The 48982-nt window shown below is 60.0% G+C and carries 49 protein-coding genes and 1 other RNA gene; 28 read left to right on the top strand and 22 right to left on the bottom strand.

Annotated elements, in window-relative coordinates; genetic code table 11:
- Window positions 1-97: 97 nt before the first annotated feature.
- A complete protein-coding gene (gene argH / locus QRN20_RS20765) occupies window positions 98-1492 on the bottom strand; it encodes an argininosuccinate lyase (protein ID WP_025996739.1) in 1395 nt (464 codons plus the stop codon).
- Window positions 1493-1626: 134 nt separating this feature from the next.
- Here argH and QRN20_RS20760 point away from each other — a divergent pair, with 134 nt between their 5' ends.
- From QRN20_RS20760 to QRN20_RS20725, 8 genes are all read left to right on the top strand, one after another.
- The gene (locus QRN20_RS20760) at window positions 1627-2709 is read left to right on the top strand and encodes a sensor histidine kinase (protein ID WP_069142682.1); all 1083 of its coding nucleotides are present in this window, start codon (window positions 1627-1629) and stop codon (window positions 2707-2709) included.
- A complete protein-coding gene (locus QRN20_RS20755) occupies window positions 2706-3452 on the top strand; it encodes a LytR/AlgR family response regulator transcription factor (RefSeq protein ID WP_004886893.1) in 747 nt (248 codons plus the stop codon). The genes QRN20_RS20760 and QRN20_RS20755 overlap by 4 nt, the downstream gene beginning before the upstream one ends.
- Before the next feature lie 233 nt (window positions 3453-3685).
- Complete coding sequence (gene hemC / locus QRN20_RS20750) at window positions 3686-4627, top strand: hydroxymethylbilane synthase (protein WP_025996737.1); 942 nt, start codon at window positions 3686-3688, stop codon at window positions 4625-4627.
- Window positions 4624-5400, top strand: a complete 777-nt coding sequence (locus QRN20_RS20745; RefSeq protein ID WP_122427943.1) for a uroporphyrinogen-III synthase — start codon at window positions 4624-4626, stop codon at window positions 5398-5400. Before hemC ends, QRN20_RS20745 begins: the two co-directional genes overlap by 4 nt.
- A 51-nt stretch (window positions 5401-5451) precedes the next feature.
- Window positions 5452-6570, top strand: coding sequence for a uroporphyrinogen-III C-methyltransferase (locus QRN20_RS20740; protein WP_162876929.1), 1119 nt, complete (start codon window positions 5452-5454; stop codon window positions 6568-6570).
- Complete coding sequence (locus tag QRN20_RS20735) at window positions 6567-7811, top strand: heme biosynthesis protein HemY (protein WP_122510396.1); 1245 nt, start codon at window positions 6567-6569, stop codon at window positions 7809-7811. Before QRN20_RS20740 ends, QRN20_RS20735 begins: the two co-directional genes overlap by 4 nt.
- A 230-nt stretch (window positions 7812-8041) precedes the next feature.
- The gene (locus QRN20_RS20730) at window positions 8042-8557 is read left to right on the top strand and encodes a disulfide bond formation protein B (RefSeq protein ID WP_154971913.1); all 516 of its coding nucleotides are present in this window, start codon (window positions 8042-8044) and stop codon (window positions 8555-8557) included.
- Window positions 8558-8729: 172 nt separating this feature from the next.
- Entirely contained in the window at window positions 8730-9203 is a 474-nt protein-coding gene (locus QRN20_RS20725; protein ID WP_029242902.1) for an Rsd/AlgQ family anti-sigma factor, read from the top strand.
- A gap of 249 nt (window positions 9204-9452) precedes the next feature.
- On the opposite strand, the gene QRN20_RS20720 is transcribed toward QRN20_RS20725, so the two are convergent.
- Window positions 9453-10127 carry an FKBP-type peptidyl-prolyl cis-trans isomerase gene (locus tag QRN20_RS20720; RefSeq protein ID WP_004886880.1) on the bottom strand — a complete coding sequence of 225 codons (675 nt, stop codon included), beginning with the start codon at window positions 10125-10127 and terminating at the stop codon, window positions 9453-9455.
- 216 nt (window positions 10128-10343) lie between these two features.
- Here QRN20_RS20720 and QRN20_RS20715 point away from each other — a divergent pair, with 216 nt between their 5' ends.
- Entirely contained in the window at window positions 10344-11408 is a 1065-nt protein-coding gene (locus QRN20_RS20715; protein WP_285361096.1) for an AlgP family protein, read from the top strand.
- Here QRN20_RS20715 and QRN20_RS20710 read toward each other — a convergent pair.
- Complete coding sequence (locus QRN20_RS20710; RefSeq protein WP_096766849.1) at window positions 11405-11875, bottom strand: TIGR02444 family protein; 471 nt, start codon at window positions 11873-11875, stop codon at window positions 11405-11407. The two genes, QRN20_RS20715 and QRN20_RS20710, sit on opposite strands and share 4 nt — an antisense overlap.
- A 46-nt stretch (window positions 11876-11921) precedes the next feature.
- On the opposite strand from QRN20_RS20710, the gene QRN20_RS20705 reads away from it, so the two are divergent.
- The 3 genes from QRN20_RS20705 (at window position 11922) to QRN20_RS20695 (ending at window position 15125) form a co-directional block, all read left to right on the top strand.
- Entirely contained in the window at window positions 11922-13832 is a 1911-nt protein-coding gene (locus QRN20_RS20705) for an ATP-binding cassette domain-containing protein (RefSeq protein WP_043306757.1), read from the top strand.
- Window positions 13832-14425 carry a mechanosensitive ion channel family protein gene (locus QRN20_RS20700; RefSeq protein ID WP_029242906.1) on the top strand — a complete coding sequence of 198 codons (594 nt, stop codon included), beginning with the start codon at window positions 13832-13834 and terminating at the stop codon, window positions 14423-14425. Before QRN20_RS20705 ends, QRN20_RS20700 begins: the two co-directional genes overlap by 1 nt.
- 67 nt (window positions 14426-14492) lie before the next feature.
- The gene (locus QRN20_RS20695; protein WP_058430747.1) at window positions 14493-15125 is read left to right on the top strand and encodes a LysE family transporter; all 633 of its coding nucleotides are present in this window, start codon (window positions 14493-14495) and stop codon (window positions 15123-15125) included.
- A gap of 72 nt (window positions 15126-15197) precedes the next feature.
- Here the strand turns inward: QRN20_RS20695 and QRN20_RS20690 are convergent, their stop codons facing one another.
- Genes QRN20_RS20690 through QRN20_RS20675 form a run of 4 tightly spaced genes read right to left on the bottom strand, consistent with a single transcriptional unit; the run spans window position 15198 to window position 18350 of the window.
- Complete coding sequence (locus tag QRN20_RS20690) at window positions 15198-15938, bottom strand: hypothetical protein (protein WP_004886867.1); 741 nt, start codon at window positions 15936-15938, stop codon at window positions 15198-15200.
- 3 nt (window positions 15939-15941) lie between these two features.
- Window positions 15942-16529 (bottom strand): penicillin-binding protein activator LpoB, encoded by a 588-nt coding sequence (lpoB, locus tag QRN20_RS20685; protein WP_004886866.1) that lies wholly within the window; start codon window positions 16527-16529, stop codon window positions 15942-15944.
- A 38-nt stretch (window positions 16530-16567) separates the two neighbouring features.
- Entirely contained in the window at window positions 16568-16939 is a 372-nt protein-coding gene (locus QRN20_RS20680; RefSeq protein ID WP_285361094.1) for a YcfL family putative periplasmic lipoprotein, read from the bottom strand.
- Window positions 16940-16952: 13 nt separating this feature from the next.
- Complete coding sequence (locus tag QRN20_RS20675; protein WP_058430746.1) at window positions 16953-18350, bottom strand: COG3014 family protein; 1398 nt, start codon at window positions 18348-18350, stop codon at window positions 16953-16955.
- A 353-nt stretch (window positions 18351-18703) separates the two neighbouring features.
- Between QRN20_RS20675 and QRN20_RS20670 the strand changes: the two genes are divergently transcribed.
- Window positions 18704-20602, top strand: a complete 1899-nt coding sequence (locus QRN20_RS20670; RefSeq protein WP_285361092.1) for a cytochrome c/FTR1 family iron permease — start codon at window positions 18704-18706, stop codon at window positions 20600-20602.
- Between the two features lie 232 nt (window positions 20603-20834).
- Here QRN20_RS20670 and elbB read toward each other — a convergent pair whose 3' ends face one another.
- Both elbB and QRN20_RS20660 read right to left on the bottom strand, forming a co-directional pair.
- On the bottom strand, window positions 20835-21503 hold the full coding sequence (elbB, locus tag QRN20_RS20665; protein ID WP_057409984.1) for an isoprenoid biosynthesis glyoxalase ElbB: 669 nt from the start codon (window positions 21501-21503) through the stop codon (window positions 20835-20837).
- 153 nt (window positions 21504-21656) lie between these two features.
- Entirely contained in the window at window positions 21657-22316 is a 660-nt protein-coding gene (locus QRN20_RS20660) for a DedA family protein (RefSeq protein ID WP_029242912.1), read from the bottom strand.
- Between the two features lie 230 nt (window positions 22317-22546).
- Here QRN20_RS20660 and hemB point away from each other — a divergent pair, with 230 nt between their 5' ends.
- Complete coding sequence (gene hemB / locus QRN20_RS20655) at window positions 22547-23557, top strand: porphobilinogen synthase (RefSeq protein WP_029242913.1); 1011 nt, start codon at window positions 22547-22549, stop codon at window positions 23555-23557.
- A gap of 76 nt (window positions 23558-23633) precedes the next feature.
- Complete coding sequence (gene ppk1, locus QRN20_RS20650; protein ID WP_231508923.1) at window positions 23634-25784, top strand: polyphosphate kinase 1; 2151 nt, start codon at window positions 23634-23636, stop codon at window positions 25782-25784.
- On the opposite strand, the gene ppx is transcribed toward ppk1, so the two are convergent.
- Window positions 25771-27273, bottom strand: a complete 1503-nt coding sequence (gene ppx / locus QRN20_RS20645; RefSeq protein WP_025996723.1) for an exopolyphosphatase — start codon at window positions 27271-27273, stop codon at window positions 25771-25773. The genes ppk1 and ppx overlap by 14 nt on opposite strands.
- 546 nt (window positions 27274-27819) lie before the next feature.
- Between ppx and QRN20_RS20640 the strand changes: the two genes are divergently transcribed.
- Window positions 27820-28485 carry a hypothetical protein gene (locus QRN20_RS20640; protein ID WP_004886840.1) on the top strand — a complete coding sequence of 222 codons (666 nt, stop codon included), beginning with the start codon at window positions 27820-27822 and terminating at the stop codon, window positions 28483-28485.
- 112 nt (window positions 28486-28597) lie between these two features.
- Here QRN20_RS20640 and QRN20_RS20635 read toward each other — a convergent pair whose 3' ends face one another.
- Genes QRN20_RS20635 through QRN20_RS20620 form a run of 4 tightly spaced genes read right to left on the bottom strand, consistent with a single transcriptional unit; the run spans window position 28598 to window position 31447 of the window.
- Window positions 28598-29332, bottom strand: a complete 735-nt coding sequence (locus tag QRN20_RS20635; RefSeq protein WP_004886837.1) for an amino acid ABC transporter ATP-binding protein — start codon at window positions 29330-29332, stop codon at window positions 28598-28600.
- A complete protein-coding gene (locus QRN20_RS20630) occupies window positions 29319-29969 on the bottom strand; it encodes an amino acid ABC transporter permease (protein ID WP_032633167.1) in 651 nt (216 codons plus the stop codon). The genes QRN20_RS20635 and QRN20_RS20630 overlap by 14 nt, the downstream gene beginning before the upstream one ends.
- The gene (locus QRN20_RS20625) at window positions 29966-30631 is read right to left on the bottom strand and encodes an amino acid ABC transporter permease (protein ID WP_029242915.1); all 666 of its coding nucleotides are present in this window, start codon (window positions 30629-30631) and stop codon (window positions 29966-29968) included. The genes QRN20_RS20630 and QRN20_RS20625 overlap by 4 nt, the downstream gene beginning before the upstream one ends.
- Window positions 30632-30661: 30 nt before the next feature.
- Window positions 30662-31447, bottom strand: a complete 786-nt coding sequence (locus tag QRN20_RS20620) for a transporter substrate-binding domain-containing protein (RefSeq protein ID WP_004886829.1) — start codon at window positions 31445-31447, stop codon at window positions 30662-30664.
- A 251-nt stretch (window positions 31448-31698) separates the two neighbouring features.
- On the opposite strand from QRN20_RS20620, the gene QRN20_RS20615 reads away from it, so the two are divergent.
- From QRN20_RS20615 to QRN20_RS20590, 6 genes are all read left to right on the top strand, one after another.
- The gene (locus QRN20_RS20615; protein ID WP_029242916.1) at window positions 31699-32403 is read left to right on the top strand and encodes a FadR/GntR family transcriptional regulator; all 705 of its coding nucleotides are present in this window, start codon (window positions 31699-31701) and stop codon (window positions 32401-32403) included.
- Between the two features lie 122 nt (window positions 32404-32525).
- A complete protein-coding gene (gene trxA / locus QRN20_RS20610; RefSeq protein ID WP_029242917.1) occupies window positions 32526-32855 on the top strand; it encodes a thioredoxin TrxA in 330 nt (109 codons plus the stop codon).
- A gap of 230 nt (window positions 32856-33085) precedes the next feature.
- On the top strand, window positions 33086-34345 hold the full coding sequence (gene rho, locus QRN20_RS20605) for a transcription termination factor Rho (RefSeq protein ID WP_004886821.1): 1260 nt from the start codon (window positions 33086-33088) through the stop codon (window positions 34343-34345).
- 129 nt (window positions 34346-34474) lie between these two features.
- Entirely contained in the window at window positions 34475-35941 is a 1467-nt protein-coding gene (ubiD, locus tag QRN20_RS20600; protein WP_025996720.1) for a 4-hydroxy-3-polyprenylbenzoate decarboxylase, read from the top strand.
- Window positions 35941-36909: a CDP-6-deoxy-delta-3,4-glucoseen reductase gene (locus QRN20_RS20595; RefSeq protein ID WP_029242918.1), complete on the top strand. Its 969-nt coding sequence runs from the start codon at window positions 35941-35943 to the stop codon at window positions 36907-36909. Before ubiD ends, QRN20_RS20595 begins: the two co-directional genes overlap by 1 nt.
- A gap of 207 nt (window positions 36910-37116) precedes the next feature.
- Entirely contained in the window at window positions 37117-37785 is a 669-nt protein-coding gene (locus QRN20_RS20590) for a gamma-glutamylcyclotransferase (protein WP_004886814.1), read from the top strand.
- A gap of 1 nt (window position 37786) precedes the next feature.
- On the opposite strand, the gene glpT is transcribed toward QRN20_RS20590, so the two are convergent.
- The 3 genes from glpT to QRN20_RS20575 form a co-directional block, all read right to left on the bottom strand.
- A complete protein-coding gene (glpT, locus tag QRN20_RS20585) occupies window positions 37787-39136 on the bottom strand; it encodes a glycerol-3-phosphate transporter (RefSeq protein WP_029242919.1) in 1350 nt (449 codons plus the stop codon).
- A 435-nt stretch (window positions 39137-39571) separates the two neighbouring features.
- Entirely contained in the window at window positions 39572-40126 is a 555-nt protein-coding gene (locus QRN20_RS20580; RefSeq protein WP_122427970.1) for a hypothetical protein, read from the bottom strand.
- Window positions 40127-40480: 354 nt separating this feature from the next.
- A complete protein-coding gene (locus tag QRN20_RS20575; RefSeq protein WP_122427973.1) occupies window positions 40481-41458 on the bottom strand; it encodes an NADPH:quinone oxidoreductase family protein in 978 nt (325 codons plus the stop codon).
- Window positions 41459-41600: 142 nt separating this feature from the next.
- Between QRN20_RS20575 and QRN20_RS20570 the strand changes: the two genes are divergently transcribed.
- Complete coding sequence (locus QRN20_RS20570; RefSeq protein WP_025996713.1) at window positions 41601-42005, top strand: flagellar basal body-associated protein FliL; 405 nt, start codon at window positions 41601-41603, stop codon at window positions 42003-42005.
- Between the two features lie 6 nt (window positions 42006-42011).
- Here QRN20_RS20570 and QRN20_RS20565 read toward each other — a convergent pair whose 3' ends face one another.
- Entirely contained in the window at window positions 42012-42461 is a 450-nt protein-coding gene (locus QRN20_RS20565; protein WP_029242922.1) for an EVE domain-containing protein, read from the bottom strand.
- 184 nt (window positions 42462-42645) lie between these two features.
- On the opposite strand from QRN20_RS20565, the gene QRN20_RS20560 reads away from it, so the two are divergent.
- Complete coding sequence (locus QRN20_RS20560; RefSeq protein ID WP_032633160.1) at window positions 42646-42798, top strand: hypothetical protein; 153 nt, start codon at window positions 42646-42648, stop codon at window positions 42796-42798.
- A gap of 65 nt (window positions 42799-42863) precedes the next feature.
- Here QRN20_RS20560 and QRN20_RS20555 read toward each other — a convergent pair whose 3' ends face one another.
- From QRN20_RS20555 to QRN20_RS20540, 4 genes are all read right to left on the bottom strand, one after another.
- Entirely contained in the window at window positions 42864-43475 is a 612-nt protein-coding gene (locus tag QRN20_RS20555; RefSeq protein WP_285361088.1) for a 5-formyltetrahydrofolate cyclo-ligase, read from the bottom strand.
- Between the two features lie 103 nt (window positions 43476-43578).
- A non-coding RNA gene (ssrS, locus tag QRN20_RS20550) (6S RNA) lies at window positions 43579-43757 on the bottom strand.
- Between the two features lie 30 nt (window positions 43758-43787).
- The gene (locus tag QRN20_RS20545) at window positions 43788-44117 is read right to left on the bottom strand and encodes a cell division protein ZapA (protein ID WP_004886792.1); all 330 of its coding nucleotides are present in this window, start codon (window positions 44115-44117) and stop codon (window positions 43788-43790) included.
- Window positions 44114-44323 (bottom strand): TIGR02449 family protein, encoded by a 210-nt coding sequence (locus QRN20_RS20540; protein WP_004886787.1) that lies wholly within the window; start codon window positions 44321-44323, stop codon window positions 44114-44116. The genes QRN20_RS20545 and QRN20_RS20540 overlap by 4 nt, the downstream gene beginning before the upstream one ends.
- A gap of 149 nt (window positions 44324-44472) precedes the next feature.
- Between QRN20_RS20540 and QRN20_RS20535 the strand changes: the two genes are divergently transcribed.
- The 4 genes from QRN20_RS20535 to QRN20_RS20520 all read left to right on the top strand — a co-directional run bounded on the left by QRN20_RS20535 (window position 44473) and on the right by QRN20_RS20520 (window position 48887).
- The gene (locus QRN20_RS20535) at window positions 44473-45027 is read left to right on the top strand and encodes a YecA/YgfB family protein (RefSeq protein WP_004886783.1); all 555 of its coding nucleotides are present in this window, start codon (window positions 44473-44475) and stop codon (window positions 45025-45027) included.
- A gap of 71 nt (window positions 45028-45098) precedes the next feature.
- Entirely contained in the window at window positions 45099-46433 is a 1335-nt protein-coding gene (gene pepP, locus QRN20_RS20530; protein ID WP_029242924.1) for a Xaa-Pro aminopeptidase, read from the top strand.
- The gene (gene ubiH / locus QRN20_RS20525; protein ID WP_058430733.1) at window positions 46430-47617 is read left to right on the top strand and encodes a 2-octaprenyl-6-methoxyphenyl hydroxylase; all 1188 of its coding nucleotides are present in this window, start codon (window positions 46430-46432) and stop codon (window positions 47615-47617) included. The genes pepP and ubiH overlap by 4 nt, the downstream gene beginning before the upstream one ends.
- A gap of 49 nt (window positions 47618-47666) precedes the next feature.
- Complete coding sequence (locus QRN20_RS20520) at window positions 47667-48887, top strand: 2-octaprenyl-3-methyl-6-methoxy-1,4-benzoquinol hydroxylase (protein WP_285361085.1); 1221 nt, start codon at window positions 47667-47669, stop codon at window positions 48885-48887.
- The last annotated feature ends 95 nt before the right edge of the window (window positions 48888-48982 follow it).

Genomic DNA, 48982 nt, shown 5'->3' with positions numbered 1-48982 from the left:
TATGCATTCAGTCAGTCACTTTCGTTTAGGCCCCCGTTTTGCGCGTCTTGCGGACTTGTGTATAACGATGAGCGCAGAGCATGGCCTTGATCAGCTATCAACGACCCGCCAGCAGCTCCTGTCCGCGAACCACCGCCGCGCGGACCTGTCCGGGAGCGGTGCCGCCGATGTGGTCGCGTGCATTCACCGAGCCTTCCAGGGTCAGTACGGCGAACACGTCCTGTTCGATCTGATCGCTGAACTGACGCAGTTCGTCCAGGCTCATTTCAGCCAGATCCTTGCCGGTCTCGACGCCATACTTCACGGCGTGGCCAACGATTTCGTGGCAATCACGGAACGGCAGGCCACGGCGCACCAGGTAGTCGGCCAGGTCGGTTGCGGTCGAGAAGCCGCGCAGGGCCGCTTCGCGCATGATGGCGTGCTTCGGCTTGATGGCGGGGATCATGTCGGCAAACGCACGCAGCGAGTCGCGCAAGGTGTCGGCTGCGTCGAACAGCGGCTCCTTGTCTTCCTGATTGTCCTTGTTGTAGGCCAGAGGCTGGCCTTTCATCAGGGTCAGCAGGCCCATCAGCGCGCCAAATACGCGGCCGCTCTTGCCACGTACCAGTTCTGGAACATCCGGATTCTTCTTCTGCGGCATGATCGAGCTGCCAGTGCAGAAACGATCCGGCAAGTCGATGAACTGGAATTGCGCGCTGGTCCACAGCACCAGCTCTTCGGAGAAACGCGACAGGTGCATCATCGCCACGGAAGCTGCAGCACAGAATTCGATGGCGAAGTCGCGATCCGACACGCCGTCCAGCGAGTTGCCGCCCACAGCATCGAAACCCAGCAGCTTGCAGGTCAGCTCACGGTCGATCGGGTAGGTGGTGCCTGCCAGCGCAGCGCTGCCCAGCGGCATGCGGTTCAGACGCTTGCGGCAATCAACCAGACGTTCGTAGTCACGGCTGAGCATTTCGAACCAGGCCAGCATATGGTGACCGAACGTGACCGGCTGTGCGGTCTGCAAATGGGTAAAGCCCGGCATGATGGTGTCGGCTTCACGCTCGGCCTGACCCAGCAGGCCCTGCTGCAGGCGAGTGATCTCGCTCAGGATCAGGTCGATTTCGTCACGCAGCCACAGGCGAATGTCCGTAGCCACCTGATCGTTGCGGCTGCGACCGGTGTGCAGTTTCTTGCCGGTGATGCCGATGCGGTCGGTCAGGCGCGCTTCGATGTTCATGTGCACGTCTTCCAGGTCGACGCGCCAGTCGAAAGTCCCTGCCTCGATCTCGGTCTGAATGGTCTTCAGCCCATCGATGATCGTGTCGCGCTCGGCGTCAGTCAGAACGCCTACCTTGGCCAGCATCGTGGCGTGGGCGATCGAGCCCATGATGTCGTGGCGATACAGGCGCTGGTCGAAGGTGACGGAGGCAGTGAAGCGCGCGACGAACGCGTCGACGGGTTCACTGAAGCGGCCGCCCCAGGACTGATTGGTCTTGTCGGTGCTCATGGATTCGCTCGTTGCTCTACGGAAAGTGGCGTGCCCGATACGTGGCACAAAGGCGGTTGCGATGATAACAGGGTTGATACTTTTTTATTTCCGGATGGCTTGCCGCTGGCCCTGCCAGAGCCGAGACTGAGCCGATGCGAGATCATCCTGTAAAGCGTGACACCGGGCGTGCTCCCGGCAAAGAATTCTTCCTCCCCGAACTGTGCCTGCCGCAGGCGCTGCTCGTGCTTGTGGTACTGGCAGAGCTGCTGGTAGTGGTTCTGGTGCTGGTCGAGCCGATGCGCACGGGGTTCGATTGGGTGCGGCTGGCACTGATGTCGCTGTTCGTGCAATGGATCGTGCTGCTGTCAGCCGCGCTGCTCTGCGGCCTGCGACCCTGGCTGGCCCGTCTCTCGCCGGGACTTGCGGGTCTGCTCGGTTGTCTGTTGGTGGTCGGTCTGACGCTGCTGTGCACGGCGGTCACCGACGTGTGTCAGCTCACCGGCAGGATCACGGTGGGCGGCATGGTGGATCGGTACATTCGCTATTCGATGATTGCGCTGATCATGTCTGCCCTGATGTTGCGCTACTTTTATCTGCAGAGTCAGTGGCGCAAGCAGCAGCAGGGCGAGCTTCAGGCCAGGATCGAATCGTTGCAGGCACGTATCCGGCCGCACTTTCTGTTCAATACGCTCAACAGCATCGCGAGCCTGGTGGCCAGCAATCCGGTCAAGGCCGAGCAGGCGGTGCTGGATCTTTCCGACCTTTTTCGCGCCAGTCTGGCCAAGCCCGGCAGCCTTGTGACGTGGAGCGAGGAGCTGGCTTTGGCAAAACGATATTTATCGATTGAGCAATATCGTCTCGGCGAGCGTCTACAGTTGGACTGGAGGGTGAGCGCAATTCCTGATGACTTGCCGATTCCCCAGCTAACCTTGCAGCCATTACTTGAAAACGCTTTGATCTATGGCATTGCCCCGCGAGTCGAAGGGGGTGTAGTAACAGTCGAAGCAGACTATAGAGAGGGAGAGTTCATATTGCGTGTCAGCAATCCCTATGAAGAAGTTGCCACTCGGCAGACTTCCAACGGTACTCAACAGGCCCTGACGAATATCGGTGCGCGCATTACGGCACTTTTTGGCCCGTACGCCAGTCTGAGCGTGGAGCGCCGTGACGGTCGTCACTACACCTGTCTACGCTATCCTTGTGCGAGACTCACGCAGGAAGCCAGAGCTATATGAATGTCCTGATCGTTGATGACGAACCCCTGGCCCGCGAGCGACTGAGCCGATTGGTCGGCGAACTCGAGGGTTACAGGGTACTGGAACCCAGCGCCACAAATGGTGATGAAGCATTGGCGCTGATCGATAATCTCAAGCCGGATGTCGTGCTGCTGGACATCCGTATGCCGGGTATGGACGGCTTGCAGGTCGCCGCCAGACTGTGCGAGCGCGAAGCGCCTCCCGCCGTGGTTTTCTGCACCGCACACGACGAGTTCGCGCTGGATGCGTTCCAGGTCAGCGCTGTCGGTTACCTGGTAAAACCTGTGCGTCCAGAGCATCTTATCGAGGCTCTGAGGAAGGCCGAGCGGCCCAATCGCGTGCAACTGGCCGCCATGACCCGACCCGCAGCCGAAAGCGGAAATGGCCCGCGGACCCACATCAGCGCGCGTACCCGCAAAGGTATCGAACTGATTCCGTTGGACCAGGTGATCTATTTCATCGCTGACCATAAATACGTGACCCTGCGTCACGAGGGCGGCGAAGTGCTTCTGGACGAGCCACTCAAGGCGCTGGAAGACGAATTCGGTGATCGATTCGTGCGTATCCATCGCAATGCACTGGTGGCGCGGGAGCGGATCGAACGCCTGCAACGTACGCCGCTGGGGCACTTTCAGCTGTTCCTCAGAGGGCTGGGTGGTGATGCCCTGATCGTCAGCCGTCGTCATGTGGCGGGTGTACGTAAAATGATGCAAACGCTGTAGAAACTCCGTTGCACGGGTTTGCTCGCGAAAACCGAGCCATGGTCCTGGCGCTGAATACAGATTCCAGACCTTGGGTTTTCCGGTTCTACGCGAACAATCCACCTCCCATTTTCATTGAGCCCAGTCTGTGGTTCTGATACCTGCAGGCGGGCTGAAACTCGTTTTCGGTCAACGCTGAAGCTGTCCGGCTGAGCTGTTATTATCCGTCGCATCTACCCAGTACGGATCGTTCAATGTCTTCTCGCGAAATCCGCATCGCTACCCGCAAGAGCGCGTTGGCCCTCTGGCAGGCCGAATATGTCAAAGCACGTCTGGAGAAAGCCCATCCCGGCCTGGTCGTGACGCTGGTGCCAATGGTCAGTCGTGGCGACAAGCTGCTGGACTCGCCGTTGTCGAAAATCGGTGGCAAGGGGCTGTTCGTCAAGGAGCTCGAAACAGCGCTTCTCGAAAATGAGGCGGACATCGCCGTGCACTCGATGAAAGACGTGCCAATGGACTTCCCGGACGGCCTCGGGCTGTTCTGCATCTGCGAGCGCGAAGACGCCCGCGATGCGTTCGTGTCCAACACCTTTGCCAGTCTGGAAGATCTGCCTGCCGGCAGCATCGTCGGGACGTCCAGTCTGCGTCGCCAGTCCCAGTTGCTGGCGCGTCGTCCCGACCTGACGATTCACTTCCTGCGCGGCAACGTCAATACGCGTCTGGCCAAGCTGGACTCGGGCGAATACGACGCGATCATTCTGGCCGCGGCCGGTCTGATCCGCCTCGGGTTCGAGGACCGCATCACCTCGGCGATCAGCGTTGAAGACAGTCTTCCTGCCGGCGGCCAGGGCGCGGTAGGCATCGAATGCCGCAGTGTCGATGCGCAGATTCATGCGCTGCTTGCGCCCTTGCATCACGAAGACACTGCCGTGCGCGTGATTGCCGAGCGCGCGCTGAATAAGCATCTCAATGGCGGCTGCCAGGTGCCGATTGCCTGCTACGCCGTGCTTGAAGACGATCAGGTCTGGTTGCGTGGGATGGTCGGAGATCCTTCCGGTAGCTTGCTGCTGCGCGCAGAAGCCCGTGCCCCACAGACTGCGGCGCAGGCGTTGGGTGTCGAGGTTGCCGAAGCGCTTCTGGCCCAGGGGGCGGCAAAAATCCTCAAGGCCGTCTACGGCGAGGCTGCAGACGAATGAGCAGCTGGCGTCTGCTGCTGACCCGTCCTGCCGAGGAATCGGCGGCGCTGGCCAGTACGTTGGCCGACGCCGGTATCTTCAGCAGCAGCCTGCCTCTGCTTGAAACCGAACCGCTGCCGTTGACGCCTGCCCAGCACTCGATCATTTTCGAGCTGCTCAATTACTGCGCCGTCATTGTGGTCAGCAAGCCGGCTGCCCGTCTGGCCATCGAACTGATCGATGAGGTCTGGCCCCAGCCGCCTATTCAGCCCTGGTTCAGTGTCGGCGCCGCGACCGGGCAGATACTGATCGACTATGGTCTGGATGTCAGTTGGCCCGAGCAGGGCGATGACAGCGAAGCCCTGCTGGATCTGCCGCGATTGCAGGCGGCGATTGCCGTTCCGGGCAGTCGTGTGCTGATCATGCGGGGTGACGAGGGACGCGAGCTGTTGGCCGAGCGTTTGCGCGAACAGGGTGTGACAGTCGATTACCTGCCGCTGTACCGTCGTTATCTGCCACAGTACCCTGCCTCGGCACTGCCGCAACGTGTCGAGTTGGAACGCTTGAACGGGCTGGTGGTCAGCAGTGGGCAGGGTTTTGAACATCTGCTCGCGCTGGCAGGTGAGCGCTGGCCGGATCTGGCAGGTCTGCCGTTGTTTGTACCCAGTCCCCGGGTGGCCGAGATGGCTCGTGCTGCCGGGGCTCTGAATGTGATTGATTGCCACGGCGCGAACGCCGGGGCACTGCTGGCAGCGTTGCGGGATCGACCTCAGCCTGCCGTCGAGGCGTATTGATCGACTCTCTGTCGTTTACGCTATTACGCCAACATGCAAAGGATGGGATACGTGAGCGAAACTGCCTTGCCTAAAGACGATGAATCGGTAGTCAAAACACCGGCCTCCACCCCTGAACCTGTGCGCCCCGAGCGTTCGGGCAATCGCAGCAGCGGCCTGGTGATCCTGGCCCTCTTGCTGGGTATTGCAGGCGTGGCCGTTGCAGGCTGGGGCGTTTGGCAACTGCGCATGTTGCAGGCCGGGCATCAGCAGCAGCGCGGTGAGGTTCAGGACATCGCCGAGCAGACGCTGGCGCTGGCCCAGAGTGACCAGCAACTGACAGCGCGTCTAGCGCAGTTTCCGCCGGCCGATCAGCTTGAAGACAGCCGCCGTCTGGTGGCGCAGTTGCAGGGCGACCAGCAGCGTCTGAGCCAGCGTCTGGAAACAGTCCTTGGTGCCAGCCGCAAAGACTGGCGTCTGGCCGAGGCCGAGCACTTGCTGCGTCTGGCCAGCCTGCGTCTTTCCGCGCTGCAGGACATCAACAGTGCCGAGGCCCTGGTGCAGGGTGCCGACGAAATCCTGCGCGAGCAGGACGATCCGGGCTCGTTTGCCGCACGCGAACAGCTTGCCAAAAGCCTCGGCGCCCTGCGCAGTCTTGAGCAGCCGGACCGTACCGGGCTGTTCCTGCAACTGGCCGCACTGCGTGATCAGGCGGTACAGCTCAACAAGCTGGCGCCGGAATATGAAGACAAGGGCGATACCCTGCCGGGCCTGACCGATGCCAGTGAAGACAGCACATGGTCGCGCTGGTGGGCGCAGCTTTCCCATTACTTCCGTATCGATTTCAACGCTGACAAGGACATTCGTCCGGTTCTGGCCGGACAGAGCCTTGCCCAGGTCCGTCTGGCCCTGAGTCTGGCACTCGAACAGGCGCAGTGGGCCGCGCTCAATGGCGAGCCCGAGGTGTATTCCCGTGCGCTGGCCGAGGCCAAGAGCGTGCTGCAATCCAACTTCAATCAGGACGACCCGCAAGGCAAACTGCTGGGCGCGCGTCTGGATGCCGTCGCCGCGCAGCCGGTGGCCGTCAAGACACCTGATCTGGCGCCGAGCCTGAGCGCCGTGCAGGCGTATCTGGAGCGTCGTCACGCGTCAGGCCAGCCTGCCGAGGCGATGCGAGGGACCAGCCCATGAAGCGATTCTATGTACTGCTGTTCATCGCCATCGCTGCTGCGGCGCTGATCGGTGTCGCCATCGCCGAGCATTCCGGGTACGTCCTGATCGCGTACCAGAACTTCCGTTATGAATCGAGCCTGTGGGCGACGCTGGCGCTGCTGGTCGCCTTCCTGCTGGTGATCCTGCTCATCCGTCTGGTCATCAACCTGCTGACCACATCGGGCGGTCTGGTCAACCCATGGTCGCGTCGCAATCGCCGCCGCCGTGTCCAGATCGCAATCGAGCAGGGCCAGATGGACCTTGCCGAGGGTCGCTGGTCCAGTGCACAACGTCATCTGCACCGTGCCGCCGAGGCCGACGCTCATCCACTGTTGTACTACATCGGCGCTGCGCGAGCGGCCAACGAGCAGGGTCGTTATGAAGATTGTGACAATCTGCTTGAGCGCGCACTGACTCGCCAGCCGCAGGCGGAACTGGCGATTGCCCTGAACCACGCGCAGTTGCAACAGGATCGTGGGGACACCGATGGTGCATTGACCACGCTGCAGGCCATGCACGAGCGTCACCCGCATAATCCTCAGGTGCTACGCCAGTTGCAGCGGCTGTACCAGCAGCGCGGTGACTGGTCTGCGTTGATTCGTCTGATGCCGGAGCTTCGCAAGGATAAGGTATTACCGCCTCGTGAACTCGCTGAGTTGGAACGTCGTGCCTGGGGGGAAAACCTTACGCTGGCGGCCTACCGTGAAGAAGGCGAGGGCTCGTTGACGGGTCTGCCTTCGCTTGAAAAAGCCTGGCAAGGTCTGTCCTCTGCACAACGTCAGGAGCCGCAACTGATACTGGCGTATGCCGATCAGTTGCGTCGTCTCGGTGCCGAGGCGCAGGCTGAAGAAGTGCTGCGCTCTGCCCTCAAGCGCGACTACAGCAGCCATCTGGCCCGGTTGTACGGGCTGGTACGTGGCGGTAATCCGGCTAAGCAGCTGCAGACCGCAGAAGGTTGGCTCAAGCACCATCCGAGCGATCCGAGCCTGCTGTTGAGCCTGGGTCGTATCTGCCTGCAAAGCCGGCTTTGGGGCAAGGCTCGCGACTATCTGGAAAGCAGCCTGCGTCTGGAGCGTAACCCGGAAACCTGCGCCGAGCTGGCGCGGTTGCTTGCTCAACTGGGTGAAACGGATCGCAGCAACCAGCTCTTTCAGGAAGGGCTGGGCCTGCTCGACGAGCGACTTCTGACAAGGCCGTTACCCGCGCTCAGCGGCGTCTGATGTTGCACATGCATGAGCCTTGGCAGAAAGCGGGGCTCATGCATGCAAATGCCAACGTTCAAAACCCGTCTGTGCAAAGTACGAACATTCCTACGCCAACTCGTTAAGAAGCCCTATCTTCACGTGTGTTGTTTCCACATTTTGCGGCGACGTATCTGTACGACGTCGCCTTGAAAGCGCCGGGCCCTTTCCTCTACCGTTAACGCCTCGTCTTTTGTTACGGATTCGCCATGCACCTGGCTCGCACGCGTTCGTTGTTTTTTCTGGCATTTCTGACCTGTGCGCTGATCATTGCCGCTGTGCTTTACCTGCAACACGCCGTCGGCCTTGAACCTTGTCTGCTCTGCCTCTTGCAACGGGCGGCGATGGTCAGTTGCGGTGTGCTGACGCTGGTAGCAGCCTGTCATTCACCCGGCGCGACCGGCTGGCACCGCTACTGTGTGACGTTGCTGGTGGTCGCACTGGTCGGTGCGGCCATGGCGGGTTTTCAGGTCTGGCTGCAAACGGCATCGGCAGATGAGCTGATACCGGTGTTCGCCGCGCTCGACAGCCTCTCCCCGGGCCGGTGGAACGACAGCTTCCACGTCAATGCTGCGGTTTGCGCGCAAATCACCTGGTCGCTGTTCGGCCTGAGTCTTCCCGAATGGAGTCTGCTGGCATTTGTCGGTCTGGCGCTGCTGCCGTTGTATCCGCTTTTCAGCGAATTGAGCCGCTGGATATCTGCCGGAAGTCGGACCGACTATTAAACGCTTGTATGAACTTTATCTCCTGCGTACCTTGATGGCCTCGTCGAGCGGGCATAATCTGGGCCGCACGCGTCATTGGAAGTATGCTGTCCTGACGCTTTCATCAGGCCTGGCCCTTAAATGACTAAGGCCGGCACAGGACCGCATGCCCCTGAAGGGAAGAGAGAACATCATGCTGGAAAGTTGTCAGAATGCTCAGGAACGCTGGGGTGGTGTCAATCTGTTGATTGACCGCTGGTTGGAGTGCCGCCGTGAATTGATCAATGCCTACGATGCGTTGGGCGATACGCCCGAAGCGCTCGCAGCTGATCGCGCGGCATTGCAGAACTTTTGCGGAATTCTGGTCGACTACGTTTCGGCCGGTCATTTCGAGGTCTACGAACAGCTGGGCAATGAAGCCAAGGCTTTCAATGACGAGCGCGGGCTTGAGCTGGCGGATACCCTCTACCCACGTCTGAATGTCATTACCGAGCTGGCGCTGGCATTCAATGACCGCTGTGACAAGGGTGACTGCTCGGACTGCTCGGTCGTGGCAAAAGAGTTCAACAAGCTGGGCGGTCTGTTGCATGAGCGCTTCGAGCTTGAAGACTGCCTGATCGAAGTGCTGCACAACTCCCATAAGGAAGAGGCCGCCGTTCAGGCGTGATCGTTTCCTGATGTCCATGGGGTTGCCAAGGGTGCTTTTGCACCCTTTCGCGTTTCTGTGGGAGGCCCCACCACGTCTTCGACGTAGTGCTGTCGCGCAGCAAACACAGACCGTAGGAGCGCGCTTGCCCGCGATGCAGTCGACGCGGTTTGTCAGGACCATCGCGTCATCGTTCATCGCGGGCAAGCGCGCTCCTACAAAAGAACAGTGTTTCTTCAGTGGGTAGCAGGTTGTTTTGATAAGAGCGGATTACTGCGAAACGGCGATCAGCTCGATCTCGAACACCAGTGGCGTGAACGGGTCGATCAGGTCGCCTGCGCCCTCTGCGCCGTACGCCTGATCCGATGGAATCACCAGCCGCCATTTCGCCCCGGTCGGCATGCCTTGCAGTGCGCTGGTCCAGCCGCTGATTACACTGTCGAGCCTGAACCACTGAGGCTGTGTGCTCTGATCGAAGATCGTGCCGTCCGGCAGGCGACCCACATAGCGCACTTCCACCCTGCCATTCACGTCCGGCTTTGGCCCTGTGCCGGGTGTGAGTTCCGTCATCAGAATACCGTCAGCCAGCACCTTGACGCCCGGCTTGGCCTTCTCGCTCTCCATGAAACGCTTTTCGGCACCCAGCGCGGCTTCGGTCGGCGCGTCTGTTCCCGTGGTCTCGGCCTGGGCCATGGCCGCATCGTGCTCACGCAGAATCTGGTCGATACGCTCCTGCTTGAGTGCCAGAGGCTTGCCCTGATAGGCCTGCTTCAAGCCATCGACCAGCGCTTTCAGATCAAGGTCCGGGACCTCCTGATGCAAGCGTTCACCCAAGCTTGCGCCCAGGCTATAGGCAAGGTCGTGAGAATCTGTGGTCGGAGGGGTTTCAGTGGCCTGAGCCAGCGGTAGCAAGAGAAACAACGACGTTAACAGGTAGCGCGACATGGATGCTCTCCGGCCTGGGAAGTCAGCGATTATGCCAGTGCAAGCGCCTGTGGTGACGTGTCTTGCAAGGTGAATTTCGCAAAGACCTGGAAACAGGCCAGACAATCATTTTTTTCACCATGCAACAGGGCGCCGTTCATGGTGTCAAGATGCCCTAGCGGCGGTGCGAGCAGAAGTCTAGTATGAGCCGCAATTTCGTCAGCCAGGAGGTAAGTCATGTCGGCCAAAAAGAAGCCAGTAAATACTCCGTTGCATTTGCTCCAACAACTATCGGGCAGCTTGCTCGAGCATCTGGAAGACGCCTGCTCACAAGCTTTGGCTGATGCCGAGAAACTGCTCGCCAAGCTCGAAAAACAACGTGGCAAAGCGCAGGAAAAACTGCACAAGTCGCGCACCAAGTTGCAGGATGCCGCCACGGTCGGTAAGGCCAAGGCGCAGACCAAGGCCAAGAGCGCCGTGTCTGAACTGGAAGAATTGCTGGATGCACTCAAGGACCGTCAGACTGAAACCCGTACCTACATTCTGCACCTCAAGCGTGATGCTCAGGAAAGCCTGAAGCTTGCCCAAGGCATTGGTCGCGTCAAGGAAGCCGTCGGCAAGATCCTCACCACCCGCGAAGCCAAGCCTGCTGCACCGGCCAAAGCGGCGGCTGCCAAGCCTGCCGCCAAGACCGTTGCCAAGGCACCGGTAGCCAAAGCGCCTGCCGCCAAGACTGCTGCAGCGAAAGCACCTGTTGCCAAGGCGCCTGCCAAAGCTGCTGCCAAGCCTGCGGCCAAAACCGTCACCAAGCCCGTCGCTGTCAAAGCTCCGGTCAAGGCTGCCGTGAAGCCTGCTGCGAAACCCGCCGCTGCCGCCAAGCCTGTTGCTGCAAAAACAGCAGCGGCCAAACCGGCTCCTGCGAAGACAGCGGCCAAACCTGCTGCCGCCAAGGCACCGGCCAAGCCTGCCGCTGCGAAGCCTGCCGCTGCCAAACCAGCAGCTTCCAAGGCTCCCGCTGCTGCCAAGCCAGCCGCCGTCAAGGCGCCGGCAAAAGCACCTGCCAAGGCCGCGGTGAAAGCCGCCGCCAAGCCAGCCGCCGCCAAGCCTGCTGCAAAACCAGCCGCCGCCAAGCCTGCTGCAAAACCAGCAGCCGCCAAGCCTGCTGCAAAACCAGCAGCCGCCAAGCCTGCAGCGTCCACCACGCCTGCGGTCAAGCCGGCAGCAGCGCCGGCTCCTGCAGCTCCAGCCGCCGCGCCTGCTCCGGCAGCGGCCAATGGCGCAACGCCTACCAGCGCTTCCTAAGCGTCGGTGACATCAGCCGCGATGCGCAGCACTTGCAGCGCATCGCGGCTTTTTTGTGTCGTGCTTTCAACAATGCCCGCAAGCCATCCGGCGACATCCTTCCTGTTCGCGTCTGGCCAGTCGCGGGTCAATGCCTCAAGTCGGGTCAGCAGCGTGTGTTCGGCCTCCAGTTCCAATGCCTTGACCCTGTTTCGCAGCTCGCCCAGAACTGCATCATCCTGAGCTGCTACCCGCCACAGGGTGCGCATTTCCCGCAGCGGCCGCACGACGTCATCGTGCCATGGCGTCGCCAACTGTCCGATTTCGGACAAACGTTGCGTGTTGCATTCCACTCCGCGAAGCCCCAGCCACACGCCACATAACACCGCACACACGTTGGCCCCGCTGGTTTGCAGTGTCAGGCAGGCCTGTTCCACACCCGGTCGAGCGTAAAAATCCAGGGTGAAACTCCAGAGGTCTGTAGGCATAGTGATCTCCCTGTCCGGGACGAAGCTGGTAGACTCCGCCGCCATTATGATTCGACTTCAAAGCCTTACCTTACAGCGTGGTCCGCAACGTCTGCTAGAAGACGCCGAGCTGACCCTGCACGCCGGCCATAAAGCCGGTCTGATCGGTGCCAACGGCGCCGGTAAATCCAGCCTGTTCGCCTTGCTGCGCGGCGAGCTTACGCCCGATGCCGGTGACTGTCTGTTGCCCGCTGACTGGCGCATCGCTCATATGCGTCAGGAGGTCGACACGCTCGAGCGACTCGGCGTGGACTACGTGCTCGACGGCGACGTGCGTCTGCGCGAGGTTCAGCGCCTGCTGGCGGAAGCCGAAGCGGCGCAGGACGGTGCCGCTCAGGCGCGTCTGCACGCCGAACTCGACAGTGCCGACGGTTATACCGCCGACGCACGCGCTCGCAAGCTGCTGGCGGGCCTCGGGTTCACCAACGAGCAGATGGAACGTGAGGTCGGCAGTTTCTCGGGTGGCTGGCGCATGCGTCTGAACCTGGCGCAGGCCCTGATGTGTCCATCGGACCTGCTGCTGCTTGACGAACCGACCAACCACTTGGACCTCGACGCGATTTTGTGGCTCGAAGACTGGCTGAAAAGCTATCCGGGCACTTTGCTGCTGATTTCCCACGACCGGGATTTTCTCGATGCCGTGGTCGATCACATCGCACATGTCGAACAGCGCAAGATCACGCTTTACCGTGGTGGCTACAGCGCGTTCGAGCGCGCCCGTGCGGAACGTCTGGCCCAGCAGCAACAGGCCTACGAGAAGCAGCAGGTGCAGCGTGCGCACATGGAAAAATACATCGCGCGCTTCAAGGCCCAGGCCACCAAGGCCCGTCAGGCCCAGAGCCGGATAAAGGCACTGGAACGCATGGAAGAGCTGTCCGCTGCGCACGTGGATTCGCCCTTCAACTTTGTTTTCCGTGAGTCCGACAAGATCTCCAGCCCGCTGCTGGACCTGTCCGAAGCGCGTCTGGGCTACGGCGACAAGACCGTCCTGGAGAAGGTCAAGCTGCAACTGACGCCGGGCGCGCGTATCGGTCTGCTCGGGCCGAACGGCGCGGGCAAGTCGACGCTGATCAAAAACCTGGCAGGCGAACTCTCCCCTCAGAGCGGCCGACTGGTGCGCGGCGAGAACCTGACCGTGGGCTACTTTGCCCAGCATCAACTCGATTCGCTGGACGCCAAGGCCACGCCACTGTTGCACTTGCAGCGCTTGGCCCCGACCGAGCGCGAGCAGACCCTGCGAGACTTCCTCGGCGGTTTCGACTTCCGCGGCGCGCGTCTGGATGAGCCGGTGCTGAACTTCTCCGGTGGCGAAAAGGCGCGTCTGGCGCTGGCCTTGATTGCCTGGGAAAAACCCAACCTGCTGCTGCTCGACGAACCGACCAACCACCTGGATCTGGAAATGCGCCTCGCGCTGACCATGGCGCTGCAGGAGTTTGGCGGCGCGGTACTGGTGGTCTCCCACGATCGGCACTTGCTCAAAAGCACCACCGACGACTTCCTGCTGGTGGCTGACGGCCGCGTCCAGGAGTTCGATGGCGATCTGGATGATTACACACGCTGGCTGGCTGACTACCGACTGCGCAATGCGCCGGTCAGCAATACACCGGTGAACGCCGACAAGACCGACAAGAAGGCTCAGCGTCAGCAGGCTGCTGCCCTGCGTCAGCAACTGGCCCCGCACAAACGCGAGGCCGACAAGCTGGAGCGCGATCTGGGCACGCTGCACGAAAAGCTCGCCAAGGTTGAAGAGGCACTGGCTGACAGCGCCAACTACGATGCCGCCAACAAGGACAAGCTGCGCGACCTTCTGGCCGAACAGGCCAAATTGAAAGTACGCGAGTCCGAGCTGGAGGATGCCTGGATGCAGGCGCTGGAGTTGCTGGAGTCGATGCAGGCCGAGCTGGAAGCCTTGTCGTGATGGAAGTGTTGGGTTTGCCGGTCTCCGCTTACTGGGTAGAGCCGATTCTGCTGGGGGTGCAGATCCTGCTGATTCTGTTGGCAGGTTATGTACTGCAGCGGGTCGTTGGCCGTTTTCTGACCGGTCTGGGCGAGCGCTACCCGTTGCCGCCCGAGCTTCTGGTGCCGGTACGTGGCGGCCTGCGCTGGCTGATCATGGGCAGTGCGTTCGTCTTTGTGCTGGGGCGTCTCGGCGTTTCAGCCACGGTGTTGTGGACGGCCTTGTCCGGGTTTGTGGCGGTTGCTGCGGTGGCGTTTTTCGCCATGTGGAGTGTGCTGTCCAACCTGCTGTGCGCGATCCTGATCTTCACCATCGGGCCGTTTCGCATCGGCGATCTGGTCGAGCTAGTGGACACGCTGGACAAGCCGGGCGTGAAGGGCCGTGTGGTGGCGATCAACCTGATGTTCACGACCCTGATCGAAACACCCGAAGCCGGCGGTGCGCTGGTTCAGGTGCCCAACAGCCAGTTCTTCCAGAAGTCGGTTCGCCGCTGGCGCGGGAGTGAACTGTATCCTCAGGCCACAACTACGGCCCCGCAGGACGAGCAGGACTAGAAAACATTAGTCACGGCGCGCATTACGCACTAATTTAGCGAACATTCGATTTTGCCTGAGGTGCGTGATGGCGCTTGAAACGTGGCTGGGCTTCTTTGCAGCCTGCTGGATTATCAGTCTTTCTCCCGGTGCAGGCGCTATCGCCTCGATGTCGTGCGGCCTGCAGTACGGCTTCCTGCGCGGCTACTGGAATGCACTCGGCCTACAGATTGCGCTGGTGGCACAGATTGCGATCGTGGCGGCAGGTCTGGGCGCTGTGCTCGCTGCGTCGGAGCTGGCGTTCACGTTGATCAAGTGGTTCGGCGTGGCGTATCTGGTCTACCTGGGCATCAAGCAATGGCGAGCGCTGCCCATGGACCTATCCGACGGGCCAACGACTCGTCCTGTCGGCAGTATCTGGAGGCTGGTGCTGCGTGGCTTTCTGGTCAACATCAGTAACCCCAAGGCGCTGGTGTTCATGCTGGCGATCCTGCCGCAGTTTGTCGATCCGGCCGCACCGATGCTGATCCAGTACGTGATCATCGCGGCCACCATGGTGGTCGTGGATCTGATCGTGATGGCGGGCTACACCGGGCTTGCCTCGAAAGTCCTGCGCGCACTGAAAACCCCGCGTCAGCAGCGTCGTTTGAATCGTAGCTTTGCCAGTCTGTTCGTGGGGGCCGCGGCTTTCCTCGCGACATTGCATCGCGGCACGGCGTGATAGAAGCATCGCGAGTGCGCTCGTTTGGCTCGAGCGGCTCGCGACGGTTTTAAAGGACCTTTAATCCTCGCCTTAGCGCAGAATTTTAGGCGCCTCGTCTCTCGGCAGGTTGTTGTGCTGCGGCTGTTGCCCGGTGTATTCCACCTCGCCGCGCAGTTGCTCTCGCAGCTGGCGGGCCACGTCTTCACCTATCGATTTCGAGACATCGCGAACCACCCGAGGGCGGTTGAGCGAGACCTTGATGTCCCGGCCATTCACCAGCTTGGTGTCCTGGCCTTCGCCCATTGCCGTGAAGGCTGAGGTGACTTCATAGGTGCGCGTATTGATCAGGCTGAAATCCGCCACCAGCGTCAGGCCCAGAATGGCCGAATGCGAGTTGGTATTGGCGATCTCACCGATATCCTGCTGGAAATCGATGTCCGAGACGGTGCCGAACAGCACGTAGTCCGCGCCCTTGAAGCTGCCGTTCTTGATGCGCTTGATGACGTCGTAAACGTCTTCCTTGGACCCGGCGGTGTAAGGCGTGGCCTGCACCAGCTGGAACATCCCGGACTTGATGATCTCGCCCTTGATGTCGCCGCTGAATTTGCGCAGTTCGGTCTGCTCGATGTAGCTGGTGCGCGATTCGTATTCGTCGTAACTGGACGAGCCGCTGGCGCTGTAATAGTTGGCCTGCATGTTACTGCGTGCCGACACGGTGTGGATGTACTGCTCCACGCGTTCCTGATAGGCCAGGTCCGTGACCGCGATTTTTGGCGCGGCCTGCGCTGCGAAAGCGCAAGCCATGCCGATAATGCCGATCCATGCGCGCATCGATTAACGCTCCGTGGTTTTACGAATTTCTTTCTCATCCATCCATTCGGCCAGACCGCTTTCAACGTCGATCAACTGCAGGCTGAATTTGTAGAAGACATCCTTGTAGTCGCTGCTGCGCTTGACGATGGAGCTGATCGAGCCTTCCAGACGGTATTTGGCAGCGACCATGTTGCCGGTCTTGGCGACAGTGGTCTTCTTGTACAGGCCGCTCTGGTTCTGCAGCTTGAGCTGATCGACCTGGTTCTGCATCTGGTTGTCGTCGCTGGCAAAACGGGCGGTTCCGCTTTTCATCAACTGGGTCTTGATCGACGTGGTGATCTCGCGGGTATCGATGTACTCGCTGGTCTTGTTCTTCACGTCGTAGACCTGAACCACCGGGCGACCCTGCAGGGTGCCGGACTGAGCCAGGGAGCGGGTCATGCTTTCGGCGATCATCTGCAGATCGGTAGAGCCGAACTCGTTGGTCACGGTTTCGACGGCCTTGGTGTCGCCGTAGCTGATGTTCTTGCTGCCCAGACCGGGCGAGTTGTTGGCACAGCCGGTAACCAGCAGGGCGACGGCGGCGATGGAGCAGAAGCGTGTGAACATTGAGACGTTCTCCAGAACTGGGCGAATAGGTGTGCGGATCAAGGCGTGTTGATTTCGATGCGGAAATCGGTCGCGCGGGGAACCGGGGCGATGGCAGGCAGCACAGTGCTTTGCGAGCCATACAGCGTCATGCTTTTCCAGCTTTCTTCATCGGCAACCGGGAAGCCGTCGTTGCCCAGCCAGGCAAAGCGGTAATACATCATTCTGTTGCGGCTGCTGGTGTTGGTCAGTTGCGCCTTGACGGTCAGGAAGCCGTTTTCGCGCGCGACGCGCATGGCGCCGACTTCGATGTATTGGGTGTCGCCCATGGACACCACTTTGCTTGCAGCGCTGCTCGGCGCGGGCGGCGGTGGCGTCGCGCAGCCCGCAAGCAGTGCAACAGTCAGCGCGCCAAGAATCTTCATGCGCATGGAAAATCTCCGATCAGGGTTGTTTGGCGGTGGCGATGGCTTGCGGAACGTTCGACGGCATGACCTGAGCGGCCAGACTGCCCGCATAGACCTGACTGCCCAGTGCACGCAGCGGGATCACCTGATAGCGCTGGTCGACCTTGACGCGAACATGTGAGCCGCCCAGCGCGTTGGGCAGAATGATCTGGTGCTCACCCTGGGTCAGGCGCAGGCGCGCCACCAGTGTGTTGTCCGGCAACGTGCGCCAGGTGCGGGTGTCGGCGCCTTCGGTGATGGCCGAGGCGATACCGACGGCCAGACCGGCCAGCGGGTTGGTCTCGTTGATCTGTTTTTGAGCCACGCCGCGGGTGATGGCGCGCACGGTGGTGCGCAGGATAATGCCCGGCATGTCGTCACGCAGTGCCCGGCGAGACATGTCGGTGGTGCTGTTGAGCAGCGTCAGGTTCAGCGGCTGGCCGTCCAGCGTGATCTGGTTGAACGCAGGAGTCGTGGTGTCCGGTTTGATGACCGGGAACGACAGCGGTGTGATGACCAGATTGCCGCTGATGGGCAGTGGCAACGGAATACTGACCGAGTCGCGTGCCGGGGCAAAGCCGCTCTGCACGACAATCAGCACTTCACTGTTGCCGTCCTTGCTGGCTGCTGCATCAAGGTCCTTGAGGGCCTGTTCCAGCAACGGCGTGTTGGGGCGCAGTTCGGCGGCCTTGCGGTAACCCGGTGCTGCCAAGCCTTTCTCGCCGAGTGCTTCGTAGACGAAGCCGGACAGATAATGGCTGAACGCGCTCTGGTAGCTGTTCTTCAGGCTGACGACTTCAGGGGCGTCCAGCGAGGCGACAGGGTAGCCGCGCAGGTCCTTGAACTCGGTCTTCACGCCCCGGTTCTCGGCTTCCTGCTCGCTCTTGAGGTATTCCTTGTCGCGCAGCTCGGCGATGACCGCTTCGCGCTCGTGCGTCTTTTTGATCTCGGTGCGGGCACCGTCAAAATCGTTGCGCGCCAGCTGGTTGAGCGCCATCTGGGTGGTGAGCATGACCTTTTCATAGTCATAGCCCTCGTAGCGGCGCACCTTATCGTTGATCAGGAAGCTGCCGAACTGCGCGAGGTATTTGTCGGTGTCGAGCTTCACCGACTCTTCCCATTTGAACACCACCAGATCGGCAGCACGCCAGGCCGTCTGGCTGCCGGCGAAGTCACCCTTGGCGCGCAACAGCTCGCCCTTCTCGAAGTAGTAGAGAAGGTCCTTGTCTTCACCGGTGTTGTTCTTTTCCAGCGTGCCGATCGCTGCGTCCACATTGCCGCTGGCCAGCTGCTGATTGGTTTGTTGCAGCTCGGTGTCGTAGTTGCGAAAGGCAGAGCAGCCTGCCAGTTGAACAGCGGAAATCAGCGCGAGCGCAGTCAAGGCACGAGAAGGCATGACGTTCTATTCCCTTAGGTGACAGCCGTGGGGCTATCGAAATCCAGATGACCGAACAGGAACTGTTCGAAGCGTAAGACCGCTTCGCCTGATTGGATCCAGCGGTGCGGGCGCGGGATTATAAGCATCAGAATGCATAGAGCAATGGCTTTTTGACATCTCGCAGGGATTACAGACATTTCCTACCGCTTGAGCGGGGTCTGAGCAGCGCAGACTTCAGGGGGGGACTGCCGTTTTAAAGAAGTAACTGCGCGCTGTCGTAAAACTCTGTAACAAAAAAGCGTCCGGAGTATTGAGTAGCACCTGTTTGACGTGAACAATGCAACGCATCGCATTCTTATTGAGATTCACCAATGCACCTGCACTCTCGTTCACTCGTCCGGCTTCTGGCCTCCATGTTGCTGCTGTGCAGCTTTGGTGTGCTGGCCGATCCCGTCGAGGGCGCAGCTCAGGCGCTGCATGTGCTGGATTACCTCAGTGCGGACTATCCGGCGACAGTGGCGGATGGCAAGGTCATCGACAGTGCCGGGTACCAGAAGCAGATCGACGCGTTGAACGCGCTTCAGGGTCTCATCGTTGCACTGCCGCAGCGGACCGAACGTGCCGAGCTGGAGAAGGGCGCAGCAGACCTCAACGGCGTCGTGGACAAACGACAGGACGGTACGCTCGTGGCGCGTCAGGCCAGGCAGCTGGGTGCAAGACTGGCGCTGGCCTATGAAGTCAGTCAGGCACCGGCCATCACCCCGGATCCTGCGCGCGGCGCGCCGCTGTACGCGCAGCATTGTTCGGTCTGCCATGGCGACAAGGGCGCCGGTGATGGTCCCGCCGGTATTGGCCTGGAGCCTGCGCCGGGCGACCTGCGCGACGCCGCACGGCTGGATCGCCTGAGTCTCTACAGCCTTTACAGCGCTACGGGGCTGGGTATTGCGGGCACTGACATGCCGGCGTTTGCCGACCAGCTGGATGATCGCCAGCGCTGGGACATCGCCACCTACATTGCCAGTTTCAGTGCGCAACCTGTCGCGACTCCGACCAAGACATTCAACCTTGCGGACCTGGCGCGCCAGACGCCTGCGGAGGTTCAGGCTGCCGAAGGCCCGGACGCGGCCGCCACATTCCGCGCTCAGCGCTCACAGCCCCCGCAGGTCCAACGCGGGCCCGCGCAGTTGCTCGATTACACCAGCGCGACCCTGGACAAGAGTCTGGCCGCCTACCGATCAGGTGATCGGGAGCAGGCGTATGACCTGTCGGTTGCGGCTTATCTGGAAGGCTTCGAGCTGGTCGAGAGCTCGCTGGACAACGTCGATGCCGACGTTCGCAAGGACACTGAAAAAAGTCTGATGGCTTATCGTCAGTCCTTGCAGGACGGCCTGCCGGTTCCGCAGGCGGCGCAGAAGCTGGAAGCCGCCAAGGCCAGGCTGAAACAGTCGGCTGACTTGCTGGGCACCGACGGTCTTAGCCTGTCTTTGAGCTACATCTCGGGCCTGCTGATTCTGTTGCGCGAAGGGCTGGAAGCGATTCTGGTGCTGGCGGCAATTCTTGCGTTTCTGCGCAACACCGGACAGCAATCGGCGGTGCGCAGCGTCAACGTCGGCTGGGGCCTGGCGCTACTGGCAGGCCTGGCGACCTGGGCGCTGGCCGCCTATGTGATCGACGTGAGTGGCGCGCAGCGTGAGCTGCTGGAAGGTGCGACCGCATTGTTCGCCAGCGTGATGGTGCTGTGGCTGGGGGTGTGGATGCACGACCGACGTCATGCCGCAGCCTGGCAGGATTACGTGAAGAGCAGTCTGGTCGGCGGCGGTGGGCGTTTCGGCTTTGCCGTACTGGCGTTCTTCTCGGTGTACCGCGAACTGTTCGAGGTCATCCTGTTCTACGAGACCCTGTGGCTCCAGGCAGGGCCAGCCGGGCATAACGCAGTGCTGGCGGGTGGCGCGACAGCGCTGGTGCTGCTGGTTGGTCTGGCGTGGATCATCCTGCGCGGCTCGGCAAAACTGCCGTTGGCGCTGTTCTTTGGTATCAATGCAGCCCTGCTGTGTGCGCTCTCGGTGGTGTTTGCCGGACATGGCGTCAAGGCCTTGCAGGAAGCCGGCGTGTTCGGCACCCGGCCGGTGCCATTCTTCGAATTCGACTGGCTGGGCATTCATGCCGATGCGTATTCGCTCGGTGCACAGGCCATCGCGCTGACAGCGATTGCAGTGCTGTATGGCCGCAGTCGTCTTGCGGAGAAACGCAGGCTTGAGACCGCAGGGTAAAACACGTACCCGTGGGAGGCGGCTTGCCGGCGATGGCGTCAGTTCAGTTGCTGATGGGTCGCTTCAGAAAAAAGCATCGCCGGCAAGCCGCCTCCCACAGTCCGTGTTTGCAGCAAGACTTGGATATAACGCAGAGCGTCACGGGGCTGCATGCCCACGCAGCGATGGGCACGATCAGTGTTGAGGCAGACTTGCTTGGGGCGCGGAGAGCACGGCCCTCAGCCGCGCATTCTCACGCGTCCTGTTCCTGAGTCAGTTCCAGCACGCGATCAACCAGTTTGTTGATGCCTGACGCCGCTTCGCTGATGCTTTTGGCGACCATGTAGGCCGGGGTGCTGACCAGTTTTCGGGCTTCGTCTTCCACAATCTCTGATACGTCACAGTCCTGATGCGCACCGCCCATTTTAGTGATGGCTGCTGCCGTCTCCGGGTCATTGCCAATGGTGCAAATCACGCCCGGGCCATAAATCTTGGCAGCGAGGGCCGGGGTGATGCAGATCAGCCCGACCGGCTTGCCTGCCAGCGCAAAGGCCTCGGCCAGGGCCAGTAATTCTGCGTTGACCTGACAGGCCTGGCCCTGCTGTGCAAAGTCCGACAGATTCTTCGCCGAGCCAAAGCCGCCCGGAACGATCAGCGCATCGAAATCGTTGACGTCGGCCTCACGCAGGTCCTTCACTTCGCCGCGCGCGATACGTGCCGATTCGACCAGCACGTTGCGGGTCTCAGGCATGTCTTCGCCGGTCAGGTGATTGACGACATGATGCTGCGCGATGTTCGGCGCGAAACATTGCACCTGCGCACCACGCTGGTCGAGGCGCAGCAGGGTCAGGACGCTTTCGTGGATTTCGGCACCGTCATAGACGCCGCAGCCGGACAGGATCACAGCCACTTTCTTTTGCATGATTCGACTCCTTGGTCATGACGCATCTACCAATGGAACACATTGAGCGTCATCTGTTCAGTGTCGGTTTTTGTCGGGGCGGGATCAGGCGGGGAAGGGCGCAGCATCCGGGCGAGGTGTTTTGACCTGTGCCCGGAGAACTCAGAAGGGAATTCAGTCGTCGGACTTTTTCTTCAGATCGAGAGGGGTTTCGACCGGCATGTCCAGATCCGAGGCTGCTGAAGATGCGCAGAATTGTCTCTCTGCGCGAGCTTCGCGGGCGATGCGGGCATTCTTGATGCGGCGACGCAGCCACAGACCCAGGCCCAGAAGAATCAGGGCGCCGAGCACCCAGAGTTCGTATTTCTTGACGTTACCCAGCAAGCCTTCCAGCACGGCGCCGAAATGATACGCCGCCGAACCCAGCGCTGCTGCCCAGACTGCCGCGCCGATGCCATTGAGCAGCAGGTAGCGCGCTGGCGGATACCCGGATAGACCGATGGCCACCGGCATGACCGTTCGCAATCCGTAGACGAAGCGGAAGCTCAGCACCCAGATGTCAGGGTGTTTGCGCACAAGCCTCAACGCCTTGTCGCCCATGAGCTGCCAGCGAGGTTTTCGGGCAAGCAGTTTGCGGCCATGCTTGCGCCCCATGAAATACCACAGCTGATCGCCCGCGTAGCTTCCGCAAAAGGCCACGAGGATGACGATGTTGAGGTCCATGTATCCACGGAAAGCCAGAAATCCGGCAAGAACCAGAATGGTCTCGCCTTCAAAGAAGGTGCCGAGGAAGAGGGCGAAGTAGCCAAACTCATTCAAGAAATTCTGGAGCATTGTCTGGATGCTGGCGAAATGAACGCGCAGCCTAACGCGCCCAACGCAAGGATGAAAGTGTCCATATGTGTCTCGACGTTAAAGATTCTTGCAGTGACAATGGTCCTTTCTCTCCAGTTGCGCCGCTGCGGCCTGCAGTCGCAGGTCGAACCATGACTGTCACACATTGGTCATAATGGCGGCTTATAACTGTCGCGCTTGCCCGCGTATGCGGGCTCAGGAGTCTCGCCGTGAGCTTTACCCCCGCTAACCGCCTGTTTCCTCTCACTCGTCTGCGCCGTAATCGCCGCGACGACTTTTCCCGTCGGCTGGTCCGCGAAAACGTTGTCACCGTCGACGACCTGATTCTTCCCGTATTCGTACTCGATGGTGAAAACCGTCGTGAAACCGTGGCTTCGATGCCGGGCGTAGAGCGTCTGAGTATCGATCTGCTGCTCAAGGAAGCCGAAAGCTGGGTCGCGCTGGGCATTCCTGCGCTGGCACTGTTTCCGGTTACTCCACCTGAAAAGAAATCCCTCGATGGCGCCGAAGCCTGGAATCCGGAAGGCATCGCGCAGCGCGCGACACGTGCCCTGCGTGACCGCTTCCCCGAACTGGGCGTCATCACTGACGTGGCGCTGGACCCGTTCACCACGCACGGGCAGGACGGCATTCTCGACGAAGAAGGCTACGTGCAGAACGACATTACGGTCGACGCGCTGGTCAAACAGGCCCTGTCCCATGCCGATGCTGGCGCGCAGGTGGTTGCCCCGTCCGACATGATGGACGGTCGTATTCAGGCCATTCGTGAAGCGCTGGAACTGGCCGGACACGTCAACGTGCGGATCATGGCCTACTCGGCGAAATACGCCAGCGCCTATTACGGTCCGTTCCGCGATGCGGTAGGTTCTTCACTGAACCTGGGCAAGGCCAACAAGGCGTCCTATCAGATGGACCCGGCCAACAGCAATGAAGCGCTGCATGAAGTGGCTGCCGATCTGTCTGAAGGCGCGGACATGGTGATGGTCAAGCCGGGTATGCCGTACCTGGACATCCTTCATCGGGTCAAGGATGAGTTCAAGGTGCCGACCTTTGTGTATCAGGTCAGTGGCGAATACGCCATGCACATGGCTGCAATCCAGAACGGCTGGCTGAGTGAAGGGGTGATTCTGGAATCCCTCACCGCCTTCAAACGCGCAGGAGCTGACGGCATTCTCACGTATTTTGCCGTACGCGCTGCTCAACTGCTGAAAGGGCAATAGCCTCACAGGAACATTCATGAATACCGAAGGACTCATCGAAGCCGCTGTTGAAGTCGATATTCAGGAGACTGCACCCATGGTTGACCCTGACATCGAGGTAGTACCCGCCATCGAGCCACCCGCTGCCACTGTGCCTGCCGTTGTCGCGCCGAACCTGGACGACAGCAGCCTGTACATCCATCGCGAACTGTCCCAGTTGCAGTTCAACATACGGGTTCTGGAACAGGCGCTCGACGAGTCCTACCCATTGTTGGAGCGGCTGAAGTTTCTGCTGATCTTCTCCAGCAACCTCGATGAGTTCTTCGAGATTCGTGTCGCAGGCCTCAAGAAGCAGATTACCTTTGCTCGTGAACAGGCCGGTGCCGACGGCTTGCAGCCGCACCAGGCGCTGGCCCGCATCAGCGAACTGGTTCACGGTCATGTCGACCGCCAGTACGCGATCCTCAACGATATTCTTCTGCCGGAGCTGGAGAAACACCAGGTCCGCTTCATTCGTCGCCGTCACTGGACCGCCAAGCTCAAAGCCTGGGTCCGTCGTTATTTCCGCGACGAAATCGCACCGATCATCACCCCGATCGGTCTCGACCCGACGCACCCGTTTCCGTTGCTGGTCAACAAGAGCCTGAACTTCATCGTCGAGCTCGAAGGTATCGATGCCTTCGGCCGCGACTCGGGCCTTGCGATCATCCCGGCGCCGCGTCTGCTGCCGCGCATCATCAAGGTGCCCGAAGACGTATGCGGGCCGGGCGACAATTTCGTGTTCCTGTCGTCAATGATCCACGCTCACGCTGATGATCTGTTCCAAGGCATGAAGGTCAAGGGCTGCTATCAGTTCCGCCTGACCCGTAACGCCGACCTGGCGCTGGATTCGGAAGACGTGGAAGACCTTGCGCGTGCTCTGCGCGGCGAACTGTTCTCGCGCCGCTATGGCGACGCAGTGCGTCTGGAAGTGGCGGACACCTGTCCCAAGCATCTGTCGGACTACCTGCTCAAGCAGTTCAACCTGAACGAGTCCGAGCTGTATCAGGTCAATGGCCCGGTCAACCTGACGCGGCTGTTCAGCATCACCGGTCTGGACAGCCATCCGGAGCTGCAATACCTGCCGTTCACGCCAGCGATTCCCAAGCTGTTGCAGAACAGCGAAAACATTTTCAGCGTGATCAGCAAGCAGGACATCCTCTTGCTGCACCCTTTCGAGTCCTTCACGCCGGTGGTCGACCTGCTGCGTCAGGCCGCGAAAGATCCGCATGTGCTGGCCGTGCGTCAGACGCTGTATCGCAGCGGCGCAAATTCGGAAATCGTCGATGCGCTGGTCGATGCGGCGCGTAACGGCAAGGAAGTCACCGCGGTGATCGAATTGCGTGCCCGTTTCGACGAAGAATCCAACCTGCAACTGGCCAGCCGTCTGCAGGCCGCCGGTGCGGTGGTGATCTACGGTGTGGTCGGCTTCAAGACCCACGCCAAGATGATGCTGATCCTGCGTCGCGAGGCGGGCGAGATCGTGCGTTACGCGCACTTGGGTACCGGTAACTATCACGCTGGCAACGCCCGCCTGTACACCGACTACAGCCTGCTGACTTCCGATGATGCATTGTGCGAAGACGTCGGCAAGCTGTTCAGCCAGCTGATCGGCATGGGCAAGACGCTGCGCATGAAAAAACTGCTGCACGCGCCGTTCACGCTGAAGAAAGGCATGCTCGACATGATCGCCCGCGAGACTCAGTTCGCGGTCGACGGCAAACCTGCGCACATCATCGCCAAGTTCAACTCGCTGACCGATCCGAAGATCATCCGCGCGCTGTACAAGGCCAGTCAGTCAGGCGTGCGCATCGATCTGGTAGTGCGCGGCATGTGCTGCCTGCGTCCGGGCATCGCCGGGGTCTCGCACAACATCCATGTGCGCTCGATCATCGGTCGCTTCCTGGAGCACACGCGGGTCTTCTACTTCCTCAACGGCGGCGACGAGCAGATGTTCCTGTCGAGTGCCGACTGGATGGAGCGCAACCTCGACAAGCGTGTCGAGACCTGCTTCCCGGTGGAAGGCAAGAAGTTGATCCTGCGGGTGAAGAAGGAGCTGGAAAGCTACCTGACCGACAACACCCACAGCTGGCTGTTGCAGTCTGACGGTCGTTACGTGCGCAGCACGCCGACCGGTAACCAGAACGCTCGAAGCGCCCAGGCGACCCTGCTGGAGCGCCTGAGCAACCCGGTCCTCAGCGTACGCTGAAGACGATGCCGACTCGGGTCAGCCACTCCGCTTCCAGCGCGAAGTCGGCCTGAGTCAGCTGGTTGTTTTCCAGCCAGCCGTCCGGGAACTCTGCATCCAGGTTCGGACCGTCGGCGCGTAGCACCACACGTGGCATCTCCTGGGTGCCACGGATGTGGTGGAACAGAATCGCGAAGCGCAACAGCACGCACAGGCGAATCAGCTTGATGCCTTCATCGCCGAACTCGGCGAACTTGTCCTTGGGAATGTTACGGCGATGACCGCGCACCAGCAGCGCGAGCATTTGCTGGTCTTCGCGTGAGAAACCGGCCAGGTCGGAATGCTCGATCAGGTAGGCGCCATGCTTGTGGTAATGATAGTGGGCGATGTCCAGCCCCACTTCATGCACCTTGGCGGCCCAGCTCAACAGCTCGGCATAACTCTCGTGTTGCAGGTCCCAGCTGTCGGCGACCTGTTCCAGGGCATGCAATGCCTTGGCTTCGACGCGAGCGGCCTGCTCCATGTCGACGTGGTAGCGCTCCATCAGCGACGTCAGCGTACGTTCGCGCACGTCTTCGTGATGATGGCGACCCATCAGGTCATACAGCACGCCTTCACGCAGCGCACCTTCGCAGTGATCCATGCGCTTGAGTTCGAGGGCGTCGAAAATGGCTTCCAGAATCGCCAGACCCGCCGGGAAAATCGCGCGGCGGTCGGGCTTGATGCCGTCGAAGTCGATCTTCTCGACGTCACCCAGCTTGAACAGTTTGCGCTTGAGCCAGGCCAGGCCTTCGGCGTTGACCTCGCCTGCGCCATAGCCATTGGCCTTGAGCGCAACGCCAATCGCGCGAATGGTGCCGGACGACCCGATGGCTTCATCCCATTTCAGGCGATGCAGCGCGTGCTCGATGCTCATGATTTCCAGGCGGGCGGCGGTGTACGCCTGCGCGTAGCGGGCCGGTGTCACCTTGCCGTCGCGGAAGTAGCGCTGAGTGAAACTCACGCAGCCCATCTGCAGGCTTTCGCGCAGCAGCGGCTCGAAACGTTGACCGATGATGAACTCGGTACTGCCGCCGCCGATGTCGGCCACGAGGCGCTTTCCGGGGGTGTCCGCCAGTGTGTGGGAGACGCCCAGATAAATGAGGCGAGCTTCTTCGCGGCCGGAGATGACCTCCACCGGGTGGCCGAGGATTTCTTCGGCGCGATGGATGAAGTCGTTGCGGTTGCGGGCTTCGCGCAGGGCATTGGTGCCCACGATGCGCACGGCGCCGAGCGGCAGGCCGTTGATCAGTTGGGCGAAGCGCTTGAGGCAGTCGAGGCCCCGCTGCATCGATTCTTCAGTGAGCTGGCGCTCTTCGGTAATTCCGGCTGCCAACTGCACCTTCTCGCCCAGGCGCTCAAGAATGCGAATTTCGCCCTGATTGGCTTTTGCCACAACCATATGGAAGCTGTTGGAGCCCAGGTCGATAGCGGCGATCAGTGAAAGATTCTTGGGTTTAGAGTGCGGCATGGTCTGGCAATCCCTCTCGATAACCGCGCCATCGTGCCACGATCCACCTCTGCCGCCAACGCGAAGCTGTCCGGGCGGCGGAAATACCCGGTATTACTTCGCTCAGTGGTCACTCACCCACTTCGCATGCGCGCCTCGATGTGACGTGTCTGACTGAATGACTCCCACAGTTCGTGGGCTACGGCAAGATTTGCATATAACGCTGAGCGCGGAGCATGGTGACGCCTCTCAGGACGCTATGCGTGCGACTGTTTGCGCTGGAAGGCGATCAGGTTATCCCGACGTCGTGACACGATCCCTCGCTGTCTCCGGGCGGGAGGCGGCAGCTAGATCATTCTCCGTGTACATGATCGGGGGACGCAGGCGGCGGTGGACCTTCTATCGTCACGATCCAGCAACGTTCGTCCGGGCCTATAATAAGAGGGCCGCGCAGATAATCATGGAACAGCATGCAGGTGTTGGTGGTGGCTGGACGCCCTTCCGGAAATGTTCGAAAAGATCAGTACTGTGTAAGTCATGCATGCTTTAAGTAGAAAGGATTCTATCATGTCTAATGAACTCCCCACCTCAGCAACGCGTTTATGGGTTGGACAACCCAGCGTATTTGGTAGCCTGGAAGTCGAACCTAACGGGTCAATAACCTATGTCTATGATCGCGATTTAAACAGGAATGTCTGGCGTTATTTTAAGCCGTCCGACTCGGTAAGCTATCGCTGCGAAAGTCGGAATATCCGGGTCGGCGCTCAGGCTTATAAGTGGCAAAAAGGCAGGACCTACACGCTCAACTGGAAAAGTAAACTTCCTAAAATCGACAGTGCCTACGGAGATTTTGTGATTTTTCAGTGGAAGTCTTACCCGGGTGGGCTCCAGAACTACCCCTTGCTCATGACGGCGGTAAGAGATGAGGTCATTTTGAGGTTCGTAGACAGGGGCGAGGTCTGGAAAACAGTATGGACAACAAAGACTCAGGATAATGTATGGAACAGTTATAGCCTGACCCTTCACCTGTCGGACATTGATTCAGAAGGCTGGTTCTCGCTTAATTACAATGGTGTCGATCAATTGCTCGATGGTAAGAGCCGATATGCAGGGCGGACAATGGATGGGGCCAATGAGCCCAAATGGGGTGTCTACAACAGAGACAAGCCTGAGCATGAAATGGAGCAGCTTGTCGCGGACCTTGAAGTCTTGGAACTTCAGTCAGTCACGTGATCACTCATTACCGGGTTCGTCTTCGTCAGGTAAGTTACGTGTCTTTCAAACGGTGTTATTAGCAGGAGGAAGCGACGGTTCGCTTCCTCCTGTTATTCCCTTTGGCCAATACTCAAGCCTGCTCGACCGATCCTATGAAGTTGGCCAGTTCTGGCGTCTTCGGGTGGGCGAACAGTTCTTTCGGGTCGCCCACTTCATGCACCTTGCCCTCGTGCATGAACACCAGTTTGTCGCCCACTTCCCGGGCGAAGCGCATTTCGTGGGTGACCATGATCAGGGTCATGCCATCGGCGGCCAGTTGACGCACGACGCTGAGCACTTCGTTGACCAGTTCCGGGTCCAGCGCCGAGGTGATCTCGTCGCACAGCAGCACCTTGGGTGACATGGCCAGCGCCCGGGCAATGGCTACGCGTTGCTGTTGCCCACCCGAAAGGCGGTCCGGGAACGCATCGAACTTCTCGCTCAACCCGACCCGCTCCAGCATCTGCCTGGCCAGCTTCGCAGCCTCGGCCTTGGGTACTTTCTGTACGACCTGCGGCGCGAGCATCACGTTTTCGCCCACGCTCAGGTGCGGGAACAGGTTGAACTGCTGAAACACCATGCCGACCTTCTGCCGCAACGTGCGCAGATCGGCGCGGGCAGCGTCCAGGTACTCGCCATCGACTTCGATCACGCCGTCGTTGATCGACTCCAGCCCGTTGAGTGTGCGCAGCAGCGTGCTCTTGCCCGAACCGCTGCGGCCGATGATTGCCACCACCTGGCCTTCTTCAACGGAGAGGTCGATGCCTTTGAGAACGTGATGGTCGCCGTAGTATTTGTGCAGGGCGGAAATTCTAAGCAGAGGCATGCAGTCTCCTTTCCAGATGACGCGCGCAGAGCGACAACGGATAGCAAAGGATGAAATAGCCCAGGGCGACGAAGCCGTAGACCATGAAAGGTTCGAAGGTGGCGTTGGCCAGCATGCTGCCGGTCTTGGTCAGTTCGGTGAAACCGATGATCGAGGTTACGGCCGTGCCTTTGACCACCTGTACCGAGAAGCCGACCGTCGGGGCGATGGCAATGCGCAGCGCCTGCGGCAGGATCACGTAGCGCATCTGCTCGAACGGGGTCAGTGCCAGACTCGCCGAAGCTTCCCATTGACCCTTGGAAATCGATTCGACGCAGCCGCGCCAGATTTCGGCCAGATAGGCGCTGGTGAACAACGTCAGCGCCAGCGCGGCTGCAGCCCAGGGAGAAATGTCCATTCCCATCAGCGCAACGCCGAAGAACACCAGAAACAGCTGCATCAAAAGCGGTGTGCCTTGAAACAGCTCTATATATAAGCTGGCTGCCACACGCGGCCCGGATTTCTCCGAGGTGCGCATGCCCATCACCAGCAGGCCGATCAGCCCGCCGCCGATGAAGGCCACCAGCGACAGCGCCACCGTCCATTGCAGGCCGGTCAGCAGATTGCGCAGGATATCCCAGAGGGTAAAGTCCATCAGTTGCTCCTCGAGATGTAGCGACGCCCGATCCAGGCCAGCAACTGACGAATCAACAGCGCCATGCACAGGTAGATCAGCGTGGTGACGATGTAGGTCTCGAACGAACGGAAATTGCGGGACTGGATGAAGTTGGCGAAAAAGCTCAGCTCCTCCGTCGCGATCTGCGAGCAGACTGCCGAGCCCAGCATCACGATGATGATCTGGCTGCTCAGCGCCGGCCACACCTTGCGCAGCGCCGGAACCAGCACCACATAGCGAAAGGTCTCGTAGCGGCTCATCGCAAGGGCGGCCGAGGCTTCAAGCTGTCCTTTGGAGATCGCCTGAATGCCCGCCCGGATGATCTCCGTCGAATAGGCGCCCAGATTGATCACCATCGCCAGCACGGCGGCCTGCCATTCCGATATCTGCATGCCCAGTGAGGGCAGGCCGAAAAAGATGAAGAACAGCTGGACCAGAAAAGGCGTGTTGCGGATCAGCTCCACATACACCGCAAAGATCGTCGCAAAGGGCTGGATCTTCCAGGCCCTTACGACGGCACCGACGATCCCCAGGCTGACGCCGAGCACGGTGCCAATGGCCGTCAATTCCAGCGTGAATAATGCCCCGCGCAACAGCAGATCAATGTTCTGCAGAACCGGTGCAAAGTCGAAGTGATAAGCCATTGGCAAACCCTGTGAATCAGAAAACGGTGATCAGAGATCGGCTGGCAGTGGCTGCTTGAGCCAAGTGGTGGAGGCCTTTTCCAGCGTGCCGTCAGCCTTGGCGGCGTTCAGGATCTCGTTGACCTTGCCCAGCAGTTCCGGCTGACCCTTGTTCACGCCGACATAGACAGGCGAGTCCTTGAGTTTCACTTTCAGCGCCGGGATGCGCTTGGGGTTGCGCTCGCTGATGGCGACCATCACCACGTTGCCGCTGGCGATCAGGTCGGTCTGGCCGGCCAGGTAGGCGGCGATGGTGGAGTTGTTGTCTTCAAAACGCTTGATGGTCGCGCCCTGTGGAGCGACGGCCGACAATTCGATGTCTTCGATCGCACCGCGAGTGACGCTGATGGTCTTGCCGTTCAGGTCGGCGATTTCCTTGACCGGCGAATCAGGCGGACCGAACACGGCCAGGTAGAACGGCGCGTAGGCGCGGGAGAAGTCGATGACTTTCTCGCGGTCCGGGTTTTTGCCAAGGCTCGAAATCACCAGGTCGACCTTGCCGGTGGTCAGGAACGGGATGCGGTTGGTGCTGTTGACGGGCGTCAGCTCAAGCTTGACCTTCAACTTGTCGGCCAGCAGTTGCGCGGTGTCGATGTCCAGGCCGCGTGGCTTCATGTCCGGACCGACCGAACCGAAAGGCGGAAAGTCCTGGGGGACGGCAACTTTCAGGGTGCCGCGCGCTACGACGTCGTCCAGGCCATTGGCGTGGGCTGGCGCCTGGCTCAGCATCAGGCTGGCAAACAAGGCAGTAAGCAGGGCGCTGTAACGCTTGGTCATGAGAACTCTCCGGGCGGAACGAAAGATGTAGGCCGTTCACCCAGTGCACAGCCCATGCCACCCACTCGTTTTGAACCGTAACTCAAGGTGTCCAGCCTGTTTTTGGTCTTACTGGTCTGAACAGTTGGTAGCGGGTTCGCCCTGCTTTGGAGCGCCTGAAAGCCACGTCGCCCCAGCGCTGGGCGTCGCTTGCCGAATGATCGGGATGGCGCTAAAAGGGCTTTTTACTGGACTGACTGGCCTGAACAGTGATGCCGCATAATTCGCTCGCCGTACCGGAATCAGCCCTCAGGGCCATCCGCAAGCTGATTGATGAACAGGGCTATAAACCCGGCGACAGCCTGCCGTCGCAGCGCGATCTGGCGGCATTGCTGGGTGTCAGCCGTGCGTCGCTGCGCGAGGCGCTGTCATCGCTCAGTGCGCTGGGCGTGGTGAGTGTGCAGCCCGGCAAAGGTGTGTTCGTGCAGTCATTTTCTGAACCAGAACGGCGCACGAGCGGATTTTCCTGGCCTTTCGATGCTCAGGTTTCTCCGGCAGATACGTTCCAGTTGCGTTATGCGCTGGAGGGTTTTGCCGCCGGTCTGGCCGCTGTGACACTGACCGCCGACGAACGGGATGTGCTGGAAGATAACGTCGAGGCCATGCGTCTGGAGCTGCGCGCTGGCGATTTCGAAGCGGCCGCGCGTCTGGATTTCGAGTTTCACCGGCATATCCTGGTGGCCAGTGGCAATCAGGCCATGCTGGGGATCGTGACCGCAGGTGCCGATATCTTCCTGGAAAGCCAGAAGATGCCATTCATAAGGGCTGCAAGGGTGATGGAAACCTGGCAGGAGCACCGCAAGATCCTTCGAGCGCTGGCCCGACATGCCTCCGGTCCTGCGCAAAAGGCCATGCAGGAGCACATCAGGGGCGCTGCGCTACGCACCGGTATTGTTTTCGTTTCCCCTTCGAGCTAGCGATGAGCTATAACCTGACTCATAGACCGTCATAGCCAGACTCAATGATCCTTCGCTTCCTGAATGTCATAAGGCCCGCTATGATGAGCGTCGTTTTTTAGCCTACGAACTCGGAGACATCCATGAGTAGCGACAAGATCAAACACGTCACCGACGCCAGCTTCGAAGCCGATGTACTGAAGGCTCAAGGCCCTGTACTGGTCGACTACTGGGCTGAGTGGTGTGGCCCTTGCAAAATGATTGCCCCGGTTCTGGACGAAATTGCCAACACTTACGAAGGCAAACTGACCGTCGCCAAACTGAACATCGACGAAAATCAGGAAACCCCGGCCAAGCACGGCGTTCGCGGTATCCCGACTCTGATGCTGTTCAAGAATGGCAACGTCGAGGCTACCAAAGTAGGCGCTCTGTCGAAGTCGCAGCTCGCTGCCTTCCTTGACGCCAACATCTGAAGTGCCCCAAGGCCCTGCGAATAGCGGGGCTTTTTTCATCTGCCGTACTAGACTCCTTCAAAATCGAGTGGTACATTCGGCCCCGCAACGGCTTCTCCGTTGCCCCCTGCTAGCCGTCGCCGACGCTCTCCTTTCGATTTAGTACGCGATCCTGTCGCCTTCTCTGCGGCGCGGCCTCATTAAGCCAAAAGCTTAATTTCCCCCTCCATACACGATTACGTCATTCCCATATGAATCTGACTGAACTCAAGCAAAAGCCGATTACCGATCTGCTCGAAATGGCCGAACAGGCTGGCATAGAAAATATGGCCCGTTCGCGCAAGCAGGATGTGATTTTCTCCCTGCTCAAAAGGCACGCTAAAAGTGGCGAGGAAATTTCAGGTGATGGCGTGCTGGAGATCCTCCAGGACGGCTTCGGCTTCCTGCGCTCTGCAGACGCTTCCTATCTGGCCGGCCCGGACGACATCTATGTTTCCCCGAGCCAGATTCGCCGCTTCAACCTGCGCACCGGCGACACCATCGTTGGCAAGATCCGTCCTCCGAAAGAAGGTGAGCGTTATTTCGCTCTGCTCAAGGTCGACACGATCAACTACGACCGTCCGGAAAACGCCAAGAACAAGATTCTGTTCGAAAACCTGACGCCGCTGTTCCCGAATGTGCGCATGAAGATGGAAGCCGGTAACGGTTCCACTGAAGACCTCACCGGTCGTGTCATCGACCTGTGTGCACCGATCGGTAAAGGTCAGCGTGGTTTGATCGTTGCTCCGCCAAAGGCGGGCAAGACCATCATGCTGCAGAACATCGCGTCGAACATCACACGCAACAATCCGGAAGTGCACCTGATCGTTCTGCTGATCGACGAGCGTCCGGAAGAAGTGACCGAAATGCAGCGCACCGTGCGCGGCGAAGTGGTTGCCTCGACCTTCGACGAACCGCCAACCCGTCACGTACAGGTTGCCGAAATGGTGATCGAAAAGGCCAAGCGCCTGGTCGAGCACAAGAAAGACGTCGTCATCCTGCTGGACTCCATCACCCGTCTGGCCCGTGCCTACAACACCGTCATCCCGAGCTCCGGCAAGGTACTGACCGGTGGTGTCGATGCGCACGCTCTGGAGAAGCCAAAGCGTTTCTTCGGTGCTGCACGTAACATCGAAGAAGGCGGCTCGCTGACCATCATCGCCACCGCACTGGTTGAAACCGGTTCGAAGATGGATGAAGTCATCTACGAAGAGTTCAAGGGTACAGGCAACATGGAGCTGCCTCTGGATCGCAAGATCGCAGAGAAGCGCGTGTTCCCGGCCATCAACATCAACCGCTCCGGCACACGCCGCGAAGAGCTGTTGACCGCTGATGACGAGCTGCAGCGCATGTGGATCCTGCGCAAGCTGCTGCACCCGATGGACGAGGTCGCTGCGATCGAGTTCCTGATCGACAAGCTCAAACAGACCAAGACCAACGATGAATTCTTCCTGTCGATGAAACGCAAGTAACAGACGGGTCGGTTCAAGAAATGGCATCCTTCGGGGTGCCATTTTTTTTGGCCGCCGTTTGGCTCATTAGCTGCCTTGAAGGCTCAGAGCAGGTACGATGTGCGTCTATTTGGATAAGTGGCCGGGTTAATGAAATTCAAAGATCTAAGGGATTTCGTACAGCAGCTTGAGCAGCGCGGAGAGCTGAAACGCATTCAGATGCCGATTTCGCCCGTGCTGGAAATGACCGAGATCTGTGATCGCACCCTGCGCGCCAAGGGCCCGGCCCTGTTGTTCGAAAAGCCGGTCGGCTTCGATATTCCGGTGCTGGGCAACCTGTTCGGCACGCCTGAGCGGGTTGCCATGGGCATGGGCGCCGAGGCCGTCAGCGAATTGCGTGAGATCGGCAAACTGCTGGCCTTCCTCAAGGAGCCCGAGCCGCCCAAGGGTTTGAAAGACGCCTGGTCCAAGCTGCCGATCTTCCGCAAGGTCATCGCGATGGCGCCCAAGGTCGTGAAAGATGCGCCCTGCCAGGAAGTGGTCATCGAAGGTGATGACGTCGACCTCGGCATGCTGCCGGTCCAGACCTGCTGGCCGGGCGACGTCGCGCCGCTGATCACCTGGGGCCTGACCGTTACCAAAGGCCCGAACAAGGAACGCCAGAACCTGGGCATCTATCGCCAGCAGGTCATCGGCCGCAACAAGATCATCATGCGCTGGCTCAGCCATCGCGGCGGCGCGCTGGATTTCCGTGACTGGTGCGCCAGGCATCCGGGCGAACCCTATCCGGTCGCCGTGGCGCTGGGTGCTGATCCGGCGACCATTCTGGGCGCGGTCACTCCCGTGCCGGACAGCCTTTCCGAATACGCTTTCGCCGGCCTGTTGCGAGGCTCTCGCACTGAATTGATCAAGTGCCGGGGCAGCAACCTGCAAGTGCCCGCCAGCGCCGAGATCGTGCTTGAAGGCGTGATCCATCCCGGCGAGATGGCCGATGAAGGTCCTTACGGCGACCACACCGGCTATTACAACGAAGTGGACAGCTTCCCGGTGCTGACCGTCGAGCGCATTACGCATCGCATCAAGCCGATCTACCACAGCACCTACACCGGCCGTCCACCGGATGAACCCGCGATTCTGGGCGTTGCCCTGAACGAAGTGTTCGTGCCGATCCTGCAGAAGCAGTTTCCTGAAATCGTCGATTTCTACCTGCCGCCTGAAGGCTGCTCGTACCGCATGGCCGTCGTGACCATCAAGAAACAGTATCCCGGCCATGCCAAGCGCGTGATGCTGGGCGTCTGGTCGTTCCTGCGGCAGTTCATGTACACCAAGTTCGTGATCGTCACCGACGATGACATCAATGCCCGCGACTGGAATGACGTGATCTGGGCGATCACCACGCGCATGGACCCCAAGCGCGACACCGTGATGATCGACAACACGCCTATCGATTATCTGGACTTCGCCTCGCCGGTATCCGGTCTGGGCTCCAAGATGGGCCTGGATGCGACCAACAAGTGGCCGGGTGAAACCAGTCGCGAATGGGGCAGGGCGATCGTCAAGGACGAAGCCACCACACGCCGGGTCGACGAGATCTGGGATCAGTTGGGAATCAAGTGATGCGCGTAACCTTGCAGCCCTCCGGGGCCGTGCTGGAAGCCTTGCCGGGTGAACGGATTCTCGATGCCGCACAGCGTCTGGGCTATGAATGCCCGCAGAGCTGTCGCAATGGCAACTGCCACGTCTGCTCGGCGCTGCTGGTCGAAGGCCGGGTCATGCAGTCGGGTCAGGAGCACGATCACGGCGAGATCTACACCTGTCTGGCCGAGCCGCTGGAAGACTGCGTGGTGCTGTGGGACGGCGTGCTGGCCAAGGGCGAGCTGCCGGTGCGCAGTTTTGCCTGCCAGTTGAGCGAATGCGTCGAGGTCGGCGGCGATGTCTGGCGTGTGGGGCTGCGCGCTCCGGCAGGCAAGGCGCCGCGCTACCATGCCGGACAATACCTGATGATCGAACGTGAGAATGGCGAGAAATCAGCGTTCTCCATTGCCTCGGCTCCTCATCGAGGACGTGATCTGGAGCTGCACGTGCTGGTGCGCGAAGACAGCGCGCGCAGCCTCATTGAGCAATTGCAGCGCAACGCGATGGCTCGGGTCGAACTGCCATTTGGCGACACCCACCTGGCCGAGCTGCCTGACGGGCCGCTGGTTCTGATCGCCGCAGGCACTGGCATGGCGCAGATGAGCAGCCTCATCGAGCATTGCCGCGTCACAGGCTTCAGTCACCCGGTGCATCTGTACTGGGGCGTGCGACGTCCCGAAGACTTCTACGACATCAGCCATTGGGACGAATGGGCGAAACTGCCCAACCTGTTCCTGCACAAGGTTGTCAGTGATCTGTGCGGCTGGGAAGGGCGCTGCGGCATGCTGCACGAGGCGGTCTGCGACGACATCAAGGATCTTTCGGCGGTGCACGTTTACGGCAGCGGCTCGCCTGCGATGATCTACGGCACCCTCGACGCGCTGGTCAGTGCCGGTATGGACGCCCATCAGATGCGTGCGGACGTGTTTGCCTACGCGCCGCGTCCCTGATACCTGACTGACGGTGGTCCGGCTGGATTGTAAATTGCTTGGATCCGCTTATAGCGTCTGGCGATGTCAAATCGTCGCCAGATTCTTTTTGGCAAAAAGGCCATTGGCCTGCAGCGAAGAACGTACCACGACACCCTGAGGCCGCTCGCCCGTGAGCGATTCAGCGGGGCTCGGCAAAGACTGGCAGTCAGACTGTCAGGGAGGCAAATGGAGAACCCAATCAACGAACTGGCCGTAGCTGTGCACGACGGTCTGGGCCTGACGTATCCACCTGTCATCGATCTTGGCCCGCAACTGACACGCGAGCAGTTGCTCGCATCCATGGACGCCACCATGAAGCGTCACAAGGGTGGTCCGGTCTGGCTGTTCGCCTACGGCTCACTGATCTGGCGACCTGAATGCACCGCCGTCGAGCGCCAGCGCGGACGCGTGCATGGATATCATCGCGGTTTGTACCTGTGGTCCCACGAGCACCGCGGCACGCCGGAGGTTCCGGGACTGGTGTTTGGTCTGGACCGTGGCGGCTCCTGCACCGGCTTTGCCTATCGGCTGCCGGATGAGTGTCTGGAAGATTCATTGCTGGCGCTCTGGCAGCGCGAGATGCCTTATCCCTCCTATCGCCCACACTGGCTCAGCTGCCGTCTTGAAGATGGCAGGCAGGTTCAGGCGTTGGGGTTCGTGCTGGAGCGGCATTTACCGAGCTATGCCGGCAATCTGCCGGACAGCGTGCTGAGCCAGGTGCTGGCCAGCGCAAGCGGGCGGTATGGAACCACCCGCGATTACGTCGAGCAGACCGCCATCGCCCTGCGCAGCCACGCCATGCCGGATTTGCATCTGGAGGCGCGGCTCAAGCGGTGCCAGTCAGCGACTGCCTGAATCAGGCCTTGGCTTCACGCGAGGTGCTGGCAACTTGTTTGTGACGCAGCGTCGGCGCCAGGAACACCATGGCCAGAATGCACGCGCCGATCAACAGCACGAAGCCACCGTCCCAGCCGAAATGGTCCACGGTATAGCCCATCGCCGCGCTCGCTGCGACCGAGCCGCCCAGATAACCGAACAGGCCGGTAAAGCCTGCCGCCGTCCCTGCCGCCTTCTTGGGCGCCAGTTCCAGCGCCTGCAGACCGATCAGCATCACCGGGCCGTAGATCAGGAAACCGATGGACACCAGCGCGATCATGTCGACCGTCGGGTTGCCTTCCGGATTCAGCCAGTACACCAGCGTGGCGATGGTCACCAGGAACATGAACACCATGCCGGTCAGGCCGCGATTGCCCTTGAAGATCTTGTCCGACATCCAGCCGCACAGCAGCGTGCCCGGAATACCGGCCCACTCGTAGAGGAAATAGGCCCACGAGGTCTTGTCGACCGTGAAGTGCTTGGCTTCCTTGAGGTAGGTCGGTGCCCAGTCCAGCACGCCGTAGCGCAGCAGATAGACGAACACGTTGGCCATCGCGATGTACCAGAGGAATTTGTTGCGCAGCACGTATTTGACGAAGATTTCCTTGGCGCTGAATTCTTCTTCATGGCTGGCATCGTAGCCTTCCGGATAATCGTTCTTGTAGTGCTCGATAGGCGGAAGGCCCACCGACTGTGGCGTGTCGCGCATCGTCGCAAACGCAAACACGGCAACCAGCAAGGCAACGGCCGCCGGGACGTAGAATGCCGCGTGCCAGTCATTGGTCCAGCCCATGCCCAGCAGGAACAGTGGACCGATCAGGCCGCCACCGACGTTGTGCGCCACGTTCCACACCGACACCACACCGCCACGTTCTTTCTGCGACCACCAGTGCACCATCGTCCGCCCGCTCGGCGGCCAGCCCATGCCTTGCGCCCAGCCGTTGATGAACAGCAGCACGAACATGATCGTGACACTGGACGTCGCCCACGGCGCGAAACCAAAGATGAACATGATCCCGGCCGACACCAGCAGGCCGAAGGGCAGGAAATAGCGTGGGTTTGACCGGTCGGAGATGATCCCCATCAAGAACTTCGACAGACCGTAGGCAATCGCAATCGCCGACATCGCCACGCCCAACTGACCGCGCGTGTAACCCTCATCGATCAAATAAGGCATCGCCAGCGAGAAGTTCTTGCGCAGCAGGTAGTAACCCGCATAACCAATGAAAATACCCGCGAAGATCTGCCAGCGCAGGCGGCGGTAGGTGCTGTCGACTTTTTCTTCGGGAAGGGGTGCCTTGTGCCTGGCAGGGCGGAAAAACGCAAACATAGAGACTCTCCGGGTTCTTATTTTTTTGCGAAAGCGAATATTACATTTTCGTTACAGAAAAAAGCAGTGCCTTTTGACTGAAAAACCCCGTAAATCGGGGCTTGGGCGTGTTGTTTTATGAACGCTTCGGAGGTTTAACGATTCAGCTTGGCAGTAGGATGTTTTCACGATTACTCGTGTACAGGAGGGTAGGCTCTCTTAAAAAATGTTACCTAGCCCAAAACAGTATCCTTCACCTTATTGAGGGCTTTGAACGAAAAATGCCCGTATCTTTCGATACGGGCATTTGAATGCGCCAGCAAATGGCTCGGTAATCGCATCCTGATTAGGAAATCTTATGCGGTGGTGACCAGATGGAGGCGCTGAGGATCTACAACTCTTATAGTGCCTTCTGCCTTAGCTTTAGCGAATGCCTTTGCTGCCATCGCGATTTTTTCACGCTTCAGCGCTTGCAGATCGCTCACTAGGGATTTCGATTCTGGTGCGGAATAGTGCATATCCCTGCCCTCCTAGGCAACATTTAGCTTCATAGCCCGATTGCTTTAAATCGGATGCATGTGATTCGAGTAGCCGTGAGTAGTATAGGTTCAATTTTGGCTTGTCATCCAAGGCAATGGCAACGAAGCCGTCACAAGGGATTTTTTTACCAAAATGGACCATGCTCTCGACGAGCCGTTCTCCTAAGCTCTCCATCCCTCGCCGGAATAGAGGCTTCATTCCAAGGTCTTTTGGCGTCGCAAATTGAAATCCCGATGGATTTTCAAAATCCAGACCGAGCACAAATTTCACTTCGTAAATATTGTCGGACAGGCTTCCAAGGTCCGCTTCAAGCCTGGCTCGACTGGAAGTCGTGTCTGCTATGAGTGGCATGAACAGCATTCGATAATCGACAGATCCGACGATAAACTTTTGAATGTAGAAGAATTTTCCTATCATTCCGTACTCTTCGCACGGAATCTCCAGTATCGGATCGAACTCAGCACATTCCATTGTAAATTGCTCCGTTGAGGATAATCGATCTGCGTCTTCATGTCTAAAAACCGACTGAGGCGCTAATCACCGACCATCACAACGGTTTGCCAGCACATCATATTTGAGCGGACTGATAAAACCAAGCCATTTGATATCAATTCGCCACAAGCAAATCGACATGCCATTTTTCTTCGAGTGTGTTCACGCCGGAGCACCGGATTAACGGCGGCAATCTCAAACATTTGCCTTCCGTTGTCAAGCGCTAGTAGGCCGAATTTTTAAGCCTGTATCTATAAGAATAGACTTATGGTTCTGTCAGATATATCGCTACAGGAGCGATGTCCTGCCCCATCAGGCCGGGTTTCAGATATCTCAGCCAATCGAAACCACCACCTTCCCCACAGCCCGCCTTTCCCCCAACGCATCAATCGCCTCACCAGCCCGCTCCAGCGGATAGACCTGCGACACCAGCGGCTTCAGCTTCCCTTCCTCAAACCACGCAAACAGCTGCTTGAAGTTCGCGGCGTTATCCTGCGGCTGGCGCTGTGCAAAGGAGCCCCAGAACACCCCCACCACCGAAGCGCCTTTGAGCAGGGCCAGGTTGACTGGCAGTTCGGGAATGCGGCCGCTGGCGAAGCCGACGACCAGCAGGCGTCCGTTCCAGGCGATGGCGCGGATGGCCTGGTCGAAGAGGTCGCCGCCGACCGGGTCGTAGATCACGTCGGCGCCGTTGCCGTTGGTGAGGCGTTTGATTTCATCCTTGAGGCTGGTGTCGGTGTAGTTGATGAGTTCGTCGGCGCCTGCGTTTTTGGCGACTTCGAGTTTCTCTGCCGAGCTTGCAGCGGCGATGACGCGTGCACCCAGCGCCTTGCCGATTTCTACCGCAGCCAGGCCGACGCCGCCGGATGCGCCGAGCACCAGCAGGGTTTCGCCGGGCTGCAGGTTGGCGCGTTGCTTGAGGGCGTGCATCGAGGTGCCATAGGTCATGCTGAAGGCGGCGGCTATGGTGAAGTCCATGCTTTCGGGAATGGGCAACACGTTGTAGTTCGGCACGGCGACCTGCTCGGCGAAGCTGCCCCAGCCAGTGAGGGCCATGACGCGGTCGCCGGGTTTGAGGTGGGTGACTTTTTCCCCGACCGTCGAGATCACGCCGGCTGCTTCGCCGCCTGGTGAAAAGGGGAAGGGCGGCTTGAACTGGTATTTACCTTCTATGATGAGGGTGTCTGGAAAGTTGACCCCGGCGGCGTGGACGTCGAGCAGGATTTCGTTCTTCTTGATGTCAGGCGCAGGGATATCTTCGAGCACCAGCGTGCTGGCGGGGCCGAAGGCTTTGCACAAGAGGGCTTTCATCGGGGCTATTCCTTTTCCAGAGATGGCCGATAAAGTCAGTTAAGCGGGTGTGCGGGTCAATGAGCATGACTCGGCCTGATAAGTACACATAAGCTATATCGGCTGTATAAGCTATGCGGCAAACCGAATTAAGGAGTGGACTGTGAAAGCGTGGATTCTGATGTTACTGGCCTTGTCGTTGCCCGTCATGGCGCAGGAAGAAGCCAAGGAAGAAGGTCCGCCCAAGGCGGCCTATGTTTCCCTGACACCACCGTTCGTGGGCAATTACGCGCTGGATGGCGGCCCCAAGCTGCGCGTCTACAAGGCTGACATCGCCCTGCGTGTCACCGGTGCCGACGCTGAAGCGGCTGTGAAGCGCAACGATGCGCTGATCCGCAATCAGTTGGTGTCGCTGTTCACCCAGCAGACCGTGGACAGCATGAGCAGCGCCGAAGCGAAGGAAAACATTCGTCAGGAAGCGCTCAAGCAGGTCCAGCGCGTCATGAACGATGAAGAGGGCAAGCCGGTCGTTGAGGACCTGCTGTTCAACAACTTCATCGTCCAGTAAGCCCGATCAGCGCAACGCCAGAATCGCCGCCCATTGTTCGGCGGTGACCGGCATGACCGAAAGTCGGCTACCCTTCTGCACCAGAGGCAGTTGTTCCAGCTGACTTTGCTGTTTCAGGTAGCCGAGGCCGAGCACTTTGCCGAAGTGTTCCACGAACTCCACGTCGATGGCGCTCCATGGATTCTTTTCGGGTGTGGCTTTGGCGTCGTGGTAATGACTGTCAGGGTCCAGCGCGGTAGGGTCGGGGTAAGCGGCTTCAGTGATCTTCGCGATCCCCGCTATGCCTGGCTCGGGGCAGCTGGAATGGTAAAAAAAGAATTCATCACCAACCGCCATGGACCTGATGAAGTTGCGTGCCTGATAGTTGCGCACACCGTCCCAGCGGGTCTTGCCCAGACGTTGCAAGTCGCTGATCGAAAGCTCGTCGGGCTCGGACTTCATCAGCCAATAGGCCATTACGGGTTGCTCCTCGAGTGATAAGTTCATGTGAGTTTGATGACAAACCGACAGTCGGTTGGCGCCAGCATTTGCGTACTGGATCACGTTATCGCAGAATGCCGCCCTTTAAGCACCACGCTGCTGCACGGCTCGTAGAAAACCGCTGCTGACACCGTATTGATTTGCCTAAGGAGGGCAGTCAATGAAACGCAAGCCTGATTTACTCTGGATTCTGGTCGTATTGTTTGGCTTGGGTGTCGTGACAACCGGTTATGCGCAGAGCCTGTGGACAAGCAAGGAAGACATGCCCGTCGAGATTACCCAGCAACAACAGAAAGTGCCCGGTCGGCACTGATTCTCCCCTCGATACGCCCCCTCTCGCTCTGACCGCTATACGCCTTCGCCACGAAGCCTGACCGGTCAGAGTGCCTGAGCCAGATACCAGCGCTTGTCCGATACCGTACCCTGCAATGGGACATCCCAGCTGGCCTGCGCCAATCGCTCCACCTTCTGACATTCATGCGCCAGACCGAGCAGCACCGGCTTGCGCCATGTGCTTCTGCGCGCCCGGTACGCCAGGCTGCGGTCATAGAAGCCGCCACCCATGCCCAGACGCCCGCCTTCGTCATCGAATCCCACCAGCGGCATTAGCACCAGATCGAGCGCCCAGATCCTGCGCTGTTTTGCGCGATTGATACGCGGCTCGGGAATGCGGAAGCGGTTGGGCTTGAATTTCTCGCCGGGGCGCACGCGCTGAAAGACCATGCGGGTTCTTGGCCAGGCATTGAGAACCGGCAGGTACGTCGCCTTGCCGCGCCGCTGCGCCGCACGCAGCAACAGGCGGGGGTCGATCTCGCCGTCCCTGGGCAGGTACAGCGAGACATGTCGGGCGCGTCGGAACAAGGGATGCTGCGCCAGTTGCCGATAGAGGCCACGGGCGGCTTCACGTTGCTGGCTGCGGGTCAGGGATCGACGGGCCTTGCGCAGTTGGCGGCGCAATTGCGGGCGTGAGAGTGAAGGTGCGCTGGTCATGAGCGAGAGGTCATGCAGGCTGATCCGGAAGATTGATCCTTGAGGTGCGTATCAAGGCGGGATCGTCATTGCCAGGCAGTTGGGCTGGCAATGGATTGAATAAGGACTCCCCGACGAACCGCTGTCGGTGTAGCCCTTGAACCCGAAAGTTCAAGGTGGAGATTGCAGGAGGTTTTAAGGCTTTCCGTCGAGCGGACATGCACACCAACCCCAACGTGCAACCCCCGTGGTTGTGCGTATCGGCTCAGGGACATGACCGACTGGCAAGCACTCCAGGGAGCGGCGCAAGTATACAGAAATGCCCCGAAATAATCAGCCCCGTGTTGAATCCGGTGTGCCGGGCGTGTCGGTGGCGAGCACCAGATCGACCTTGTCGAGCAGATCGCGAACCTGTTCACGGGTCGAGCCGCTGGCCTGTACGTCAGGCAGATCCTGCTTGTGCAGCAGGTCGTGAGTGATATTCAGAGCGGCCATTACCGCAATGCGATCGGCGCCGATGACTTTGCCGCTGCTACGGATTTCACGCATCTTTCCATCCAGGTAGCGGGCAGCGCTGACCAGATTGGTGCGCTCTTCCTGAGGGCAGATGATGGAATATTCCTTGTCGAGGATCTGAACGGTCACGCTGTTGCCATTACTCATGAGTCTTGCTCCAAAGCTTTGAGGCGCGAAATCATTGACTCGACCTTCTGCCGGGCGATTTCGTTCTTTTCAATGAGGTGGGCGCGTTCCTCGCGCCAGGACTTTTCCTGAGCTAATAGGAGTGCGTTTTGGGATTTTAGTTGCTCGGCGTGCCTGAGCAGCAGCTCCACTCGTTTCATCAGCGCTTGCAGGTCGGTGTCTTCCATTGTTTTCCACTGAGTACTTTCTGATGAATGGCAGGGGTGTCGTGTTCACGCTCAAGCCCAAACCGTCGCGTTGATGATCTTGGCGCGCGGATAGTCTAGGATACAAGGCCTTCATTCTAGACATTGCGCCGTTTGGCGACTAGCTACCCATGCCTATTCAGAATTCTCCGTACAAAGCATTCGCCACCCTGCTCAACGGCAGTGGTCATCCGGTTTCTCCCGCTGAACTTCATGGCCTGCTGCTGGGCCGCAGCTGCGCGGGCGCAGGCTTCGACAACGAAGGCTGGTTTGCCGACGCCTCTGTGCTGCTCGAAACCGAGCCGGAAGACAACGTCCGCCAGGCGCTGATCGGCCTGCAGGAAATGGTCAAGGGCGAACTCACCAGCGACGACATGACCGTGGTCCTGTTGCTGCCGGGCGACGACGAGCCACTGGCGGACCGTGCTGCGGCGCTGGGTCAGTGGTGCCAGGGTTTCCTGTCGGGCTTCGGTCTGGCAGCGGGTGACAAGGTGCTGAGCATCGAGGCAACCGAAGTTCTGCAGGATCTGGCCGCCATTGCCCAGGTTCAGGACGCGCTGGAAGAGTCCGAGGACGGCGAAACCGATTACATGGAAGTCATGGAATACCTGCGCGTTGCGCCGCTGCTGCTGTTCACCGAGTGCAACAAGCCCGCCACGCCGGAACCCAAGCCTTCCCTGCACTGATTGCCCATCATTGCGTATCGGTTGATGCCCAAGGCTTGGACCGATGCGCGCCATCAGGACATACGTTGCCGATGATCCATATACCCAAGGCCGAATACGCCCGCCGACGCAAAGCCCTGATGGCCCAGATGGAGCCCAACAGCATTGCGATTCTGCCGGCTGCGGCTGTGGCGATTCGCAATCGTGATGTCGAGCACGTCTATCGTCAGGACAGTGATTTTCAGTACCTGAGTGGTTTTCCGGAACCGGAAGCCGTGGTCGTGCTGATTCCGGGCCGTGAATATGGCGAGTACGTGCTGTTCTGCCGCGAACGCAATGCCGAGCGCGAGCTGTGGGAAGGTCTGCGTGCCGGGCAGGAAGGCGCGATTCGTGATTTCGGCGCGGACGATGCGTTTCCGATCAGCGATATCGACGACATCCTGCCAGGGCTGATCGAAGGCCGAGACCGGGTGTACTCGGCGATGGGCAGCAACCCTGAGTTCGATCGCCACCTGATGGAGTGGATCAACGTGATCCGGTCCAAGGCGCACCTGGGCGCACAGCCGCCCAACGAATTTGTCGCGCTGGATCATCTGCTGCATGACATGCGCCTGTACAAGTCGGCCGCCGAGATCAAGGTGATGCGCGGCGCCGCACAGATTTCTGCGCGTGCTCACGTGCGGGCGATGCAGGCCTGCCGGGCCGGGCTGCATGAGTTCAGCCTTGAAGCCGAGCTGGATTACGAATTCCGCAAAGGCGGCGCGAAGATGCCAGCCTACGGCTCCATTGTCGCCTCGGGCCGCAACGCCTGCATCCTGCATTACCAGCAGAACGACGCGGCCCTCAAGGACGGCGATCTGGTGCTGATCGACGCCGGTTGCGAAATCGACTGTTACGCCAGCGATATCACGCGCACTTTTCCGGTCAGTGGCACGTTCTCGCCGGAACAGAAGGCCATCTACGAACTGGTGCTCAAATCCCAATACGCGGCCTTCGAGGCCATCGGTCCGGGCAAGCACTGGAACCAGGCGCATGAAGCGACGGTCCAGGTAATTACCGCCGGGCTTGTCGAGCTGGGTCTGTTGCAGGGCGACGTGAACCAGTTGATTGAAGACGAAGCCTACAAGGCGTTCTACATGCACCGGGCCGGACACTGGCTGGGCATGGACGTGCACGATGTGGGCGAATACAAGGTCGGCGGAGAATGGCGCGTGCTGGAAGTCGGCATGGCGCTGACCGTGGAACCCGGCATTTACGTGTCTCCTGACAATCTGAATGTCGCAAAGAAATGGCGAGGTATCGGCGTGCGTATCGAGGACGACGTGGTGGTAACCAAGAAAGGCTGTGAAGTGCTCTCCGGCGACGTGCCCAAAACCGTGGCCGAGATCGAAGCGCTGATGGCCGCCTCACGGGTTCAGGCAGCATGAGCCGTTTCAACATAGCCATCGTCGGTGGCGGACTGGTCGGCGCGAGCCTTGCGCTTGCCTTGCAGGCAGGCGCCAAGGCCCGTGGCTGGAAAATCGTTCTGATCGAACCGTTCGCGCCAGGCGAAACCTATCAGCCCAGCTATGACGCCCGCTCCTCGGCGCTGTCGTTTGGGGCGCGTCGTATTTATGAGCGTCTTGGCGTCTGGCAGCAGATCTCGCGCCGGGCCGAGCCGATTCTGCAGATTCAGGTGTCCGACCGTGGCCGCTTCGGTGCGACGCGTCTGTCGGCCATCGAGGAAGGCGTGCCTGCACTCGGTTACGTGGTTGAAAACGCTTGGCTGGGGCCGTGCCTGTGGGCCGGGCTGGACCGTGATGTCGTCAGCTGGCGCGTGCCCGCCGAGGTGCGCAGCATGCAGCCGTTGGCGGATGGGTATCGCCTGACGCTGGCCGACGAAACCGAACTGGAATGCGACCTCGCTGTGCTGGCTGACGGCGGCCGCTCCAGTCTGCGCGAGCAATTGGGCATCGGTGTACGGCAGACGCCCTATGATCAGAGCGCGTTGATCGCCAACATCACGCCAAGTGAGGCTCACTGCGGTCAGGCGTTCGAACGCTTTACCGATGACGGCCCGATGGCCCTGCTGCCATTGCCGGACAATCGTTGCGCCTTGGTCTGGACGCGTCGTGGCAATGACACCCAGCGTCTCGCCGAGCTGGACGACCGCAGTTTTCTGGAAGAGCTGCAGGGTGTGTTCGGCTACCGCCTCGGCACCTTGCGTCAGGTCGGCGCGCGGCATGTGTATCCGCTGGCGCTGGTCGAAGCCGAAGAGCAGGTGCGCTCGCATCTGGTGATTCTCGGTAACGCCGCACACAGCCTGCACCCGATTGCCGGGCAGGGTTTCAACCTGTCGCTGCGCGATGCCGATGCGCTCGCCGAAACGCTGCTCGACAGCGACGCGGCGCTGGGTGACCTGGCAACGCTGCAGATCTACCGTGAACGTCAACGAGCCGATCAACAATTGACCGTGGGTTTCAGTGACAAGGTGACGCGCCTGTTCGGCAGCACGCAGTCGGCGGTGACCACAGGGCGTAACCTCGGACTGCTGGGGCTGGACCTGCTGCCCACCGCCAAGCGCTGGTTTGCCCGTCAAGCGATGGGCCTGGGGACACGAACCGATGTCTGAGGCAGGCACTTTCAACACGGCTGCGGCCGCAAGCGGGAACGGTGTGAACATGGAAACGCGTGCAGATGTGCTGATCGTCGGTGCCGGCATGGTCGGCAGCGCCCTTGCGCTGGCCCTGCAAGGCAGTGGCCTGGACGTCATCGTGGTCGATGGCGGTGCGTTGAGCGTCAAGCCGTTTGACGCGGACTCCACGTTCGAGCCGCGGGTCAGTGCCCTGTCTGCGGCCAGCCAGCGGATTCTGCAGCGCCTCGACGTGTGGGAAGGCATCGCCGGACGGCGCGTCAGCCCCTACAGCCACATGCATGTGTGGGACGGCAGCGGCACCGGGCAGATCCACTTCTCCGCCTCCAGCGTGCACGCCGATGTGCTCGGTCACATCGTCGAAAACCGTGTGGTTCAGGACGCGTTGCTCGACCGCCTGCATGACAGCGATATCGGCCTGTTGGCCAACGCACGGCTGGAGCAGATGCGCTATTCCGGCGATGACTGGCTGCTGACCCTGTCTGACGGCCACAAGCTCCGCGCCCCCTTGGTCGTGGCGGCCGATGGCGCGAACTCCGCCGTGCGCCGTTTGACCGGTACGCCGACCCGAGAATGGAATTACCTGCACAACGCAATCGTGACCAGCGTGCGCACGGCCGAACCGAACAGAAAGACCGCCTGGCAGCGTTTCACCGACGAAGGGCCGCTGGCCTTTCTGCCGCTTGATCGTGAAGGCGAGCATTGGAGCTCGATTGTCTGGTCGGTGACGCCCGCCGAGTCCGAGCGGCTGATGGCAGTGACCGATGAAGTGTTCTGCAAGGAGCTTGAGCAGGCGTTTGAAGGGCGTTTGGGGCAGGTGCTGGCAGTCGATGCACGTTTGTGCGTCCCGCTGCGTCAGCGCCACGCCAAACGCTACGTCGCCAAAGGCCTTGCCCTGATCGGCGACGCGGCGCACACCATTCACCCGCTGGCCGGGCAGGGCGTGAACCTCGGGTTTCTCGACGCCGCCGTGCTGGCCGAAGTGCTGACTCATGCAGCGGCACGTGGCGAGTTGCTGTCGGACGTGCGCGTGCTGGGTCGCTACGAGCGCCGCCGCATGCCGCACAACCTGGCGCTGATGGCCGCGATGGAAGGCTTTGAGCGTCTGTTTCAGGCTGACCCGCTGCCGCTGCGCTGGCTGCGCAACACCGGGCTCAAAGTGGTCAACAAGCTGCCGGAAGCCAAGGCAATGTTCGTCCGCGAGGCGCTGGGGTTGTCGGGCGATTTGCCGGAGCTGGCGAGGTTGTAAGGTCTTGGCGGATCTCTCCCGCTCCAGCGCTCATCGTTACACACAAGTCCGTCTCGACACTGATCGTGCCCATCGCTCCGCGTGGGCATGCCTCC

Origin of the sequence: Pseudomonas sp. fls2-241-TYG-175 (genome assembly GCF_030209155.1) — a bacterium.
GTDB classification, from domain to species: Bacteria; Pseudomonadota; Gammaproteobacteria; order Pseudomonadales; family Pseudomonadaceae; genus Aquipseudomonas; species Aquipseudomonas viridiflava.
This window is presented reverse-complemented; position numbering and strand designations above follow the sequence as displayed.

Excerpts from the sequence above, each read along its gene's own strand:
- ubiD (WP_025996720.1), top strand. The coding sequence starts at position 34,475 with ATGAAATTCAAAGATCTAAGGGATTTCGTACAGCAGCTTGAGCAGCGC.
- QRN20_RS20535 (WP_004886783.1), top strand. The coding sequence starts at position 44,473 with ATGCCTATTCAGAATTCTCCGTACAAAGCATTCGCCACCCTGCTCAAC.
- lpoB (WP_004886866.1), bottom strand. The coding sequence starts at position 16,529 with ATGTTCACACGCTTCTGCTCCATCGCCGCCGTCGCCCTGCTGGTTACC.
- QRN20_RS20560 (WP_032633160.1), top strand. The coding sequence starts at position 42,646 with ATGAAACGCAAGCCTGATTTACTCTGGATTCTGGTCGTATTGTTTGGC.
- QRN20_RS20640 (WP_004886840.1), top strand. The coding sequence starts at position 27,820 with ATGTCTAATGAACTCCCCACCTCAGCAACGCGTTTATGGGTTGGACAA.
- QRN20_RS20695 (WP_058430747.1), top strand. The coding sequence starts at position 14,493 with ATGGCGCTTGAAACGTGGCTGGGCTTCTTTGCAGCCTGCTGGATTATC.
- elbB (WP_057409984.1), bottom strand. The coding sequence starts at position 21,503 with ATGCAAAAGAAAGTGGCTGTGATCCTGTCCGGCTGCGGCGTCTATGAC.
- ppk1 (WP_231508923.1), top strand. The coding sequence starts at position 23,634 with ATGGTTGACCCTGACATCGAGGTAGTACCCGCCATCGAGCCACCCGCT.
- QRN20_RS20715 (WP_285361096.1), top strand. The coding sequence starts at position 10,344 with ATGTCGGCCAAAAAGAAGCCAGTAAATACTCCGTTGCATTTGCTCCAA.
- QRN20_RS20720 (WP_004886880.1), bottom strand. The coding sequence starts at position 10,127 with ATGTCGCGCTACCTGTTAACGTCGTTGTTTCTCTTGCTACCGCTGGCT.
- QRN20_RS20675 (WP_058430746.1), bottom strand. The coding sequence starts at position 18,350 with ATGCCTTCTCGTGCCTTGACTGCGCTCGCGCTGATTTCCGCTGTTCAA.
- QRN20_RS20680 (WP_285361094.1), bottom strand. The coding sequence starts at position 16,939 with ATGCGCATGAAGATTCTTGGCGCGCTGACTGTTGCACTGCTTGCGGGC.
- QRN20_RS20735 (WP_122510396.1), top strand. The coding sequence starts at position 6,567 with ATGAAGCGATTCTATGTACTGCTGTTCATCGCCATCGCTGCTGCGGCG.
- QRN20_RS20540 (WP_004886787.1), bottom strand. The coding sequence starts at position 44,323 with ATGGAAGACACCGACCTGCAAGCGCTGATGAAACGAGTGGAGCTGCTG.
- QRN20_RS20520 (WP_285361085.1), top strand. The coding sequence starts at position 47,667 with ATGGAAACGCGTGCAGATGTGCTGATCGTCGGTGCCGGCATGGTCGGC.
- glpT (WP_029242919.1), bottom strand. The coding sequence starts at position 39,136 with ATGTTTGCGTTTTTCCGCCCTGCCAGGCACAAGGCACCCCTTCCCGAA.
- QRN20_RS20595 (WP_029242918.1), top strand. The coding sequence starts at position 35,941 with ATGCGCGTAACCTTGCAGCCCTCCGGGGCCGTGCTGGAAGCCTTGCCG.
- rho (WP_004886821.1), top strand. The coding sequence starts at position 33,086 with ATGAATCTGACTGAACTCAAGCAAAAGCCGATTACCGATCTGCTCGAA.
- QRN20_RS20625 (WP_029242915.1), bottom strand. The coding sequence starts at position 30,631 with ATGGCTTATCACTTCGACTTTGCACCGGTTCTGCAGAACATTGATCTG.
- QRN20_RS20670 (WP_285361092.1), top strand. The coding sequence starts at position 18,704 with ATGCACCTGCACTCTCGTTCACTCGTCCGGCTTCTGGCCTCCATGTTG.
- QRN20_RS20565 (WP_029242922.1), bottom strand. The coding sequence starts at position 42,461 with ATGGCCTATTGGCTGATGAAGTCCGAGCCCGACGAGCTTTCGATCAGC.
- QRN20_RS20725 (WP_029242902.1), top strand. The coding sequence starts at position 8,730 with ATGCTGGAAAGTTGTCAGAATGCTCAGGAACGCTGGGGTGGTGTCAAT.
- QRN20_RS20705 (WP_043306757.1), top strand. The coding sequence starts at position 11,922 with ATGATTCGACTTCAAAGCCTTACCTTACAGCGTGGTCCGCAACGTCTG.
- hemC (WP_025996737.1), top strand. The coding sequence starts at position 3,686 with ATGTCTTCTCGCGAAATCCGCATCGCTACCCGCAAGAGCGCGTTGGCC.
- QRN20_RS20580 (WP_122427970.1), bottom strand. The coding sequence starts at position 40,126 with ATGGAATGTGCTGAGTTCGATCCGATACTGGAGATTCCGTGCGAAGAG.
- QRN20_RS20615 (WP_029242916.1), top strand. The coding sequence starts at position 31,699 with ATGCCGCATAATTCGCTCGCCGTACCGGAATCAGCCCTCAGGGCCATC.
- QRN20_RS20755 (WP_004886893.1), top strand. The coding sequence starts at position 2,706 with ATGAATGTCCTGATCGTTGATGACGAACCCCTGGCCCGCGAGCGACTG.
- QRN20_RS20690 (WP_004886867.1), bottom strand. The coding sequence starts at position 15,938 with ATGCGCGCATGGATCGGCATTATCGGCATGGCTTGCGCTTTCGCAGCG.
- QRN20_RS20745 (WP_122427943.1), top strand. The coding sequence starts at position 4,624 with ATGAGCAGCTGGCGTCTGCTGCTGACCCGTCCTGCCGAGGAATCGGCG.
- QRN20_RS20575 (WP_122427973.1), bottom strand. The coding sequence starts at position 41,458 with ATGAAAGCCCTCTTGTGCAAAGCCTTCGGCCCCGCCAGCACGCTGGTG.
- QRN20_RS20590 (WP_004886814.1), top strand. The coding sequence starts at position 37,117 with ATGGAGAACCCAATCAACGAACTGGCCGTAGCTGTGCACGACGGTCTG.
- ubiH (WP_058430733.1), top strand. The coding sequence starts at position 46,430 with ATGAGCCGTTTCAACATAGCCATCGTCGGTGGCGGACTGGTCGGCGCG.
- pepP (WP_029242924.1), top strand. The coding sequence starts at position 45,099 with ATGATCCATATACCCAAGGCCGAATACGCCCGCCGACGCAAAGCCCTG.
- QRN20_RS20620 (WP_004886829.1), bottom strand. The coding sequence starts at position 31,447 with ATGACCAAGCGTTACAGCGCCCTGCTTACTGCCTTGTTTGCCAGCCTG.
- ppx (WP_025996723.1), bottom strand. The coding sequence starts at position 27,273 with ATGCCGCACTCTAAACCCAAGAATCTTTCACTGATCGCCGCTATCGAC.
- trxA (WP_029242917.1), top strand. The coding sequence starts at position 32,526 with ATGAGTAGCGACAAGATCAAACACGTCACCGACGCCAGCTTCGAAGCC.
- QRN20_RS20700 (WP_029242906.1), top strand. The coding sequence starts at position 13,832 with ATGGAAGTGTTGGGTTTGCCGGTCTCCGCTTACTGGGTAGAGCCGATT.
- QRN20_RS20545 (WP_004886792.1), bottom strand. The coding sequence starts at position 44,117 with ATGAGTAATGGCAACAGCGTGACCGTTCAGATCCTCGACAAGGAATAT.
- QRN20_RS20635 (WP_004886837.1), bottom strand. The coding sequence starts at position 29,332 with ATGCCTCTGCTTAGAATTTCCGCCCTGCACAAATACTACGGCGACCAT.
- QRN20_RS20710 (WP_096766849.1), bottom strand. The coding sequence starts at position 11,875 with ATGCCTACAGACCTCTGGAGTTTCACCCTGGATTTTTACGCTCGACCG.
- QRN20_RS20760 (WP_069142682.1), top strand. The coding sequence starts at position 1,627 with ATGCGAGATCATCCTGTAAAGCGTGACACCGGGCGTGCTCCCGGCAAA.
- argH (WP_025996739.1), bottom strand. The coding sequence starts at position 1,492 with ATGAGCACCGACAAGACCAATCAGTCCTGGGGCGGCCGCTTCAGTGAA.
- QRN20_RS20660 (WP_029242912.1), bottom strand. The coding sequence starts at position 22,316 with ATGCTCCAGAATTTCTTGAATGAGTTTGGCTACTTCGCCCTCTTCCTC.
- QRN20_RS20730 (WP_154971913.1), top strand. The coding sequence starts at position 8,042 with ATGCACCTGGCTCGCACGCGTTCGTTGTTTTTTCTGGCATTTCTGACC.
- QRN20_RS20555 (WP_285361088.1), bottom strand. The coding sequence starts at position 43,475 with ATGACCAGCGCACCTTCACTCTCACGCCCGCAATTGCGCCGCCAACTG.